The sequence below is a fragment of the Glycomyces sambucus genome, assembly GCF_900102815.1.
In the GTDB taxonomy this organism is placed as follows: domain Bacteria; phylum Actinomycetota; class Actinomycetes; order Mycobacteriales; family Micromonosporaceae; genus Glycomyces; species Glycomyces sambucus.
On sequence record NZ_FNGF01000006.1, the window covers coordinates 109767 to 167437 of the forward strand.

The 57671-nt window shown below is 70.3% G+C and carries 43 protein-coding genes (2 of these 43 cut by a window edge); 22 read left to right on the forward strand and 21 right to left on the reverse strand.

The window, feature by feature from the left end:
- The 5 genes from BLS99_RS18410 to BLS99_RS18430 all read right to left on the reverse strand — a co-directional run.
- Nucleotides 1-165, reverse strand: partial view of an ABC transporter permease gene (locus tag BLS99_RS18410; RefSeq protein ID WP_091052967.1) — the 5' end (the start) only. It extends 846 nt beyond the left edge of the window; the window shows 165 of its 1011 coding nt (coding positions 1-165); its start codon is at nt 163-165; its stop codon lies beyond the left edge, outside the window.
- Nucleotides 166-259: 94 nt separating this feature from the next.
- Nucleotides 260-1924, reverse strand: coding sequence for a peptide ABC transporter substrate-binding protein (locus BLS99_RS18415; protein WP_091052970.1), 1665 nt, complete (start codon nt 1922-1924; stop codon nt 260-262).
- Nucleotides 1925-2137: 213 nt separating this feature from the next.
- Complete coding sequence (locus BLS99_RS18420) at nt 2138-2842, reverse strand: carbohydrate kinase family protein (protein ID WP_143034861.1); 705 nt, start codon at nt 2840-2842, stop codon at nt 2138-2140.
- 155 nt (nt 2843-2997) lie between these two features.
- A complete protein-coding gene (gene erpA, locus BLS99_RS18425) occupies nt 2998-3348 on the reverse strand; it encodes an iron-sulfur cluster insertion protein ErpA (protein ID WP_091052975.1) in 351 nt (116 codons plus the stop codon).
- Between the two features lie 215 nt (nt 3349-3563).
- Complete coding sequence (locus BLS99_RS18430; protein ID WP_091052978.1) at nt 3564-4697, reverse strand: glycerate kinase family protein; 1134 nt, start codon at nt 4695-4697, stop codon at nt 3564-3566.
- Between the two features lie 406 nt (nt 4698-5103).
- Here BLS99_RS18430 and nadA point away from each other — a divergent pair, with 406 nt between their 5' ends.
- The 5 genes from nadA to BLS99_RS18455 all read left to right on the forward strand — a co-directional run bounded on the left by nadA (nt 5104) and on the right by BLS99_RS18455 (nt 10972).
- Nucleotides 5104-6270: a quinolinate synthase NadA gene (gene nadA, locus BLS99_RS18435; RefSeq protein WP_091052980.1), complete on the forward strand. Its 1167-nt coding sequence runs from the start codon at nt 5104-5106 to the stop codon at nt 6268-6270.
- 284 nt (nt 6271-6554) lie between these two features.
- Complete coding sequence (murA, locus tag BLS99_RS18440) at nt 6555-7925, forward strand: UDP-N-acetylglucosamine 1-carboxyvinyltransferase (RefSeq protein WP_091052984.1); 1371 nt, start codon at nt 6555-6557, stop codon at nt 7923-7925.
- 68 nt (nt 7926-7993) lie between these two features.
- Nucleotides 7994-8647 carry a DUF3043 domain-containing protein gene (locus BLS99_RS18445; protein WP_176953428.1) on the forward strand — a complete coding sequence of 218 codons (654 nt, stop codon included), beginning with the start codon at nt 7994-7996 and terminating at the stop codon, nt 8645-8647.
- Between the two features lie 128 nt (nt 8648-8775).
- Entirely contained in the window at nt 8776-9855 is a 1080-nt protein-coding gene (locus tag BLS99_RS18450) for a WG repeat-containing protein (protein ID WP_143034862.1), read from the forward strand.
- A gap of 121 nt (nt 9856-9976) precedes the next feature.
- Nucleotides 9977-10972: an aldo/keto reductase family protein gene (locus tag BLS99_RS18455; protein ID WP_091052993.1), complete on the forward strand. Its 996-nt coding sequence runs from the start codon at nt 9977-9979 to the stop codon at nt 10970-10972.
- On the opposite strand, the gene miaA is transcribed toward BLS99_RS18455, so the two are convergent.
- Nucleotides 10929-11915, reverse strand: coding sequence for a tRNA (adenosine(37)-N6)-dimethylallyltransferase MiaA (gene miaA / locus BLS99_RS18460; RefSeq protein ID WP_176953429.1), 987 nt, complete (start codon nt 11913-11915; stop codon nt 10929-10931). The two genes, BLS99_RS18455 and miaA, sit on opposite strands and share 44 nt — an antisense overlap.
- Nucleotides 11916-12032: 117 nt before the next feature.
- Between miaA and BLS99_RS18465 the strand changes: the two genes are divergently transcribed.
- The 4 genes from BLS99_RS18465 to BLS99_RS18480 all read left to right on the forward strand — a co-directional run bounded on the left by BLS99_RS18465 (nt 12033) and on the right by BLS99_RS18480 (nt 18057).
- Nucleotides 12033-13250, forward strand: a complete 1218-nt coding sequence (locus BLS99_RS18465; RefSeq protein WP_091052999.1) for a DUF349 domain-containing protein — start codon at nt 12033-12035, stop codon at nt 13248-13250.
- A gap of 191 nt (nt 13251-13441) precedes the next feature.
- The gene (locus BLS99_RS18470; RefSeq protein WP_091053002.1) at nt 13442-14176 is read left to right on the forward strand and encodes a tyrosine-protein phosphatase; all 735 of its coding nucleotides are present in this window, start codon (nt 13442-13444) and stop codon (nt 14174-14176) included.
- A gap of 258 nt (nt 14177-14434) precedes the next feature.
- Nucleotides 14435-16153, forward strand: a complete 1719-nt coding sequence (locus BLS99_RS18475) for an ABC transporter ATP-binding protein (protein WP_091053004.1) — start codon at nt 14435-14437, stop codon at nt 16151-16153.
- Nucleotides 16150-18057, forward strand: a complete 1908-nt coding sequence (locus tag BLS99_RS18480; protein WP_245712305.1) for an ABC transporter ATP-binding protein — start codon at nt 16150-16152, stop codon at nt 18055-18057. Before BLS99_RS18475 ends, BLS99_RS18480 begins: the two co-directional genes overlap by 4 nt.
- A gap of 162 nt (nt 18058-18219) precedes the next feature.
- Here BLS99_RS18480 and BLS99_RS18485 read toward each other — a convergent pair whose 3' ends face one another.
- Together BLS99_RS18485 and miaB are read right to left on the reverse strand one after the other, a co-directional pair.
- Entirely contained in the window at nt 18220-19029 is an 810-nt protein-coding gene (locus tag BLS99_RS18485) for a class I SAM-dependent methyltransferase (protein ID WP_091053006.1), read from the reverse strand.
- Between the two features lie 66 nt (nt 19030-19095).
- Nucleotides 19096-20601 carry a tRNA (N6-isopentenyl adenosine(37)-C2)-methylthiotransferase MiaB gene (gene miaB / locus BLS99_RS18490; protein WP_245712306.1) on the reverse strand — a complete coding sequence of 502 codons (1506 nt, stop codon included), beginning with the start codon at nt 20599-20601 and terminating at the stop codon, nt 19096-19098.
- A gap of 321 nt (nt 20602-20922) precedes the next feature.
- Between miaB and BLS99_RS18495 the strand changes: the two genes are divergently transcribed.
- The 6 genes from BLS99_RS18495 (at nt 20923) to BLS99_RS18520 (ending at nt 28432) form a co-directional block, all read left to right on the forward strand.
- The gene (locus BLS99_RS18495) at nt 20923-22098 is read left to right on the forward strand and encodes an ABC transporter substrate-binding protein (RefSeq protein ID WP_091053010.1); all 1176 of its coding nucleotides are present in this window, start codon (nt 20923-20925) and stop codon (nt 22096-22098) included.
- A 55-nt stretch (nt 22099-22153) separates the two neighbouring features.
- The gene (locus BLS99_RS18500; protein ID WP_218126678.1) at nt 22154-23032 is read left to right on the forward strand and encodes a branched-chain amino acid ABC transporter permease; all 879 of its coding nucleotides are present in this window, start codon (nt 22154-22156) and stop codon (nt 23030-23032) included.
- Nucleotides 23032-24723, forward strand: a complete 1692-nt coding sequence (locus BLS99_RS18505) for a branched-chain amino acid ABC transporter ATP-binding protein/permease (RefSeq protein ID WP_091053012.1) — start codon at nt 23032-23034, stop codon at nt 24721-24723. The genes BLS99_RS18500 and BLS99_RS18505 overlap by 1 nt, the downstream gene beginning before the upstream one ends.
- The gene (locus tag BLS99_RS18510; protein ID WP_091053015.1) at nt 24716-25426 is read left to right on the forward strand and encodes an ABC transporter ATP-binding protein; all 711 of its coding nucleotides are present in this window, start codon (nt 24716-24718) and stop codon (nt 25424-25426) included. The genes BLS99_RS18505 and BLS99_RS18510 overlap by 8 nt, the downstream gene beginning before the upstream one ends.
- Before the next feature lie 100 nt (nt 25427-25526).
- Entirely contained in the window at nt 25527-27998 is a 2472-nt protein-coding gene (locus tag BLS99_RS18515) for a sensor histidine kinase (protein WP_143034863.1), read from the forward strand.
- A gap of 14 nt (nt 27999-28012) precedes the next feature.
- Complete coding sequence (locus BLS99_RS18520; protein WP_091053019.1) at nt 28013-28432, forward strand: roadblock/LC7 domain-containing protein; 420 nt, start codon at nt 28013-28015, stop codon at nt 28430-28432.
- Nucleotides 28433-28527: 95 nt separating this feature from the next.
- Here the strand turns inward: BLS99_RS18520 and BLS99_RS18525 are convergent, their stop codons facing one another.
- Entirely contained in the window at nt 28528-29994 is a 1467-nt protein-coding gene (locus BLS99_RS18525; protein ID WP_091053021.1) for an ATP-binding protein, read from the reverse strand.
- 149 nt (nt 29995-30143) lie between these two features.
- Between BLS99_RS18525 and BLS99_RS18530 the strand changes: the two genes are divergently transcribed.
- Nucleotides 30144-30455 carry a trypco2 family protein gene (locus BLS99_RS18530; RefSeq protein WP_091053024.1) on the forward strand — a complete coding sequence of 104 codons (312 nt, stop codon included), beginning with the start codon at nt 30144-30146 and terminating at the stop codon, nt 30453-30455.
- A gap of 9 nt (nt 30456-30464) precedes the next feature.
- Nucleotides 30465-33644 (forward strand): tetratricopeptide repeat protein, encoded by a 3180-nt coding sequence (locus BLS99_RS18535; RefSeq protein WP_091053026.1) that lies wholly within the window; start codon nt 30465-30467, stop codon nt 33642-33644.
- A 6-nt stretch (nt 33645-33650) separates the two neighbouring features.
- On the opposite strand, the gene BLS99_RS18540 is transcribed toward BLS99_RS18535, so the two are convergent.
- The 12 genes from BLS99_RS18540 to hemE all read right to left on the reverse strand — a co-directional run bounded on the left by BLS99_RS18540 (nt 33651) and on the right by hemE (nt 49687).
- Complete coding sequence (locus BLS99_RS18540) at nt 33651-35570, reverse strand: hypothetical protein (protein ID WP_143034864.1); 1920 nt, start codon at nt 35568-35570, stop codon at nt 33651-33653.
- A gap of 154 nt (nt 35571-35724) precedes the next feature.
- Nucleotides 35725-36735, reverse strand: coding sequence for a ketol-acid reductoisomerase (gene ilvC / locus BLS99_RS18545; RefSeq protein WP_091053032.1), 1011 nt, complete (start codon nt 36733-36735; stop codon nt 35725-35727).
- Nucleotides 36736-36756: 21 nt separating this feature from the next.
- Nucleotides 36757-37284: an acetolactate synthase small subunit gene (gene ilvN / locus BLS99_RS18550; RefSeq protein WP_091053034.1), complete on the reverse strand. Its 528-nt coding sequence runs from the start codon at nt 37282-37284 to the stop codon at nt 36757-36759.
- 1 nt (nt 37285) lies between these two features.
- Nucleotides 37286-39166, reverse strand: a complete 1881-nt coding sequence (locus BLS99_RS18555) for an acetolactate synthase large subunit (protein WP_091053036.1) — start codon at nt 39164-39166, stop codon at nt 37286-37288.
- Between the two features lie 227 nt (nt 39167-39393).
- The gene (locus tag BLS99_RS27480; protein WP_176953430.1) at nt 39394-42108 is read right to left on the reverse strand and encodes a putative bifunctional diguanylate cyclase/phosphodiesterase; all 2715 of its coding nucleotides are present in this window, start codon (nt 42106-42108) and stop codon (nt 39394-39396) included.
- A 103-nt stretch (nt 42109-42211) separates the two neighbouring features.
- Nucleotides 42212-43786 carry a hypothetical protein gene (locus BLS99_RS18565; RefSeq protein ID WP_091053042.1) on the reverse strand — a complete coding sequence of 525 codons (1575 nt, stop codon included), beginning with the start codon at nt 43784-43786 and terminating at the stop codon, nt 42212-42214.
- 178 nt (nt 43787-43964) lie between these two features.
- Nucleotides 43965-45809 carry a dihydroxy-acid dehydratase gene (gene ilvD, locus BLS99_RS18570; RefSeq protein WP_091053045.1) on the reverse strand — a complete coding sequence of 615 codons (1845 nt, stop codon included), beginning with the start codon at nt 45807-45809 and terminating at the stop codon, nt 43965-43967.
- 65 nt (nt 45810-45874) lie between these two features.
- Nucleotides 45875-46300 carry a S24/S26 family peptidase gene (locus BLS99_RS18575; protein WP_091053048.1) on the reverse strand — a complete coding sequence of 142 codons (426 nt, stop codon included), beginning with the start codon at nt 46298-46300 and terminating at the stop codon, nt 45875-45877.
- Nucleotides 46287-46493: a hypothetical protein gene (locus BLS99_RS18580; RefSeq protein WP_091053049.1), complete on the reverse strand. Its 207-nt coding sequence runs from the start codon at nt 46491-46493 to the stop codon at nt 46287-46289. Before BLS99_RS18580 ends, BLS99_RS18575 begins: the two co-directional genes overlap by 14 nt.
- Entirely contained in the window at nt 46490-47203 is a 714-nt protein-coding gene (gene hemQ, locus BLS99_RS18585; protein WP_245712307.1) for a hydrogen peroxide-dependent heme synthase, read from the reverse strand. The genes BLS99_RS18580 and hemQ overlap by 4 nt, the downstream gene beginning before the upstream one ends.
- Nucleotides 47204-47240: 37 nt before the next feature.
- Nucleotides 47241-48647 carry a protoporphyrinogen oxidase gene (hemG, locus tag BLS99_RS18590; protein WP_091053051.1) on the reverse strand — a complete coding sequence of 469 codons (1407 nt, stop codon included), beginning with the start codon at nt 48645-48647 and terminating at the stop codon, nt 47241-47243.
- Nucleotides 48644-49687: a uroporphyrinogen decarboxylase gene (gene hemE / locus BLS99_RS18595; protein WP_176953455.1), complete on the reverse strand. Its 1044-nt coding sequence runs from the start codon at nt 49685-49687 to the stop codon at nt 48644-48646. Before hemE ends, hemG begins: the two co-directional genes overlap by 4 nt.
- 207 nt (nt 49688-49894) lie before the next feature.
- Here hemE and BLS99_RS18600 point away from each other — a divergent pair, with 207 nt between their 5' ends.
- From BLS99_RS18600 to BLS99_RS18620, 5 genes are all read left to right on the forward strand, one after another.
- Nucleotides 49895-51109 carry a ribonuclease D gene (locus BLS99_RS18600; protein WP_245712309.1) on the forward strand — a complete coding sequence of 405 codons (1215 nt, stop codon included), beginning with the start codon at nt 49895-49897 and terminating at the stop codon, nt 51107-51109.
- A 212-nt stretch (nt 51110-51321) separates the two neighbouring features.
- Nucleotides 51322-52497: a thiolase family protein gene (locus BLS99_RS18605; protein WP_091053531.1), complete on the forward strand. Its 1176-nt coding sequence runs from the start codon at nt 51322-51324 to the stop codon at nt 52495-52497.
- Entirely contained in the window at nt 52497-54575 is a 2079-nt protein-coding gene (locus BLS99_RS18610) for a 3-hydroxyacyl-CoA dehydrogenase NAD-binding domain-containing protein (protein ID WP_091053053.1), read from the forward strand. Before BLS99_RS18605 ends, BLS99_RS18610 begins: the two co-directional genes overlap by 1 nt.
- A gap of 249 nt (nt 54576-54824) precedes the next feature.
- Nucleotides 54825-55643, forward strand: coding sequence for a hypothetical protein (locus BLS99_RS26365; protein WP_176953431.1), 819 nt, complete (start codon nt 54825-54827; stop codon nt 55641-55643).
- Between the two features lie 432 nt (nt 55644-56075).
- On the forward strand, nt 56076-57671 hold the 5' portion of the coding sequence (locus BLS99_RS18620) for an SCO7613 C-terminal domain-containing membrane protein (RefSeq protein WP_091053059.1). Its footprint extends 1224 nt past the window's final position; only the first 1596 of its 2820 coding nucleotides appear in the window; it begins with the start codon at nt 56076-56078; its stop codon lies off the right edge, out of view.

Sequence of the window (57671 nt, forward strand, 5' to 3'; positions counted from 1 at the left end):
CTGGGCGAGCATGCCGGGGTCGGGGGTGCGGTCGCCGCCGAAGAACAGCAGCGCCGGGTTGCCCCGGATCTGGACGGACAGGGCGGTCAGGTAGTGGAGCAGGAAGAGCACGATCCCGAGGGTCAGTAGCGCCTGGAGGAGGCGGCGGATCACATAGCGTCCCATGGTTCTTTCCAATTCCAGAGCCCCCGGGCGGGGCCGCCGCGGCATGCTCGCGCAGCCGCGGCGGTCCCGCCCGGGCGGTCTTCAGTTGTAGGCGCTACTCGGCGATCGTGACTTCGCGCAGCTCGCAGTCGCCGCCCGGCCCGCTGTAGATCGGGTGGACGAAGACGTTCTCGAGCCGCTCGGTGTAGAAGTAGTTGAACCGCTCGCCGAACACCGGGACGCTCGGCATGTCCGCGGCGAGGATCGCCTCGGCCTCGGCGTAGAGCGCGACGGCCTCGTCGAGGGTCGCGGCGGAGCCGGCCTCGGCGATCTTGGCGTCGTAGGCGGCGTTCTCCCAGCCGTAGTCGTTCACGGAGGCGCCGCCGCCGTAGATCGGCTCCAGGTAGTTCTCGTTGAGGTTGTAGTCGGGGCCCCAGCCGGAGCGGAACGGGCCGTCGAGGTTGTGCTCCTCGCGGGTGGCCAGGAACTCGGGGAAGTCGAGGGTGACCAGCTCGTACTGGATGCCGAGGGACTGCGAGATCGAGTCGCCGATGGCGCGGAAGATGTCCACGTTGTCGGCCGCGTCGTTCACCCAGATCTGCATCTTCTCGCCCTCGGGCCAGCCGCCGGCCTCGGCGAGGAGCGCCGCCGCGGCCTCGGGGTCGTAGACGCAGTACTCGCCGCAGGAGTGCGTGCCGCCGCCGAGGATCGACTCGGGGACCCACTGGTCGAGCGGGTAGAAGCGCTCGGGGCCGACGACGTTCGCGACGCCCTCGCGGTCGATCGCCATCGAGATGGCGCGGCGCAGGTTGACGTCCTGGTACTTCGCGTCGTAGAGCGGGAAGCCGAGCACGAGGATGCTCGGGTCGTCCTGCTGGATGTGGCGCGATTCGAGGTCGGGGTCGTTCATGGCGTTCTCGTAGTCGGCCGCGGTCGGGCGGCAGACGTCGATGTCGCCGGTGAGGAAGTCCGCCCAGCAGTCGTCGCCTTCGAGGTAGACCTTCCAGTTGACGGCGTCGATCTGCGCCGGCATGTCGCCCGCGTAGTCCTCCCAGCGGACCGCGGTGCCGCCGGACTCGATGTCGTACGGCTCCTCGAACATGAAGGGGCCGTTGCCGATCGGCGTGGCCTCACAGGCTTCTAGGTCGGCCAGGCACGCCTCGGCGACCGGGTAGAACGCCTCGTAGCCGAGCATGGTCGGGAAGCCGATGAACGGCGCGGCCAGCTTGACCTCGATGGTCAGGTCGTCGACGGCGGTGACGCCGGAGAGGTGGGTGGTGGCGATCGGGGCCCACTCGGGCACCTCGGGGTCGGCCCACTGGTCCTCGGGGAGCGGGTCGGGGTTCATCTCGGCGTAGCCCTCGAAGGTGCCGAAGAAGTAGTTGAGCGGCAGCGAGTTGGACGCCAGCGCGGTCCGGTCCCACGAGCGGATGAACGCGTCGGCGTTCACCGGCTCGCCGTTCTGGAAGGTGAGGCCGTCCTTGATCGTGATCGTCCAGACCTGGTTGTCCGGCGAGGAGATCTCCTCGGCGACGAGGTTCTCCGGCTCGCCGGTCTCGCGGTCGTAGTAGACCAGGCCGTCGTAGACGTTCTTGATGATGCGGTAGCCCTCGGACTCGCCGGAGCCGCCCGGGACGAGGCTGCGGATCTCGCCGATCTGCATGTTGACGGTGCCGCCGCTGCCTCCGCCTTCACCGTCGACGTCGCCTTCGTCGCCGGCACAGGCCGCGGTGGATACCGCGAGCCCGGCGACCGCCATGGCGGCCACCGTCATTCGCATTCGTCGCACTGGGACGCTCCAGAGTGTGAGTGGGTCGTGGGATAACTCACACCATGTCGCACAACACAACTAATTGAAAGAGTGCGTTGTGAAATCGTTACCTAGCGGACGGTAAGCAGAGACCTTGCGCGTGCATTGTGACGGCGGTATTGCCGAATTTGCACCGCTTTGTGAGACGAATGTGGCCGTTGCGTGTCGATACGACCCGTGGGGTCACTCGGGCAGCAGGTACGCGGACGCCTCCGCCGCGGCGGCGGGGCCGTAGGACTGCTCCAGGCGGTTGACGAAGTCGACCGGGTTGACCGAGTACCCCTGCGGGCCAACGGATTCGAGGGCCAGCGCGGTGAGCTGGCTGGCGACCTCGGAGGAGCGGCGCAGGCCCATGCCCCAGCCGAGCCCGGCCAGGAGCCCGGCGGTGAACGCCTCGACGCCCCCGGCGGGGTCGATGATCTCGCGGGCGCGCGCGAACGGGACGCGGACGCGGTCCATGTCGTGGCCGGCGACCTCGACGCCGTCCTGGTCCAGCGTGGTCACGCGGACGCGCACGAGTTCGAGGATCTCGTCGTCGGTGAGGCCGGTCGTGGCCTGGAGCAGGTGGTAGCGGTGCTCGGTGGTGACGAGGAACTTGGCGCCGGACAGGAACTCGACGGCCTCGTCGCCCTCCAGGTCGCCGGGGTCGGCGCTGAACTCCAGGCCGAGGTCGCGGGCCTGGTCGGCGTAGGCGTGCATGGCCTTGGCCTCGGACGGTCCGATGTGGATGAGTCCGAGGGACCCGCCGCGCTCCATGACCTCGATGAGGTCGAGCTCGTCGGCGCCGAGGACGACCGGGGCCTGCCCGAGGCGGGCCAGGCCGTGGCCGACGGCCTCGGCGGTCGTTCCGGTGACGGCGGTCTTCATGCCTTGCACGACAAGTGCCACTGAGAAGGTCCTCGTTATCGTCGGGGACGGGATGATCGGAATTCGGAAAGTGCGGGACGAAAGCGGAGCGTCCGGCGGGGGCCGCTCAGCCTAGCGCACGCCGAAGCCCGGCCGGCGAAAGCGTCCGACCGGGCTTCGCGAGTCTGGCCGGGGGCCTAGTGGAACGAGTCGCCGCAGGCGCAGGAGCCTTGGGCGTTCGGGTTGTCGATGGTGAAGCCCTGGGCGTCGATCCGGTCGGCGAAGTCGATGCTCGCGCCGATGAGGTACGGGATGCTCATCTTGTCGACGATGACGCCGAAGCCCTCGTAGTCCTGGACCGTGTCGCCGTCGCGCACGTCGGTGTCGAAGTACAGGCCGTAGCGCAGGCCGGAGCAGCCGCCGGGGCTGACCTCGACGCGCAGGCGCAGGCCCTCTTCGCCTTCCTGCTCGATCAGGGCCTTGACCTTGGTGGCCGCGGCTTCGGTGAGCACGACGCCGACCTTGGCGCTGTCCTTGGCGTCGTTCAACTGATCGGTGTCAGCCTGCTGAGTGGCGCTCACTTGCTACTCCTCATGATGTGTGCGAGACCCGGGTCGCCGGGTCGATTCGACCCGTCAACAGTACCCAACCGGATCAGGCGCGTCTCTATTCCCGCGGCGTTGCGGCGGGAATCGGGACGCACATTTCCGAGGCCACCATCGCGATGAGGTGACACGCCGTTCCGGCTGGTGTCCGACGGTACCTATTCCTGCCATTCCTTCGCCACTCGTTCGGCGAGCGCGGTCAGTCCCTCGACGGGTCTGGCCATGGCCTCCTCGGCGCTGCCGAGCAGTTCGGTGACGGAGTACACGCCCGCGAGGGACGGATGGGCGTCGATCTCGGCCCGCCCGGCGAGGACCACGCAGGGTTTGCCGCTCGCTGCGGCGCCCGCGGCGACCTCGGCGGCGAGCTTGCCGCGCAGGCTCTGGGCGTCGAAGGAGCCCTCGCCGGTGACGACGAGGTCGGCGGCGGCGATCTTGGCGTCGAGGCCGACCGCGTCGCAGGTGAGGCGGGCGCCGGACTCGCGGGAGCCGCCGAGGAGGAAGAGGGCGAAGCCCATGCCGCCCGCGGCGCCCGCGCCGGGGTTCTCGGCCGCGCCGTGCAGACCGAGGGTGTCCTCGAGGGTGCGGGCGAAGTGGGCCACCGCGCGTTCGAGGCTCTCGACGGTGCGGGCGTCGGCGCCCTTCTGGGGGCCGAACACGTGGGTGGCGCCGTGCGGGCCCAGGAGCGGGGAGTCGACGTCGGTGGCGGCGGTGAAGATGACGCCGCGGGTGCGGGGCTGGCCCTCGACGGTGTGGACCGAGGTCAGGCCGCCGCCGCCGTAGGGGACGGGTTCGCCCGCGAGGTCGCGGAAGACGCAGCCGAGGGCGGTGAGCATCCCGGCGCCGGCGTCGTTGGTGGAGGAGCCGCCGAGGCCGATGACGACCCGGCGGGCGCCGGACTCGATGGCGTGGGCGATGAGCTGGCCGACGCCGAAGGTGGTGGTGCGCACGGGGTCGCGCTCCTCGGGGGCGAGGAGGTGGAGGCCGCAGGCGGCGGCGGACTCGATGTAGGCGGTGGCGCCGTCGAGGAGGTAGTCGGCCTTGACGACTCGGCCGAGCGGGTCGAAGACGTCGACGGTGCGCAGGGCCGCGGCGGGCCGGGCGCGGGCGAGGACGTCGACGAAGCCGGGGCCGCCGTCGGCGAGCGGGAGCGTGTCGACGGTGTCGCCGGGGCGGGCGCGCAGCCAGCCTTCGGCTGCGGCGTCGGCGGCTTCGCCGGCGCTCATGGTTCCGGCGAACTTGTCGGGAGCTATGAGGATGCGCACACGTCGAGGGTAGTGGATGCCGCAGAACATGAGGTAATCGCTTGCCGATCCTGAGACGCCCCCGGTTGCAAGGGTGCCTGACGGGTACGACGGCGGCGTCCGGCGGGCGGGCGACGCCCGGCCCGCGGGTGGTGAGGGCGACTTTCGGGCAGGCGGGATCACTCGGGTCTGGCAGCGCCCCCGGTTGCAATGGTGCCTGCGGGGTGCGACATCGCCGCTTCGAAGGCGCGGCCTCGGCGGCGGTCTCCGGGCAGGGCCCTGGTTTTCGGGCAGGGTGCATCGCGCGGGTCCGGGAGGGCCCCCCGGTTTCAAGGGTGCCCGCGGGGTGCGACAAAACGGCCGGGGCGGGCGGGGCGTGACGAAACGGGGGCGGGCGGGTCCGCAGGGTGGATTCGAGGAGGCCGGAGGACGCCCGGAGCGGACTAGGATTGCGGCCATGACGGGCTTCAATGAACCTGCGAGCACCCAGACCGCGCTCCTGCTGCTCGGCCGCGGCTCCGACGCCGGCTCCGAGCGCGGCGTCGACTGCCCCGGCGAGCTGCCCGCCCCCTCCGACCCGGACCTGGTCGAGCGGGCGAGAGCCGCCAAGGAGGCGCTGGGCGGCAACGTGTTCGTCCTCGGCCACCACTACCAGCGGGACGAGGTGATCCAGTTCGCCGACGTCACCGGCGACTCGTTCAAGCTCGCCCAGCAGGCCGCGGCCCGGCCGGACGCCGAGTACATCGTCTTCTGCGGCGTGCACTTCATGGCCGAGAGCGCCGACATCCTCACCGGCGACCACCAGCGGGTGGTCCTCCCCGACATGGCCGCCGGCTGCTCCATGGCCGACATGGCCACCGCCTCCCAGGTCGAGCAGTGCTGGGAGGACCTCCAGCGCGTCGGCGTCGCCGACGTCACCGTCCCGGTCACCTACATGAACTCCACGGCCGCGATCAAGGGCTTCGTCGGCCGCGAGGGCGGCATCGTCTGCACCTCCTCGAACGCCGAGCGCGCCCTGCGCTGGGCCTACGACCAGGGCGAGAAGGTCCTCTTCCTGCCCGACCAGCACCTCGGGCGCAACACCATGGTCCGCGAGATGGGCTACTCGCTCGACGACTGCGTGCTCTACAACCCGCACAAGCCGAACGGCGGGCTCACCGACGACGAGCTGCGGAACGCCAAGATCATCCTGTGGAAGGGCCACTGCTCGGTCCACGGGCGCTTCACCCTCGCCTGCGTCGAGGAGATGCGCCGGGTCGACCCCGAGGTCAACATCCTCGTCCACCCCGAGTGCACGCACGAGGTCGTCGAGGCCGCCGACTACGTGGGCTCGACCGAGTACATCATCAAGGCCCTCGAAGCCGCCGAGCCCGGCTCCTCGTGGGCCATCGGGACCGAGCTGAACCTGGTGCGCCGCCTGGCGAACCGCTTCCCGGACAAGAAGATCTCGTTCCTCGACAAGACCGTCTGCTACTGCTCGACCATGAACCGCATTGACCTGCCCCACCTCGTGTGGGCGCTCGAAGAGCTCGTGGCCGGGCGGGTGCCGAACGTCATCACCGTCGACGAGCGCACCGCGTCCTACGCCCGCGAGGCGCTGGACCGGATGCTCGCCCTCCCGTAGCCGGCCGGACCCGGAGTCGTGCGCCACAACGTGAACGATTCCGGGTCCCCCGAACGTGTATTCCATGTGCCGCGGGTGCGCATCATCACCGAGGGTTATACCGCTACCTGGGCGTTTTCCATGTGGCTATTCCGTTATCGTTGGTCCGCCGAGTCGATTCGAAGCGAACGAGACATCGACTCGGACCGGCCGCAGCACCCACGGCGACACCTGCCGGCCGCACGCACCGCAGCGTCGCCCCCCGGCCTCCGAATCCAGTACTCCAGTCCATCCGAGGAGATCTGTTGAGCAGCACCGACGCCACCCCCGAAACCGCCTCCCGCGAAGACGTGCTGATCGTCCACGGCGGCACGCCGCTCGAAGGCGACGTGACCGTCCGCGGGGCGAAGAACCTCGTCTCCAAGGCGATGGTGGCGGCCCTCCTGGGCACCTCCCCCTCGGTCCTGCGCTCGGTGCCCGCGATCCGCGACGTCGAGGTCGTCACCGGCCTCCTGCGCGTCCACGGCGTCGACGTCGAACTCGACGGCGATACCCTCTACATGGACCCCACCTCGGTCGAGTCCGCCGGCGTCGAGGAGATCAACGTCCACGCCGGGACCAGCCGCATCCCGATCCTCCTGTGCGGGCCGCTCCTGCACCGCCTCGGCCGCGCCTTCATCCCCGACCTCGGCGGATGCAACATCGGCGGCCGCCCCATCGACTTCCACCTCGACGCGCTCCGCCAGTTCGGCGCCGTCGTCGAGAAGGACGCCTCCGGCACCCACCTCTCGGCCCCCAACGGCCTCCACGGCATCCGCTACGAGCTGGAGTTCCCGTCCGTCGGCGCCACCGAGCAGGTCCTGCTCACCGCCGTCATGGCCAAGGGCACCACCGAGCTGCGCAACGCCGCCATCGAGCCCGAGATCATCGACCTCATCTGCATCCTGCAGAAGATGGGCGCGATCATCAAGGTCCACACCAACCGGGTGATCGAGATCGTCGGCGTCGACGAGCTCAAGGGCTACCGGCACCGCGCGCTCCCCGACCGCATCGAGGCCGCCTCGTGGGCCTCCGCGGCGCTCGCCACCGAGGGCAGCGTGTTCGTGCGCGGCGCCCAGCAGGCCGACATGATGACGTTCCTCAACGTGTTCCGCTCCATCGGCGGCGCCTACGAGGTCGACGACGACCCGGTCGAGGGCGGCATCCGCTTCTGGCACCCGGGCACCGCGCTCAAGCCCGTCGCGCTCGAGACCGACGTCCACCCCGGGCTCATGACCGACTGGCAGCAGCCGATCGTGGTCGCCCTCACCCAGGCCGACGGCCTGTCGATCATGCACGAGACCGTGTACGAGAACCGCTTCGGCTACACCTCCGAGCTGCGCCGCATGGGCGCCAACATCGAGCTGTACTCCGACTGCCTCGGCGGGACCCCGTGCCGCTGGGGGCGCCGCAACTTCCTGCACTCGGCCGTCATCGCCGGGCCCTCGAAGCTGCACGCCGCCGACCTCCAGATCCCCGACCTCCGCGCCGGCTTCAGCCACCTCATCGCGGCCATGGCCGCCGAGGGCACCTCGCGCGTCTACGGCGTCGACCGCTACATCACCCGCGGCTACGAGAACTTCGAGGAGAAGCTCCTCGGCCTCGGCGCGAAGATCGAGCGACCTGTCACGAAATAGCCGTGTTCCGGGCGTAGGTATGCTTGAGGGACCACCGCCCGCAGCCAGTCGAGGAAGGCCGATCGTCCGTGGCCAAGAAGTCCGTACAGGAAGCTCCTGCAACCGAGGAACCGAAGCCGGTTTCGGCCACGGACAAGAAGGGGAAGGCCACACCCAAGCGGCCGAACCAGTCGAAGGCCCGGCCGCCGGTCAACCCCCCGCTCACCAGCAAGGAGAAGCGGGAGGCGGTCAAGCGGTCCGGCCCCCTCACCAAGGAGCAGAAGAAGCAGGCCCGCGAGGACGTCAGAGCCGAGCGCGCCCGCATCGCCGAGGGCCAGTGGAAGGGCGACCCGCTCTTCGACAAGTACCACCTGCCCCGCGACCGCGGCGCCGAGCGCCTGCTCGTGCGCGACATCGTGGACGCCCGCTGGTCCATCGGCCAGTACTACATGTTCGGCGCGTTCGCGATCCTCATCTTCTCCACCGCCGGGTCCATCCAGCTCCAGAGCTACCTCTTCATCGGCCTCCTCGCCCTCACCGGCGCGATCGTCATCGAGTCGGTGTTCCTCACCCGCAAGGTCAAGCGGATCGTCCTCAAGCGCTTCCCGAAGACCTCGCAGCGCATGGGCGGCCTCTACTGGTACGCGATCCAGCGGAGCATCATGCCGCGGTCGATGCGGAACCCCCGCGCGCGCATGAGCTACAAGGCGACCGAGGACGACCTCGGCAAGATCGTCAAATGAGCGGGCGGGGCCGCCCGGCCCCGCCTCCCAAGCGATCGTGCCCGGGGTCGCTCGACTGTCCCTCCCCGGTCGCGATGGCTTACCCTCGAAACTGACGTAGCCCTCTCTGACCCCGGAAAGTAGTCAACGTGGTTGATGTCGCGGCGGACTTGCGGGCGGGGCTGTTCCGCGCCCTCGGCCCACTCGATCGCGCCACCATGCGCCACGCCATCGCCGACACCGTCGCCCTCCAGCAGATCCGCGAGGAGGCCACGCTCCGGCTCTCCCGCCACGCCGCCGAGGCCGACCAGTCGCGGCTCCTGGGCGTGCGGGCCGTCATCCTCCGCGTCCTCGGCGACTTCGACGGCGCCGAGGTCGACGCCGCGGCCGCCGTCAAGTACGCCGAGGCCGTCGGTGCCGACCTGCTCCTGGCCCCCGCCCGCGCCCGCCTCGCCCAGATCCTGCGCGTGCGCGGCCGCTACGAGGAGGCCGACCAGCTCTTCGCCCTCGCCGAGGCCGGCGAGCTGCCGCGGACACTCACCGGGGCCGTCCGCGCCTACGCCGGGCTCTCGTGCATCGCCCAGGGCCGCATCACCGAGTCGCTCATCCACGTCCAGCGCGCCTCCGAGCAGAACCCGCACGGGTTCGTCATGCAGATCGTCGAGACCGCGCTCTCCCTCATCGAGGAGCACGCCGCCAAGTACGGCTTCGGCGCCCCGCCCCGCGGCTGGGCCGAGCGCGCCGGGCACCCCGCCCCCGACCGGTTCCAGGACCCCCAGACCGGCCGCTTCGGCTACCTCGGCCCCGACGGGCGCCCGGTCGTGACGGCCGCGTTCAGCCAGGCCGGGGACTTCCGCGGCGGGGTCGCCGCCGTCTGCCAGGCCGACTGGGGCGCCATCGACCGCACCGGCACCGTCGTCGTCCCGATGCTCTACGGCGCCATGGAGACCCCCACCGCCGACGGGCGCACCGTCACCGGGTTCGTCAACGGCGTCGCCGTCGCCGCCCAGCGCGGCCGCGTCCTCGCCGTCCACAAGACCGGCCGGGTCGTGGTCCCCCCGCGCTTCCAGCGCATCGAGGTCCACCCCGCCGGGTTCCTCGTCTCCGACGGGTACTCGTGGGGCGCGCTCGGCTTCGACGGGAACGAGGTCGTGCCCGTCCGGGCGGACCGGGCCGAGTCGATGCGCCAGCTCGACGGCGCCGTCTCCATCGACGACGGGCCGCTCTAGCCCCGCCGCGAGGTGTCCGGGGCACGCGGGCCGACCGCGATGTGACCACCGGGCTGTGACCACCGCTCTGTGACCATGGTTGCGTTTGCCGCTAGCCGCTCGGCAGGTAGGCTCTGTACCCATGGAGTTTCGTCATCTCGGCCGCTCTGGCCTCGTCATTTCCGAACTCGTCTACGGCAACTGGATCACCCACGGCGGCCAGGTGGAGGAGGACGCCGCGGTCGCGTGCGTCAACGCCGCCCTCGAAGCCGGGATCACCACCTTCGACACTGCCGACGTGTACGCGCAGGGCAAGGCCGAAGAGGTCCTGGGCCGGGCGCTGAAGGACCAGCGCCGCGACGGCATCGAGATCTTCACCAAGGTCTACTGGCCCATGGGCAAGGGCAAGAACGACCGCGGCCTGTCCGCGAAGCACATCAAGGAGTCGATCGACAACTCCCTGCGCCGCCTCCAGACCGACCGCGTGGAGCTGTACCAGGCCCACCGCTGGGACGTGGAGACCCCGCTGGAGGAGACCATGCAGGCGTTCGCCGACGTGGTGCGCGCCGGCAAGGCCCACTACATCGGCGTCTCGGAGTGGACCGCCGACCAGATCCGCCAGGGCGCCGCGCTCGCCAAGGACCTGGGCATCCAGTTCGTCTCCAGCCAGCCCCAGTACTCCGCGCTGTGGCGGGTCATCGAGGCCGAGGTCGTCCCGGCCTCCGAGGAGCTGGGCATCGGCCAGATCGTCTGGTCCCCGCTGGCCGGCGGCGTGCTGTCGGGCAAGTACAAGCCGGGCCAGGCCGCTCCGGCGGGCTCGCGCGGCGCCGACCCGCAGTTCGGGCGCTTCGTCGAGGGCTGGCTCAAGGACGACGTGCTCGAGCGCGTCCAGCAGCTCGGCCCGATCGCCGAGGAGCTGGGCCTGACCATCGCGCAGCTCTCGCTCGCGTGGGTCCTGCAGAACCCGAACGTCTCGGCCGCGATCATCGGCGCGACCCGCCCCGAGCAGGTCGTGGAGAACGTCAAGGCCGTCGGCGTCAAGCTGCCGGACGAGGTCTACGCCAAGGTCAACGAGCTGCTGGAGCCGGTGGCCGTCACCGACCCGAAGGAGACGACGGCGCCGAACCCGCGCGCGTAACCGCCTTCGCGAACAGCTGTGGATCGGCCGCATCGAACCATTCGATGCGGCCGTCCCGTTTGAACCAGGAGCGCTGGCGGCGCACGAAGCGCCGGGTGCCCTGCACGGTGAGGCGGAACGCCTCGTCCTCGTCGTACTCCCCCGCGAAGTGGGCGAGGACCTGCTGGTAGCCGAGGGCGCGGGAGGCGGTGCGGCCCTCGCGCAGGCCCCGGGCCTCCAGGTCGCGGACCTCGGCGAGGAGCCCGTCGTCCCACATCTTCCGCACGCGCCGCTCGATGCGCTCGTCGAGGGCCGGGGTGTCGAGGTCGACGCCGATGCGGACCGCCTCGAAGTGGGCCTTCGGCTCGGGAAGCGAGGCGGTGAAGGAGCCGGTGAGCTCCACGACCTCGAGGGCGCGCACGACGCGGCGGCCGTTCGAGGGCAGGATCGCCTTCGCGGCCTCGGGGTCGAGCGTCCTCAGGCGCTCCCAGAGGGCGAGCGAGCCGTCGCGTTCCGCCTCGGCTTCGAGGCGGGCGCGGATCTCGGGGTCGGTGCCGGGGAACTCCATCTCGTCGAGGGCGGCCTGGACGTAGAGGCCGGAGCCGCCGACGAGGATCGGTCGCCCGCCGCGGGCGCGGACCGCGGCGACGGCCTCGCGGGCGAGGCGCTGGTAGCTGGCGACGTCGGCGGGCTCGGTGACGTCGAGGACGTCGAAGACGTGGTGGGGGACCCCGCGGGCCTCCTCGGCGGTGATCTTCGCGGTGCCGATGTCCATCCCGCGGTACAGCTGCATCGAGTCGGCGTTGACGATCTCGCCGCCGAGCGCTTCGGCGAGCGCGACGGAGAGCGCGGTCTTGCCCGCCGCGGTGGGGCCTACGACGGCGATCACCGGCGGTTGTAGGGTGGGTGTGCCGTCGACTTCCCCTCGGCGAGGTTCGCGAGCCGAGAAACTGGCACTGTCCAATTGAATGACCCCCTCGGTACGTGTGCAGCCCCGACCCGGCTGGCGGCGACCCGCCGACCACCGTAAGGTACGGGAAATACGTCCCTAAGTTCGTGTGAAGGATTTGAGATTACCGCGATGAGTGACCTCGGAGACTGGACCAGCTTCGGCCGCATCGACGCCGACGGCACGGTCTATGTGAAGACCTCCTCCGGCGAGCGCGCGGTCGGCTCGTGGCAGGCCGGCTCGACCGAGGAGGGGCTCGCGCACTTCGCGCGCAAGTACGCCGACCTCGTCGTGGAAGTCGATCTCATCGCCGCGCGCCTGAACTCGGAGTCGGCCGACGTGGAGCAGGCGGCCTCGCAGCTGCGCAAGCTCCGCGAGGGCCTGGACACCGCGGCGGTGGTCGGGGACGTCGAGGGCCTGGCGACCCGCCTGGACGGGCTGTCGAAGCACGCCGAGGAGAAGCTCGGCGAGTTCAAGGCCGCGAAGGAGTCCGAGCGCGCCGAGGCCGTCGCCGCCAAGGAGGCCCTGGTGGCCGAGGCGGAGGACCTGGCGTCGCGCGACAGCCACTGGAAGGCGTCGGGGCAGCGCTTCAGCGAGATGATCGAGGAGTGGAAGGCGATCCACGGGGTCGACCGGAAGACCGATCAGAAGCTGTGGCGGCGGTTCTCGGCCGCGCGCGACACGTTCACGCGCCACCGCGGGGCCTACTTCTCCCAGCTCGACGCCGAGCGCAAGGTGATCGGGCAGAAGAAGGAAGAGCTCATCGCGAAGGCGGAGGAGCTGTCGACCTCGCAGGACTGGGGGCCCACGGCCGACGCGCTCAAGGGCCTCATGGCCGAGTGGAAGGACGCCGGGCGACTGGCGCCGGACGCGGAGCAGAAGGCGTGGAAGCGGTTCCGGGCGGCGCAGGACGTGTTCTTCAACGCGCGCTCCGAGGTGTTCTCGGCCCGCGACGCGGAGCTGGAGGCGAACCAGGCCGCCAAGGAGGAGCTGCTCAAGCAGGCCGAGGCGCTGGACATCGAGGCCGACCCGAAGGCGGCGCAGAACGCGTTCCGCGACCTCCAGGCCGGGTGGCACGACATCGGCGCGGTCCCGCGCAAGAACCAGGCGAAGCTCCAGCGGCGCCTGCGCACCGTCGAGGACAAGCTCCGCGACGCCCTGGACACCGCGTGGCGCAAGGTCCCGGTCGAGGAGAACCCGCTGCTGCTCCAGATGCGCCAGCAGGTCGCCGAGGCCGAGGAGAAGCTGGCCCGCGCGAAGGCCGACGGGAACGCCGGCCGGATCAAGAAGGCCGAGTCGGACCTGGCGAGCAAGAAGCAGTTCCTGCAGCTTGCGGAGGGAACCAAGTAGCACAGGCTGCAACTGGCCGAGGGCTCGAAGTAGGCGATACCCGCCGTTCTTCCGGGGTTGGCGCGGACGCATGAGGGCGTTCGCCGACCGGTCGGGATAATGGGACTGGGCTACGACGGCGTGGACCGCACCGGTCCGCGCCGTTCGCTCTGCCCCCAACCGACCATGTCCCCCGACAGGAAGGCAGCCGAATGACCCTCGAAACGCTCCCCCAGCAGTTCATCGACGCCGAGAAGGTCTTCAACCTCCGGGACGTCGGCGGCTGGGACGCCGCGGACGGCCGCAAGGTCAGGTCCGGCCGGGTGTTCCGCTCCGACAACCTCGGGATGGTGTCCGAGGCCGATGTCGACCTGCTCGTGAACCGGCTCGGGATCCGCCACGTGATCGACCTGCGCCGGGCCGAGGAGTGGGAGGTCGCCGGGCGGTTCCCCGAGGTCGACGGGGTCGAGTTCCACCACTTCGAGCTGCTGCACGTGAAGTGGGAGAGCATCGGCCGCGAGTACCCGGCGGGCGCCGACGTGGTGCCGTTCCTGCGCCAGCGGTACTCGGGCATGTACGAGGCCGGGTACCGGGCGGTGCGCGACTCGCTCGACGTGATCGCGTCCGGCGAGCCGGTCCTGTTCCACTGCATGGCCGGGAAGGACCGGACGGGCCTGGTGGCCGCGGCGCTGCTGTCGGTGCTCGGCGTCGACGCGGCGGACATCGCCCGGGACTACGAGCTGTCGAACGTGGGCATCGCGCGGTGGCGCACCTGGCGCGACGCGAACCTGGGCAGGCCGGAGGCCGAGAGCGGGCTGACCACGCCGGCGGAGGCGATGCTGGAGACCATCGCGGAGATGGAGGCCCGCTTCGGGTCCCTGGCCGACTACGTGGCGGCGACCGGTTTCGACCGGGTCGACGTGCTCCGTTCGCAGTTGCTGGAGTAGTCCGGCCCGCTCTTTGAGACGCGGACTGTTAATTTTCGCCGCTATAGCGTTTGCCGGACCCGTTGGGGCACAACGGGTCCGGTGGCGCGGCAGGTTTACCGGCCGGTTACTTACCGGTCGGCAGGTGAAATTCGATTGCCGGATGTCACACGCCGCTCGTAACTTGGAGCGGTGGGCTCAGAGCGGTTGAAAACTCCAGAAGAATCCGAATCAGACAATCCCCCCGAACGTCAGACGGCGCTGACGAACCTCTGGCGGATGAAGAAGTACCTGTACCCGTACCGGTACCGCCTCGCGGTGCTGTGGTCGATGGTGCTCCTCAACATCGTGTCCGGACTGGCGATCCCCCCGCTGGTCGGGCGGGCCATCGACGGCCCGATCCACCACGGCGACATGCGCGGCCTGGTGGTCATCGTCGGCGTGATCGTGATCCTCGGCGCCGCCGACGCGATCCTCCAGCTCGCGCGGCGGTACTTCCAGACCACCACCGCGATGGCCATCGAGAAGGACATCCGCGGCGTCCTCTACGAGCACCTCCAGGTGCTCCACACCGGGTTCCACGACCGGTGGCAGACCGGGCAGCTCCTCGCCCGCGTCACCTCCGACCTCGGCATGATCCGGCGGTTCTTCGCCGGCGGCCTGGTCTTCGCGATCACCTCCACCGGCATGATCCTCATCATCATGGGCCAGCTGCTGTTCATCGAATGGCGGCTGGCGCTCATCGTGGCGGCCTCGGCCGTCCCGCTGTTCCTCATCGGCCGCAAGTTCTTCCGCGAGTACCTGCCCGCGGCCCGGTCCGAGCAGGACCAGTCCGGCGAGGTCTCCAGCGCGGCCGAGGAGTCGGCGCTCGGCATCCGCGCGATCAAGGCGCTCGGACGCGGCCCGCTCATGGCGGCCCGCTTCGAGAAGGAGGCCGAGGAGCTGCGCTCGCGCAGCATCTTCAAGAGCATGATCGCGTCCCGGTCCTGGTCGGGCTACGACGCCATCGCCACGGCCGCCGTCGGCGCGGTCCTCGTGTTCGGCTCGACCATGGTCGCGGGCGGATCGCTGTCCGTGGGCGACCTGACGGCGTTCATCATGCTCCAGCTCGCGCTCCTGTGGCCGATCGAGGCCACGGGCTGGGTCATGGCCCACGGCAACGAGGCCATGACCGCCGCCGACCGCGTCTACGACGTGCTCGACACCGAGCCGGCGATCAAGGACCGCCCGAACGCCAAGGTGGTCGAGCGCGGCGACGTGCGCGGCGAACTCGTCTTCGAGGACGTGCGGTACGCGTTCGAGGACGACTCCCGCGAGATCCTGCGCGGCGTCGACCTGCGCGTCGAGCCCGGCGAGACCGTCGCCATCGCGGGCAAGACCGGGTCGGGCAAGACCACGCTCGTCTCGCTGCCCTCGCGGCTCAACGACCCGACCGGCGGGCGGATCCTCTTGGACGGCACCGACATCCGCGACCTCCGGCTGGAGAACCTGCGCTCGGTCGTCACCACCGCGTTCGAGGAGGCCACGCTCTTCTCGATGAGCGTGCGCGAGAACCTCGCCCTCGGGCGCCCCGACGCCGACGAGCGCGACCTGGAGGAGGCCGTGCGGGTCGCCCAGGCCGAGTTCGTCTACGACCTGCCGTACGGGCTCGACACCCGCATCGGCGAGCAGGGCCTGTCCCTGTCCGGCGGCCAGCGCCAGCGCCTCGCGCTCGCCCGCGCCGTCGTCGTGCGCCCGGCCGTGCTCGTCCTCGACGACCCGCTGTCGGCGCTCGACGTGCACACCGAGGAGCTGGTCGAGCGGGCCCTGGCGCAGGTCCTGCGCGACACGACCGCGCTGGTCGTGGTCCACCGGCCGTCCACGGTCGCCCTGGCAGACAAGGTGGCGCTGCTCCACGAGGGCCGCATCGCGGCCTTCGGCGCGCACTCCGAGCTGATGGCGTCCAGTCCCGAGTACGTCGACGTGCTGTCGGCCGAGTCTGAGGAGGTGGCGGCGTGACCGCGACCGGAAGCGACGTCGCGAGCGCGACGGCAGAGGAGATCGAGCGCCGCGCCGAGCAGCCCGTGGACAAGCACGCGTCCTGGCGCGGGCGGGCCGAGTCCGCGGAGGCGGACCGGACCAGCGCCGAGGTGGACGACGCCGAGTCGATCAGGGAGCTGCGGCTCAAGAGCCGCCGGCTCCTGGGCTGGATGATGCGCCCGCACAAGAAGGGGATCGCGTTCCTGTGCGCGATCCTGGTGGTGCAGAACTTCACCAGCATGGCGACCCCGCTGCTGGTCATGTTCGGCATCGACAACGCGATCCCGGCGATCGCCGACCGCGGCGACTACTCGATGCTCATCGGGATCGCGGTCGTGTTCGCGGTGGTGTCGGTCCTGAAGTACGTGTGCGTGCGCCTGTACATCGCGCAGTCGGCGAAGGTCGGCAACGCGATGCTGTTCGCACTGCGCAGCAGGGTGTTCCGCAAGTTCCAGGACCTGTCGGTGTCGTTCCACGAGCGGTTCACCTCCGGTCGCGTCACGGCCCGGCAGAGCTCCGACATGGAGGCCATCCGGGAGATGACCGAGAACGGCGTGGACGACCTGGTCCTGGCCGCGCTCAACGTCGTCACGATCACGATCGTCATGCTCGTGATCGACCCGCTGCTGGCGGCGGTGGCGCTGCTGACGTTCCCGCTCATGCTGCTGCTGGGCCGCTGGTTCAGCCGGGTGTCGGCGGTGGCGTACCGCAAGGCGCGCGAGACCGTGGCGCTCCTGATCGTGTACTTCGTGGAGTCGATGGGCGGGGTGCGCGCGGTGCAGGCGTACCGGCGCGAGCCGCGCGACCGGGAGCTGTTCGCGGGGCTGAACACCGACAACCAGTTCGCGCAGGCCAAGGGCCACCAGCAGAACGCGTTCATGTCGGGCGGGATGCGCGGCATCGGGCACCTGGCGACCGTGGTGGTGCTGCTGTTCGGCGGCTGGCAGGTCATGCAGGGCAACACCGAGCTCGGCGTGCTGGCGGCGTTCCTGCTGTACATGAAGCGGTTCTTCGACCCGCTGAACGAGCTGGTGCAGTTCTACAACGTGCTCCAGTCGGCGACCTCGGCGCTGGAGAAGCTCTCGGGGGTGCTCGACGAGACCGTGGAGGTGGCCGAGCCGCAGTCGCCCAAGACGATCGCGTCGCCGCGCGGGGAGTTGCGCTTCGACGACGTGCACTTCCAGTACCGGGACGACCAGGTGGTCCTGCCGGGCCTGGACCTGCGGATCGCGGGCGGGCAGACCATGGCGCTGGTCGGGGCCACGGGCGCGGGGAAGACGACGATCGCGAAGCTGGTGAGCCGCTTCTACGACCCGGGTTCGGGTTCGGTGTCGCTGGACGGCGTGGACCTGCGGGACCTGTCGGAGGCGGAGCTGCGCCGGAACGTCGTCATGATCACCCAGGAGAACTTCCTGTTCAACGGCTCGATCGCCGAGAACATCGAACTGGGCAGGCCCGGTGCGAGCCGGGAGCGGATCGTGGAGGCGGCCAAGGTGGTCGGGGCGCACGAGTTCATCGAGGCCCTGCCGGACGGGTACGACACGCACGTGCGCAAGCGCGGCGGGCGCCTGTCGGCGGGCCAGCGGCAGCTCGTGGTGTTCGCGCGGGCGTTCCTGGCCGACCCGCGGGTGCTCATCCTGGACGAGGCGACGAGCTCGCTCGACATCCCGTCCGAGCGGCTGGTGCAGCGGGCGCTGCGCACGATCCTGGCCGACCGGACGGCGATCATCATCGCGCACCGGCTGTCCACGGTGGAGATCGCCGACCGGGTGCTGGTGCTGGAGCACGGCCGGATCATCGAGGACGGGCGCCCCGACGAGCTGATCGACCGCGGCGGCGAGTACGCGACGCTGCACCGGCAGTGGGAGGACTCGCTGGTGTGAGCGGGGGGCGGGACGGCGTCCCGCCCGCGTGGACGGTTCCGGGGCCGGGCGATGCGCCCGGTCCCGTTCCGCCGCCCCGGTCGCCCGCCCGCGCCGGGCCGGCCCCCGGCCTCGCGGGCATCCCGGTGCTCCCGCTGGCGGGCTTCATGTTCTTTTGGCGCGTCAGCGCCGGGCCGAGACGATGAAGTAGTCGATCCAGCCGCTCTCGTAGCAGCGCAGCCAGTTGCGGCCCCAGGAGTCGCGGAACTCGGTCTGGGCGACCCAGCGGTCGAACTGGCGCCACACGTGCGGCCCGATCGGCTCGACCTCGACCGCGGTGAACCCGGCGGCGGCGAGGTCGGCCGCGAACGCGCCGACCGGGCGGACCACGTCGACGCCGGAGGCGACGGTCTCGATGAGGTCGGGGAGCGGCGTGTCCCGCGGGGCGCCGTCGGGGGCGAAGAACGTCGCGGCGGCGAAGCCGCCGCCGGGGCGCAGGACCCGGTGCGCCTCGCGCGCCACCGCGGCAAGGTCGTCCACGTGCTGGAGCGCCTCGACGGAGTAGACGCCGTCGAAGGACCCGTCCGGGAACGGGATCGCGGTGACCGAGCCCTCGTGGAACGCCAGGCGGCCCGAGAGCCGCTCCAGGTCCTCCGCGTTGGCCTCGGCGGCGCGTTCGAGCTGGGCCTTGGACCGGTCGAGCCCGGCGGTGTAGGCGGCGAACTCGCGGGCGACCAGGGCCGTCCCGACGCCGATGCCGGAGCCGAGTTCGAGCAGTTCCACCCCGGGCGGGGTGTCCAGGCGGGCGACGGTGCGGCGGTACAGCTCGGCCTGGCTCGCGGTCCGCTCGGCGAGCGTGATGTCGCGGTCGGCGGCGAGGTCGCCCCAGTACCCGTAGTTGATGAAGGAGCCCGAGAAGATCGTCAGCGAACCCAGGTCGAGCTCGCCGTACATCTGATCCCGCTCGGCCTGGACGTCGATTTCCTGTTCCATCGCCCGATTCTGGCACGGGGCCGGGACGGTCCGGAACCCTCGTGCCCCGGCCGCCGGCGCATCCGCTCAGCAGGCGCAGGCGGGGCCCTCCTGCGTCGGGAGCGGCTTCCTCCCGAGCGAGGGCATGCCGAGGGCGACGCCGGGGAGCTTCGTGGCCTTGCCGGAGGCCCAGGCGTCGCCTGCCCTGGTCGCGCGGTGGGACAGGACCGCGCCGTCGGCCACGAGGTGGTGCGGGGCGCCGTAGGTGATCGCGGTGGTGACGACGTCGCCGGGGCGCACGCCCTCGGCGTTGCCCGCCGGGTCGGTCGCCGACGGCGTGACGTTGAAGTGGACGAGGCGGCCGTCGCGGGCGCGGCCCGAGAGGCGGCCGGTGGCCTCGTCCTTGCGGCCGTCCCCGGCCGTGACCAGGACCTCGACCACGGACCCTTCGAGCTTCCGGTTCTCCTCCCAGGAGACGCGCTCCTGGAGGGCGACCAGGCGCTCGTAGCGCTCCTGCACGACGGCCTTGGGGATCTGGTCCTCCATGGTCGCGGCGGGGGTGCCGGGGCGGATCGAGTACTGGAACGTGAAGGCGCTAGAGAAGCGGGCCCGCTCGACCACGTCGAGGGTCCCCTGGAAGTCCTCCTCGGTCTCGCCGGGGAAGCCCACGATGATGTCGGTGGTGATGGCCGCGTCGGGCATGGCCGCGCGGACCTTGTCGAGGATCTCCAGGTACTTCGCGGAGCGGTAGGACCGGCGCATCTCCTTGAGCACCCGGTCCGAGCCGGACTGGAGCGGCATGTGGAGCGAGTGGCAGACGTTCGGGGTCTCGGCCATGGCGGCGATGACGTCGTCGGTGAAGTTCTTCGGGTGCGGGCTGGTGAAGCGCACCCGCTCCAGGCCCTCGATCCCACCGGTCGCACGCAGGAGCTTGCCGAAGGCGAGCTTGTCGCCGAACTCGACGCCGTAGGTGTTCACGTTCTGGCCCAGCAGGGTCACCTCGGAGACGCCCTCGGCCACCAGCGCGCGGACCTCGGCCAGGATCTCGCCGGGGCGGCGGTCCTTCTCCTTGCCGCGGAGCGCGGGCACGATGCAGAACGTGCAGGTGTTGTTGCAGCCCACGGAGATCGAGACCCACCCGGAGTAGGTGGACTCGCGCTTGGTCGGCAGGGTCGAGGGGAACGTCTCCAGCGACTCCAGGATCTCGACCTCGGCGGCCCGGTTGTGGCGGGCGCGCTCGAGCAGGGCCGGGAGCGACCCGATGTTGTGGGTGCCGAAGACCGCGTCGACCCAGGGCGCGCGCTTGACGATCTCGCCGCGGTCCTTCTGGGCCAGGCAGCCGCCGACGGCGATCTGCATGTCGGGGTTCTCGCGCTTGGCCGGGGCCAGGTGGCTGAGGTTCCCGTACAGCTTGTTGTCGGCGTTCTCGCGCACCGCGCAGGTGTTGAACACGACCAGGTCGGGCGCGCCCTCGGCCGCGACCGGGACGTAGCCCGCCGCTTCGAGCAGGCCCCCGATCCGCTCGGAGTCGTGCACGTTCATCTGACAGCCGTACGTCTTCACCTGGTACGTCTTCACACCGTTGGCAACCACTCCCCCAGGATAGACGCGAGCCGCATCACACGCTCAGGCCCGGGAGCGCGACCGGACGCGCACGCAGGGTGAGCAGTCGACCGCCTACAGTGCACTGTCGTCCGAACGCCCGTTCGCAGCTTTTCAGTGACTCCGCGATGTTGCCCCTTATTGCGCACGGTAAAGCCCACTCGCCGACAAAACTTATTCTTGTCCGGTCTTGTGCGTCCCCGACCGTCCTTATAAGGTGACCTGCGTGCCGCCCTATCCCCACGAGAGGGCGGCTTCCCCACCAAAGACCCCACGAGCCTCTCTACTCATCCTTTCTGATCAAGGAAGAACATGCGCCTCAAATCCACCACCGGCGCGGTCTTGGCCGCTGCCGCCCTGCTCGCGACCGGTGCCTGTGTCTCCCAGGACACGACTGACGCCTCCTCCGACAGCGCCCTTTCCGGCTCGGGCACGGGAGCGGACTGCACCATCGACGAGACCGTCAAGATCGGCGCCGTCTTCAGCCTCACCGAGGCCGCCGCGTTCGCCGGCACGTACCAGCAAGAGGGCCTGGCGCTCGGCTTCGAAGAGGTCAACGCCGCCGGCGGCATCACCTACGAGGTGATCCAGGAGGACGACAAGACCAGCGTCGAGGACTCCACCGCCGCGTTCGAGAAACTCATCGACCGCGACAAGGTCAGCGCCATCGTCGGCCCGACCCTGTCCGGCATGGCCTTCACCACCTACACCGACGCCCAGAGCGCCGGCGTGCCCGCGCTCGGCGTCTCCACGACCGCCGAGGGCATCCCGGAGATCGGCGACTACATCTTCCGCGCCTCGCTGCCCGAGGAGGTCGCGCTCGCCGCGAGCATCCCGGCCGCCAAGGAGGCCCTCGGCCTCACCAAGGTCGCGGTCCTCTACGACAACGCCGACGAGTTCACCGCCTCGGCCTTCAACACGATCTCCGACGTCCTCACCGAAGAGGGCATCGAGGTCGTCGCCGAGGAGACCTTCGAGACCGCCGACACCGACTTCTCGGCGCAGCTCACCAGCGTCCTGGAGGCCGACCCCGACGCGGTCATCCTCTCGGCCCTGCCCGGCGCCACCGTCCCGCTCGTCAAGCAGGCCCGCGAACTCGGCATCGAAGCCCCGATCGTCGGCGGCAACGCCTTCAACTCCCCCGTCCTGGTCGGCGCGCTCGAGACCGCCGCCGAGGGCCTCATCGTCGGCGGCGCCTGGAGCGCGGCCTCCGACACCACCGGCAACGCCGAGTTCATCGCCAACTACACCGAGAAGTACGGCCGCGCGCCCGACCAGTTCGCCGCCCAGGCGTACACCGCCGCCTACCTGCTCGACCAGGCCGTCCGCGCCGACTGCGACGCCAACCGCGAGGCGATCAAGGACAACCTCGGCCAGATCCTCGAGTACGACTCCATCCTCGGCCCGATCTCGATCGACGAGAACGGCGAGGTCCACCAGGAGCCCGTCGTCCAGATCATCCAGGACGGCGCCTTCACCATCCTCTAGCCCTCTGCCGGAACCCCGGCGGACGCCCTCCCCACCTCCGTACAGGAACCCACACATGCTGCAACAGTTGGCGAACGGCGTGTTCGCAGGTGCGATCTACGCCCTCTTCGCAATCGGCTTCACGCTCGTGTTCGGCGTGCTCCGGCACCTGAACCTCGCCCATCCGGCGGTGTTCACGGCCGGCGCGTTCGTCGGCATCGAGATCGCGGCGCGGACCGCGATCCCGGTGTGGATCCTCCTCCCGGTCGTGGCCCTGTTCGGGGCGCTCGCCGGGGTCCTGGTGGAGCGCGTCGCGTTCCGGCCGCTGCGCGGCCGCGACGACGAGCACTTCGCGGGACTCATCTCCTCCGTCGCCCTCGGCGGCGTCATCATCGCGCTCCTCCAGGCCCGGTACGGCACCGAGCCCAAGAGCTTCGCGATGGACTACTTCCCCCAGCGGCTCTTCGAGGTCGCCGGCATCCGCGTCACGCTGACGCAGCTGGTGACCCTCGGCCTGGCACTGGTCCTCATGCTCGGACTCGCCTGGCTCGTCTCGGCGACCTCGCTGGGGCGGTCCATGCGGGCCGTGGCGGAGAACCCGACCGCCGCCAAGGTCCTCGGCGTCAACGTGGGGCGGGTGACCGCCGGGACGTACGCGCTCTCGTCGGCGCTCGGCACCGTCGCCGGGGCCCTGCTGGCACTCAACCTCGGCCAGGCCGGGCGCGACCTCGGCGCCTCGATCGAACTGGTCGGATTCGCGGTGATCATCCTCGGCGGCCTCGGCTCACTGTGGGGCGCCATGGCCGCCGGGGTGGTCCTCGGCATCGCCGAGGCACTGACGATCCACCTGTTCGACTCCACCTGGAAGAGCATGGTCGCCTTCGCGCTGCTGTTCGCGGTGCTGGTCCTGCGCCCCCGCGGCCTCTTCGGCCACGTCAAGGTCAGGGAGGTCTGATGCTCGCCGGATACGAGACCCTCATCACCACGATCGCGCTCGGCGCGATCCTCGCGTACTCCTTCCACGTCGTCCTCATGGCCGGGCAGCTCAGCCTCGGCCAGGCCGGCTTCGCGTCCCTCGCGGCCTACACCTCCACGCTCGTCGTCCCCACCGAGCCCATCGCCGGATCGATCTCGCCCGTCATCGTCGGCCTCCCCGTCGGCGCCCTCGTGGGCGCCGCCGCCGCGTTCGTCGTCGGCCTCCCGGTCCTGCGCCTGCGCGGGGTCTTCCTCGCCATCGCCACCATCGCCTTCGGCGAGATGGTCCGCGTCCTCATCAACAACGCCGAGTGGACCAACGGCGCCATCGGCGTCCGCGTCGAGAAATGGGTGACCTTCGACTTCGCGTGGATCATCGTCGCGGTCCTCGCCTACCTGTTCTGGCGCCTCGGCCCCTCGCGCTCGGGCCGCGCCTTCGCCGCCGTCCGCGAGGACGAGCTCGCCGCCGGCTCCATGGGCGTCGACGTCGTGCGCACCCGCATGGCCTCCTTCATCGCCTCCGGCGCCATCGCCGGCGTCTACGGGGTCCTCTTCGCCTACTTCTTCGGGCGCATCACCCCGGCCACCTTCGACTTCAGCCTCACCGTGAACGGCCTCGTCACCGCCGTCCTCGGCGGCTACCTCGTGTTCTTCGGCCCCGTCCTCGGCGCCGGGTTCCTCACGGCCGTCCCCGAGATCCAGAAGGCCCTCGGCCTCGAAGCGGGATGGATCCACCCCCTCATCACCGGTGTGCTCCTGCTCGCGGTGATCCTGTTCCTGCCCGGAGGCCTCTCCACCCTCTTCAGCCGCCTCCGCCGCGCCCCCGCCCGGCCCGGACCCGACTACGCCCCCCTCGACGCCCTCGACCCCCTCCCCGACCCCGGCACCCGCATCGCCGCCGTCACCGGCCTCGCCAAGAGCTACGGCGCCGTCGACGCCGTCCGCGGCGTCGACCTGGAGATCCGCTCCGGCGAGGTCCTCGGGATCATCGGCCCGAACGGCGCCGGCAAGACCACCCTCGTCAACATGATCAGCGGCCTGGAGCCCCCCACCGCCGGCGAGGGCGAGATCCTCGGCGTCCCCCTCGGCGCCCGCCCGCACCGCTTCGCGCAGGCCGGTGTCAGCCGCACCTTCCAGCACTCCAAGCTGTTCGAACGGCTCACCGTCCTCGACAACGTCCTCGTCGGGACCCACGTCGTCAGCCGCTCCACCTACCTGCGCCGCCTCGCGTGGCTCCCCTCGGCCCGCCGCGACGAGCGCCGCGCGCTCGCCCTCGCCTGGGCCCAGCTCGAACGCGTCGGCCTCGCCGACCGCGCCGGACTGCGCCCCGGCGCGCTGTCCTACGGCGACCGGCGGCGCCTGGAGATCGCCCGCGCCCTGGCCGCCCACCCCACCCTGCTCATCCTCGACGAACCCGCCGCCGGCATGAACCACGTCGAGGCGGCCGAACTCGCCTCGCTCATCCGCGGCCTCGCCGACGACGGCGTCACCGTCCTGTTCATCGAGCACAACGTGAAGATGGTCCTCGAAGCCTGCACCCGCCTCGTCGTCCTCGACTTCGGCGAGGTCATCGCCCAAGGCGAGCCCCGCGAGGTCGCCTCCGACCCCCGGGTCATCGAGGCGTACCTGGGCACCGAGGCAGAAGCGCACGAGGAGTCCGAACATGTCTGACCCCATCCTCGAAGTCGAATCGCTCAAGGTCGCCTACGGGCGCGTGCAGGCCGTCCGCGACGTGTCCTTCACCGTTCCCGAAGGCGGCCTCGTCGCCCTCGTGGGCGCCAACGGGGCCGGCAAGAGCTCCGTGCTCGCCGCCGTCTCCGGCCTCATCCGCCCCGGCTCCGGCCGCGTCCGCCTCGGCGGCGAGGACGTCACCCGGTGCCCCGCCCACCGGCGCATCGCGGCCGGCCTCGTCCTCGTCCCCGAAGGCCGCCAGATCCTCGGCACCCTCACCGTCGCCGAGAACCTGCTCCTCGGGGCCCACCGGCGCCGCCGCCAGGCGGCCCCCGAATCCGAGATGTACGACCTGTTCCCCGTCCTGGCCGAACGGCGGGCCCTGCCCGCCGGATCGCTGTCCGGCGGCGAGCAGCAGATGCTGGCGATCGCCCGCGCGATGATCGCCAGGCCGCGGGTCGTCCTCCTGGACGAACCCTCGATGGGGCTGGCCCCCAAGATGGTCGACGAAGTCTTCGCCGTCATCGAGAAGATCCGCGCCTCGGGCGTGACGGTGGTGCTCGTCGAGCAGAATGCCCGCAGGGCCCTGCGCGCGGCCGACACCGGGCACGTCCTGGAGACCGGGGAGATCGCGCACAGCGGCCCCGCCTCCGAACTCCTGCAAGACCCTAGAGTCGTGAAAGCCTATCTGGGCGTCGAATAGCGCCGGCGCCCGCCGAAGGAACCCCTAGATGAACGATGAGCTAGCCGAGTCCCCGCCGTCGCGAACGAAGCGGCAGCCGCGAGGCGGACCCTGGTCCCGCATGAGAATCCGGACCAAGCTGACGATCATGCTGCTCGTCCCGGCGCTCACCCTGGCCGGCATGGTGGCGCTGCGGCTCGTCGAGTCCGCCGACGAGGCCCAGGACATCAGCGCGACCGCCGACGCGGTCGAACTCGCCCGCGACGTCAACGCCGTCATCGCCGCGATCCAGGACGAGCGCAAGGACGCCGCGCGCCTGGTCTACCAGGAGCAGACCGGCAGCACCGACGCCGAGGCGATCTCCACGTCCTTCGCCAACCACGAGACCGCCACCGGTGAGGCCCTGGACGAGCTGGCCGCGACCCGCGAGAACCTCGACCTCGACGCCGAGGCCGAATCGCTCCTCGCCCGCGCCGACGCGCCCCTGGCGCGACTGGAGACCGCCAGGAGCGCCGTCGCCGAGGGCACCGTGGAAGCGGTCCACCTGACCGTGTACAACTCGATGGTCGCGCGCCTGTCCGCCGTCCTCGACCACGCCGTCGACCTCGCCGGGACCGCCGAGCTCACCCGGATCGTGCGCACCGCGAGCCTCCTGTCGACCATCGACGAGTACTCCGAGCAGATCCGCATCCTCACCCTGTCCCTGGAGGACGGCAAGCCGCTCGCCGGCAAGCACCGGACCTTCATGCGGCTCACCGCCGCCCGCGAGGAGTCGCTGAACGAGTACCGCCGCATCGTCGCCCAGACCGACCCCGGCGCCGCCGTGTTCGAGGTGGGCGGCATCGGCTCCTCCGACGCCCGCGAGGCCAACGCCTTCGAGAGCACCATCGCCGGCTCGCGGGCCGACGACGAGCAGGAGGTCGAGCACTACGCGCTCATGGCCGCCTACGACGCCCGCCACGCGGACACGTCCGCGCTCATCGGCGAATCGCTCGACGAGGCCACCGACGAGGCCGGCGCCGTCAGCGCCGCCGCCGTCCGGCGCCTGGTCATCGAGTCCTCCATCGCGGTCGTCGCGCTGGCCCTCGCGTGGCTCATCGCCTTCACCATCGGCCGCTCGGTCACGCGCGGCCTGCGGGACCTGTCGGGCTCGGCCCGGCAGATCGCCATGGTGGACCTGCCGCAGGCCGTCAAGCGCGTCGACCAGCAGCAGGGCCTGGGCGGGCTGAGCCCGTTCGAGTACGCCGCCCGCACGACCCCGCCCATGCAGGTCCGCGGCGACGACGAGCTGAGCGAGGTCGGCGAGGCGTTCAACATCGTCCACCGCGAGGCCATCCGCGTCTCGGCGCAGCAGGCCCTCCTGCGGTACCACGTCGGCGCGATCTTCGTCCGGCTCGCCCGCCGCGGCCACTCGCTGACGGGCCGGCTCACCGCCGAGCTCGACGCGGCCGAGAAGAACGAGCAGGACCCCGAGCGCCTCCAGCGGCTGTTCCGCCTGGACCACCTCGCCTCGCTCATCGGGCGCGCGAACGACTCGCTCCTGGTCCTCGGCGGCTCGTCCGCCGCGAAGGTCCGGACCACCGACGCCTCGCTCGACGACGTGCTCATCGCGGCCCAGAGCCGCATCGAGTACTACACCCGCATCGAGGCCGCCGCTGACGAGGGCGCGTGGGTCAAGGCCGACTACGTCGACGACGTCGTCCAGCTCCTCGCCGAGCTGATGGACAACGCGACCCGCTACTCCGAGTCCGCGGCCGAGATCACCGCCCGGGTGCTGACCGGCAAGGTCATCATCCAGGTGCGCGACCACGGGATCGGGATCGAGCCCGACCGCATGGAGCGGTTCAACGACCGCCTCCGCCGCGACACCCCGGTGGACCTGGAGGCCATGCAGGCCATGGGGCTCACCGTGGTCGGCTTCCTGTCGGGGCGGCACGGCATCGAGGTCGAGCTGCGGCCGTCGATCGGCGGCGGCGTGGTCGCCGAGATCGCCGTCCCCGGTGCGCTGCTGTCGTTCACGCCCCCGCCGCGCACCCAGCGGCCGCCGACCCTGCCCGGCGGCGCCGCGGGCGCCCGCACGGTCCCGCTGCCGCGGCCGCGCGCCAACGCCCCGCTGTTCGCGCGGGCCGACAACCCCGAGCTGACGCAGCAGCCCGCGGACCCGAACCAGGTCCCGCAGCAGCGCCAGCCCGCCAGACACGTTGCGCCCGAACCGAGGGCGCTTCCGGCCGGTCCCAGCCCCCGAGTCTCCGCAGTGGACGACACCCGCCCGCTGCCGGTACTCTCCACCTCGACGACGGCGGTGCTCTCCGAGCTCCCGGAGATCAAGTTCGACGTCACCGTGGTGCACGCGGACCCGTCCCTGCGGGCCGGACACGCCCTGCCCCAACCGAAGAAGGCACCCACCTTCGGGCCGAACGGCCTGCCGCGGCGGGACCCGATGACCAACCTGGTCCCCGGCGCGGTCGCCCCGAGCCCGGGTCAGGACGGCATGGTCATCGAACGCAACCCCCGGAGCATCGGCGCGACGTACTCCGCGTACGCCCGCGGCCTTTCGAGCAGCAGGACCGCTGGACCCCAAAATGAGAAATGACCCGGAGAACGATCATGAACACCACTAGCGCGCAACTGGACTTCCTTCTCAACGACTTCGTAGGCCGGGTGCCGCACGTGACGCACGTGATCGCCGTGGCCGCGGACGGCCTGCTCATCGCCTCGAACAACACGCTGCCGCGCGACGAGGCGGAGCGCCTGTCCGCCATCGCCTCGGGTCTGACGAGCCTCCTCGCCGGCGCGGCCCGGTCGCTCCAGGCCGACCCCGTGATCTCCAACCTGACGGAGATGAACGGCGGCTTCATGTTCTCGATGTCGGTGTCCAGCGGTGCGAGCATCCTCGCCCTCGCCGGCCTCAACTGCGACATCGGCCAGGTCGGCCACGAACTCGCCAACCTCATCAACCAGGTCGGCCCGGCCCTCACCCCCGCGGCCCGCCAGGTCTACGCCGCCCAGTACCAGCAGCAGCACTGACCCTTTCCGCAGGTCTGCGGTTATGCAGATCGCACCTACAAGAAGTCGGAGGGCCGGGGACCGCGATGCGGTTCCCGGCCCTCTTCGCTTGCGGCTCAGGCGTACAGGTCGGCCAGGCCGACGAGGAGCAGGTCGTCTCGCTCGGCCGCGGCCCGCGCGAGGCGGTCGTTGAAGCCGGTGCCCGAGAGGCACATCAGGCGGGTGCCGGAGGTGTCGAACCGGCCGGCGGCGGCCACGAGGGACCTGATGTGCTCCAACCGCTCCAGGTGGGCGCGGCCCATAGTGTCCTGCCACTTGGCCTCGCCGATGGCGAGCAGGCGCGGGCGCCCCGTGTCGGAGGCGGCGATCACCGCGAGGTCGACCTCGTGGGAGGTCCGGGCCGCCGGATCGGGGACGACGCCGCTCGCCACCGTGGTCGGCAGGCCGCCGAAGAGGTCGGGATCGGCGTGGTACATCGCCCAGTCGCGGCACAGCTGCTCGAAGTGCGGCCCGAGGACCTTGCTGGAGAAGCGGTGCCGGCTCGCCTTCCACACCCGCTCGGCCATGCCCGGCCGCTGGAGCTGGTCCCACATGGGCCGCATGATCCCGGCGTAGAAGGCGATGAGTGGTTCGGCGATCCGGTACGCGGAGCGGTTCTTGCGGAACGCGTCGGCGTCGCGGCGCAGCAGGCCGATGTCCTCCAGGACCTGGATCGGGTGCGCGATGTCGACCGCCTTGCGCTCGAGGTAGCCGGCGATGCCGCTGCGGGTGGCGTTCCCGTCGGCGACGGCCGAGAGGACCGACAGGTACAGCGCGGGGTCGCGCACGTCGGCCTCCTCCGCGAGCAGGTAGCGGCCCTCCCGGAACAGGGGCGTCTGCGGGTTGAGCGCGGTCCGGACCACCCAGTCGTCGAAGTCGTCGAGGTCGCGGGGGGTGTCGCCGCGGAGGAACTCGTTCGGGTAGGCGGGGGTGCCGCCGACGACCGCGTGGGTCCGGACCGCCAGCGCCGGGTCGGTGATCCCCCAGAACTCCGCGGCCATCCGGTAGTCCAAGGGCGGCACCAGCAGTTCGAGTCCGGCCCGGCCGCGCAGCGGCGCACCGCCGGAGAGGAGCCGGCCCATGAACGACATCGCCGAGCCGCACAGCAGCAGCCGGGTCCGGGACCCGGTGCGCTCCGGTCGGAGGGGGCCGAACGCCTGCTGGAGGATCGACGGCAGTTCGGGATTCGCGCGGGCCAGGTACGGGAACTCGTCGACGACCACGGGAACCGGTCGTTCGCGCCCAAGTGCGAGGACCGCGTCGACGGCCTCGAACCAGTCGGCGAAGTGGTAAGCGCTCGGCGGGTTCGCGTACCTGGTGAGCGAGTCGCTGAACCGCCGCAGCGACTCCGCGTCGGCGGCCTCGGTGGCCCCGAAGTAGAACCCTCCCGCCGCCCGGACCACGGCGTCGAGCAGGAACGTCTTCCCCTGCCGTCTCCGCCCCGACACCACGCCGAGCGTGGCGCCAGGCCGGTCATCGGACACGAACCGGTCCAGCGCGGCCCATTCGACCTCGCGATCGAACATTTCGTCAGGCTTCTCCACGCCTCTATCTTATAGGTCTACAGTTTATAAAACCATACACCTACAATTTCCGATCACCGAGCCGAACTGGTGAGTTGATAGCCTGGCCAGCTGGCAGTGCCACCGCTCGCTGTACCACCGATGTCGGACGACGCGACTATCATCGGTCGATGGAGTCTCCCATAACGCTCGGTCAGGCCCTGAACTCCCTCAGGGAAGAAGTCACCCAAGCCGTCTACGACTCATCCGAATCAGCGGTTCGATTCCGCGCGAGGGAGATCGAGGTCGAGCTGACATTGCAGGTCACAAGGAGTACTGCAGCAGAAGCCGGGGCCAGCGTCTGGAGTGTGGTGACCGGGAAGATCTCCGGCTCCGACAGCACCGCACGGACGCACAAGGTCCGGCTGGTCCTGGAACCGATCGGGATCGACGATTCCGGTCGGCCACGGGAGCTCCACCTGTCCGACGATCGCCGGATCTGATACCGGACGATGGCTGCTCTCGAATCACTGATCCCGGTTCTGGTCAGCACATCGCGAAGAACACAGAGTGGGTTCATCGCGGCGCCAGGTGTGGTGATCACAGCGGCACACGGCATCGATCCGGGTGCTGACGTCAGCATTCATTGCCCGGGATATTTGCATTCCGACCGGGCCCATGTGGTGTGGCGAGGAGATTTCGAACGAGGCGACCCACTCGAAGACATTGCCGTGCTCACGTTCAACGACCGGGAGGGCCTGAGACTTCGCACCCGATGGATCAAATGTCTGCCCCACAAGCGTCTACCAGTCCGGGTGCTCGGGTATCCGTCGGCCTCCTCTGACGGCACCCTGCAATCGAGTGAGCTCGAATCCCTCGACGCCGAGGCAGTACTGCTCACCGAAGACCGATCAGGGCTGCTTCAACTCGACGTCAAGGGTTCGTTGCCGCTCGATTCGAAAGGGTGGGAGGGACTCTCTGGAGCAGTGCTCCTATCAGCGGATGGTCAGGTCGCTGGCATGCTGATCAAAGCCAAACCGGGATGGAGGCACGACCGACTGCAGGCCATTCCCACTCAAGCCATACTGCGTCCCGAAATCAACCAACTGCTCGTGGAGGCGGATGCGGTTCCGCAGCAGGCGTTCGACTGCCCGATAATCAAACCGGCTCTCATCCCCACCGACCTGGAAGCGCCCCATGTGCCGGTCTCCTGGTTCTTCCAATCCCGTCGTGCGGTAGTGCCATTCGTTGAGGAGGGCCGGATCGATCTGATGGCATCGCTGGACTCCTGGTGCGAGGCAGCGGAGCCGCTCGGTGTGAAGCACCTGGTAGGTGGTGCCGGATCCGGGAAGACCCGCGTCGCGGCAGAACTCTGTGAACGCATGGCGCGCAGACCCGGTTGGATCACCGGATTCAGCTCCGAGAGAGTACAAGACCAGTGGGCGGTCTTCACTCCGAACCGATCACTGCTCATCGTCTTCGACTACGTCCACCAGTGGGAGCAGGAGGTTCAGACGTTCCTGGCGCGGATCACCACGCTGATCGACGAAGGACGGCTGAAATCCAAGGTCCGAATCCTGCTCCTTTCGCGCTCGGAAGGCGATCTCATCGAGCGCTGTGACTATCGGAGTGTGCTTGCGACGCTCCAACGGCGAAGTCAAGCGTTCACGATTGAAATCCAGTCATACGCGTTCACCGGCGATCAGCGGCAAGCCCACCTCGAGGCCGCTTTCCGAGCGTTCTGCTCCCCCGTGTTCAGTCCCATCACCGACCCCATCCTGCCCGATGTGACAGACCCCCAGTACAGCAGCCCGCTTCTCGTTCACATCGCTGCGTATTTCGGGTCGCAAGGTGACCCTGTCCCTAGCCCTGGGACTTCCGATATCCAGTTCGCACTGGTGAATCAACTCCTCCAAAGAGAAAGCGACATCTGGCTCAACCTCATGAACGAGAACGGGGCGAAGACGTTCCGCTCCCGTGGGCAGGCCGCCGCAGCCGTACTCATCCTCTCGCTCACTCGACCAAGACTTGAAGAGGCCGCAGCGCTCCTGACTGCGAGTCTAGACTTCGATGGCACGAACCCGCTCGACCGATCCGATGCTGTGAAAGCCGTCAGCCGTCTCTATCCGTCATCCGACACCGCAGCAGCTGACCCCACCCGAATGGATCGTGTCGGTGCACTCGAACCTGACCTCATCCTGGAACATCTGCTGGCCACGTTCCCCGACCGCAACCGGCTTCTGAGTAAGCTGCACGACCATGAGATGCTGCGTGCCCCTCACCGTGCAAGGTTCCTACAAGTCCTCGCGCTCTCCCGAGATCACTACCCTGCGGTCGAGACGGACTTTCAAAAGTATATCGAAAGCGTCCTCTCCAGCCTGGTCGAAGAGGACGGTGACACTTCGAGCCTAGGGGAACTACTTGTCAGCTCGATGCCGCAGATTCTCGGAGGCGCAGTCACCAAGATCAGGGCGAACGAGGGCAATCGAGTTGCAGACTACCTCGCAAGCGCGATCCGATGCTCCAGCACGAGCCCGGCCCTCGCCGAGACTTGCGCGGAGGCGGCGCTCTTCATGCCAAGGCCGTATCCAGAACTTTCCAACCTGTCATTGGCACTGGCAGAGCGTGCCGTCGAATACGCCGAGACGGTTCCCAACGAGAAAGCGGTAGTAGCCATGCTTCACCTACTCGGGCTTTTCCAGGCCGATTGCGGGGAATGGGGCCGGAGCATCATGAGCGCCCGCAGAGCGATCAACATCCTGGAGGATCTTCATGAAACAGACGTCGACCACCTCCACCTGAAGGCACTCAACCTGAATCTGCTCGGGACGGGGCTGAGCAAATTTAACCGGGAGTCGGAAGCGTCATCCGCACTCAAGGCGGGTCTCAGTATCTCCGACGAGTGCCGCCTCGAGTACCCCGAGAGGTTCGAAGGGCTCCACGAGGAACTTTCGGCCAATATGGCGCGCATGCACTTCGGAACTGGCAACGTGACCAAGGCGTTGGAGCTGCTCCGAACGCTGCAAGGGGGAATCGGCGCGGATGTCTTTCCACTTCCACTGTTGAATAATCTCGGACTGTTCCTCCAGAAGAACGGCGAACTGGACGAGAGTCTGGCACTTCTCGAGCGGGCGGCTTCGTCATGTCGTCGTCTTGTTGAAAAGCAACCAGGAGCGTACCGCCAACTCTTGGTGGAGATACTTCAGAACCTCAGTGGGACGTACAGCCTTCTCGATCGGCGGAGCGAGGCATTGAAGACTTCAAAGGAGGCAGTCGAACACGCCCAGTACCTGCATAAACTCAATCCGACAGCTCATGTGGAACTTCTCTCGAGCGCATTGGACAACCTCGGGATCGACCTCAAAGCTACCGGAGACCTTGCCGAGGCAGTCTCAGTCATCCAACAATCACTTCGTCTGGTAGAAGATCGAGTAGAAGAGGATCCGACGCTCCGGCCTTCGCAGGCGAAATCCCTATCGAATCTGGCGAATGTTCTTGCCATTTCCGGTAATCTAGACGATGCCCTGGAGGTACTGACCTCCGCAATTCATCTTCAACGCGAACTTGTGGCACAGTCTCCGCAGTCGCAAGGCGAAACGCTGCGAGAAATGTCAGACCAACTGAGATCGCTTATCAAAGCGCTCAGAGCACGCGATCTCATGTTTGGATTGGGCCGTATGGAAGAAGAGTGAGTCGCGTCATTCGACTTCGTCGAATCCTGCGACCTCGTTCAGAACCTGCATCCAGTCGAGGATCACTTCATCTCCGACGAGCCTCGACTGCTCGACCTGACAAGCGGTTCCGTACCCAACCACTGCATCGACGGTGAGCGAAAGGATCGAGCTGTCTCGGAGGTTGATCGACTCCTCATCAACGAATGAGCGCAACGACTCATCGGGAGTTCCATCACCCCAGTGAAGCTGGAGCTCAGGCAACTCCCTGGATATCACCGCAAGTGTGGCTCGATGCAACTCCGCTAGCACAGTGCCACGGTCACGGTCGAGCTCGGATGCTCGACGCTTCACCGCGTCAAGAACTGCCCTCATCTGGATTCGGTCTGAATTGTGGCTACTAATGTCTATCAGCTTGGCTTCGTCGCCCGGGTCCAAAATCAACGCTCGTGCCTGCTCTTCCGCAAGATGATGAGCGAACAAACGGTTGTACTCGGCGATCTCCTCGGTGGTAAAGGTATGCAGGTTCGTCTCGACAACGATCATGCCGAAATCGGCGCAGGCCAAGGTCATCGCCCGCATCCGAAGGTCTTCGAACTCCGCAGCGGCGGTCTGGAGATCTTGCTCGAATTCCGCTTGAAAGACATCCGGATCAATATAGACCGGTTCATCGGTACGATCCGGATCCCAGAAGATCGGGTCTCCGGAGGCGGGTTCCCTTCCAAAGGTCTCACGGAACACTCGATGCTGCTCCTCAAACACCGACCGCATTCCCGCTACCGCTGACGGCGGAATCGATACCGTTACACTGCCGTCATAGTTGGCCCTCCGCTGGCTCAGATCTGTTGCAGTCGAATGCTTCGCAACTAGATCTATATGTCGGAGATCGAACTCAACCTCTCTTAGCAGTTCCATGGCAGACTTTCTGGCACGGGCAGCACAGCTCGATGAAGTCCATTCGGGCTCGTTCCGAGCGAGGATGCCTCCGTGGCCGACTTTGAGAGCCACCTCACGAAAGAGGACGAGCGGTGAGCTCTTCCACTGACGGTCACGCGACTCCACCACTACGTTCATCCCAGCAATGTCCTTGACTGCCAGGAGCGCGTCGTCGAGCGTCCAGGCCCGGTCTGCCGCCGTGATTGCGGCATCGGCGACATCCCAGATTGCGGATTCCTCCCGGAGGCCCGATATCCAAGCGTATGACCTGGTAGGCAAGTCCAGAATCGCCTCGTCAGGCCCCGCGGCCAAGGAAAGGTACAGAGCATGGATGATGGCACTGGGCTTGGCCATCGCTTGAATGATGACTTCGGACTTACCCGCGGCACCCTCGTGCTCCCTTCCGAGCAGGTGCCGGAGCCCGCTCCGAAGCGCTTCAAGCACGGTCGGATCGCGATAAGGCTTCTCCGGGTCCTCCCAGAACCACCGCAACCACGCCTCAGCCTCCCGGCTGCGATCGAGCTCTCCAAGGTCGACATTCCTGAATCCGGTGACGATGCGGCTATCTCGAAGAACTCGTTCAGGAAGCAGCTTCTGAGGGATGCGGTATCTGTGAAACCCCTCCATCTCCAAATAATGGTTGAGGGAGAGCATGAAGTTCCGGTCATCTACCGGAATTCCGACCTCGAAGCTCCGCTCGACAACGAGATTCACGAATTCACAGATCCACTCATAGACCTTCTCAGATCGAACTCGCTGCATCCATTCGAACAGCGCGTTCGCCAACTCGTGCTCATCCGTGAAGCGCTTCGGAAAGATCATACCTAGGAAGAGTACTTCGAGAGGACCGAGTTCGCCGTACCAGGAGAGGGCATCACATTGCTCCTCTTGCCGCATGCCGATCGCCCCGTAGCCGAATGCGAATGCGCCGGCAACCGACATGCCCCCAGGTGATTCGAGTTTCAGCCTGTCACCGAGTTCGGCTACTCCGAGTTCATCAAGCTCAGTCATCGGAACCTCCGGGGTTTGGAATCCTTCTGCCTGGCGGAATCTGCATGGTAGCAGTCGAAATGCTGGAGGGCCGGGAACCGCTTCGCGGTTCCCGGCCCTCCGGCCGTACTGAGACTACGCGGTCTCGGTCCTGATCACTCGGATCACTTCGCGGCTACGCCGTCTCCGTGATCTTGCGCTGGACCCACGGCATGAGGTCGCGCATCTTCTTGCCGACCTCTTCGATCGGGTGGTCGTTCTGCTCCTGCTGGAGCTTGGAGTAGTTCTCGCGCTTCTCGGCCTCGGCGACCCACTCCTTGGCGAAGGTGCCGTCCTGGATCTCGCCCAGGATGCGCTTCATCTCGGCCTTGGTGTCGGCGTTGACGACGCGGGGGCCGCGGGTGAGGCCGCCGTACTCGGCGGTGTCGGAGACGGAGTACCACATGTTGGCGATGCCGCCCTCGTAGATCATGTCCACGATGAGCTTGAGCTCGTGCAGGCACTCGAAGTACGCGGCCTCGGGGGCGTAGCCCGCCTCGACCAGGGTCTCGAAGCCGGCCTTGATGAGCTCGGCGGCGCCGCCGCACAGCACGGCCTGCTCGCCGAACAGGTCGGTCTCGGTCTCCTCCTTGAAGGTGGTCTTCAGGACGCCGGCGCGGGTGCCGCCGATGGCCTTCGCGTAGGCGAGGGCCACGGCCTGGGTGTCGCCGGACGGGTCCTGCTCGACCGCGACGAGCGCGGGCACGCCCTTGCCGTCGACGAACTGGCGGCGGACCATGTGGCCCGGGCCCTTCGGCGCGACCATGGCGACGTTGACGTCCGCGGGGGCCTGGATCAGGTCGTAGCGGATGTTGAAGCCGTGCCCGAAGAACAGCGAGTTCCCGGCGGACAGGTTCGGGGCGATCTCCTCCGCGTACAGCTTGGCTTGCGCGGTGTCGGGGACCAGGATCATGATGACGTCGGCCCACGCGGCGGCCTCGGCCGGGGTGAGCACCTTCAGGCCCGCCTCCTCGGCCTTGGGGCGCGACTTGGAGCCCTCCTGGAGGCCGACGGCCACGTCGACCCCGGAGTCGCGGAGGCTCAGCGAGTGGGCGTGGCCCTGCGAACCGTAGCCGAGCACGGCGACCTTCTTGCCCTGGATCACTGCCAGGTCGGCGTCGTCGTCGTAGAACACTTCAGCGGACATGCGTTTGCTTCTCTTCCCTTGTTACTGCTGGCTATTCGGTGAGACGTAGCGCGACAGCGAGGCCATGGACTTGGCCCCGCGCCCCAGTGCGACCGTCCCCGACTGGACGAGCTCCTTGATCCCGAACGGCTCCAGGACTTCCAGGAACGCCTCGATCTTGTCGCGGTTCCCGGTGACCTCGAAGGTGACCGTGTCGGGTGTGACGTCGACCGAGCGGGCCTTGAACAGCTCGGCGGCGGCGATCACCTGGCCGCGGGTGGCGGCGTCGGCGCGGACCTTCACCAGCAGCAGTTCGCGCTGCACGGAGGAGCCCGCTTCCAGTTCCACGATCTTCAGCACGTGGACGAGCTTGTTGAGCTGCTTGGTGACCTGCTCCAGCGAGCCGGCCTCGACGTCGACCACGATGGTGATGCGGCTGACGCCGGGGTGCTCGGTCTCGCCGACGGCGAGCGAGTCGATGTTGAAGCCGCGCCGGGAGAACAGCGCCGCCACGCGGGCGAGGACGCCCGGCTTGTTCTCGACGAGGACCGACAGCGTGTGCGTCGTCATCTCAGATCTCTCCCTCGTCGTCGAAGTTCGGGCGCACGTCGCGCGCGTACAGGATCTCGTCGTTGGAGACCCCGGCCGGGACCATCGGCCACACCATGGCGTCGGGGCCGACGGTGAAGTCGACCACGACGGGGCGGTCATTGATCTCGTTGGCCTGCCGGATGACCGCGTCCACTTCCGCGGCCGTCTCGGCGCGCAGGCCGACGCAGCCCAGGGCCTCGGCGAGCTTGACGAAGTCGGGGACGCGCGGGGACGCCTCGGAGTGGTGGGTCGACAGGTTCGTCTGGGAGTACCGCTTGTCGTAGAACAGCGTCTGCCACTGGCGGACCATGCCGAGGTTGCCGTTGTTGATGACCGCGACCTTGATCGGGATGCCCTCGATCGCGCAGGTCGCCAGTTCCTGGTTGGTCATCTGGAAGCACCCGTCGCCGTCGACGGCCCACACGGTGCGGCCCATCTCGCCGAGCTTGGCGCCCATGGCGGCCGGGACGGCGAAGCCCATGGTGCCCAGGCCGCCGGAGTTGAGGAACGTCCCCGGGGCCTCGTACTTGATGAACTGGGAGGCCCACATCTGGTGCTGGCCGACGCCGGCGGTCCAGATGGTGTCGGCGGGCGCGAGCTCGCCGAGGCGCTGGATGACCCACTGCGGGGTCAGCAGCCCGTCGTCGATGTCGGTGTAGCCCAGGGGGTACCGCTCGCGCAGGTCGTCGAGGGTCTCCCACCAGGTCTTCAGGCGCTCCTTGCCGGGGTCGGCGTACGCCTCGGCCATGGCGGCGATGGCGGCGCGGCAGTCGCCCACGATCGGGACGTCCACGTCGCGGTTCTTGCCGATCTCGGCCGGGTCGATGTCGACGTGGACGATCTTGGCCTCGGGCGCGAACGTGTCGAGCTTGCCGGTGACGCGGTCGTCGAAGCGGGCGCCCAGGGCCACGATGAGGTCGGACTTCTGGAGCGCGTGGACCGCGGGGACGGAGCCGTGCATGCCGGGCATGCCCAGGTGCTGCGGGTGCGAGTCGGGGAAGGCGCCGCGGGCCATCAGCGTGGTGATGACGGGCGCGCCGGTCAGCTCGGCGAGGGTGCGCAGCTCGGCGTGGGCGCCGGACTTGACGACGCCGCCGCCGACGTAGAGCACGGGGCGCCTGGCCTCGGCGATGAGCGCGGCGGCCTCGCGGATCTGCTTGCCGTGCGGCTGCGTCGTGGGCCGGTAGCCCGGGAGGTCCATCTTGGGCGGCCACACGAACTCGCCGGTGCCCTGGAGCAGGTCCTTGGGGATGTCGACGAGGACGGGGCCGGGGCGCCCGGTGGAGGCCACGTGGAACGCCTCGGCGAGCACGCGCGGGATGTCCTCGACCGCGGTGACCAGGTAGGAGTGCTTGGTGATCGGCATGGTGATGCCGACGATGTCCGCCTCCTGGAAGGCGTCGGTGCCGATGGCGGTCGAGGCGACCTGGCCGGTGATGGCCACGATCGGGACCGAGTCCATGTGGGCGTCGGCGAGCGGGGTCACCAGGTTGGTGGCGCCGGGGCCGGAGGTCGCCATGCACACGCCGACCCTGCCGGTGGCGAGGGCGTAGCCCTGGGCCGCGTGCCCGGCGCCCTGCTCGTGGCGGACGAGGACGTGGCGCACCTTCTGGGAGTCCAGGAGCGGGTCGTAGGCCGGGAGGATCGCGCCGCCCGGGATGCCGAAGACCGCTTCGACCTCGAGCTCTTCCAGGGCGCGGACGACGGCCTGCGCGCCGGTGAGGACGGGTGCGGCGGCGGGAGCGCCGAGCGGGGGGGCGGGCCTGGGGGCCTTCGGCCTCGCGGGCTGAGCCCTGGCAGCCTGCGACCCATCCTTGGCGGCCTGGGGCCCTGGCTTGGGTGCCTTCACTGGTGTGCTCATGTCCTTCGTCCAATAGGGAGATGTGGCTGGTTCGACATGCGGTGTCGTTCCCCGGGCAGAAAAAATCGCCCGCGTGCTAAGACGCACGGGGCGAGCGCACCGTCGGAGAACGACGGTGCGCTAGGTAAGTACTACGACGAGCGGCCGGGCGGCGAGGGCCTCGGTCGCGTTCTGGTCGTAGTTCTGCTGCGGCACGCCCCCCATGATTCACGATTCCGGCCCGTGAGTCAACTTTTCTCAGACTCCGGGACGTCGGTCGGCGTGTCGCGGGGCCCGGGGACGGCGTACGCCTCGGACGAGAGGGCCTTGGGCTCCTCGGTGAGCCAGCGCGTCAGGTCGTCGGGGTCCATGGGCTTGGCGAGGAGGTAGCCCTGCACGAGCGGGGCCTGGGCGGCGATCATCGCGTTGAGCTGCTGGTCGGTCTCGACGCCTTCGGCGATGACCTCCATGCCGAGGATGCGCCCGAGCGCGACGGTGACGGCGGCGAGGGGGCCGACGCCGCCGTCGTCCTTGGCGATGAGGTCGCGGTCGATCTTGATGATGTCGACGGGGAGCCGTTCGAGCTGGCCGAGGGAGGAGTACCCGGATCCGAAGTCGTCCAGGGCGATCCGCACGCCGGCGCCGCGCAGGGCGCCGAGCTGGGCGATGAGGGTGTTCATCTGGTGGGAGAAGTCGTGCTCGGTGACCTCGAGCACGAGGCGCTTGGCGGGGACGCCGGCGGCGATGAGCGCGGTGTTGACCTCGGTGGCGAAGAGGTGGGTGTGGAGCTCCTTGACGGAGACGTTGACCGAGATCCACGCCTTGATGCCGCCGTTCTGCCACGCGGCGAGCTGTTCGGCGGCACGGTTGACGGTCCACACGGCGAGGTCCTGGGTGAGGCCGGACTCGGTGGCGGCGGGGATGAACTCGCCGGGGCTGACCTGGCCGAGGCGGGGGTGGTTCCAGCGCAGGAGGGCTTCGGCGCCGACGATGGTGCGGTCGGTGACGTCGAAGACGGGCTGGTAGACCAGGCGCAGCTCGTCGCGGCCGATGGCACCGCGCAGCTCCTGGGAGAGCTCGTTCTTGCGGCGCACGATGCGGTCGAACTCGGCGTCGTAGGTGGCGTGGCGGTTCTTGCCGGCCTGCTTGGCGGCGCGCAGGGCGAGGTCGGCGTTGCGCAGGAGCCGTTCGGGGTCGCCGAGTCCTTCTGCGGCCGTGGCGATGCCGACGGAGCCGGTGACGAAGACGGTGGACTCGTCGTGGAACTCGTAGGGCTCGCCGAGGCGGGCGACGAGGGCCTTGGCGGTGGCGACGGCCTCGGACCAGCTGGCGCGCAGCAGTATCGCGAACTCGTCGCCGCCGAGGCGGGCGCCGACGTCGGTGGGGCGCAGCAGCTCCTTGATGCGGCGGGAGACCTCGACGAGGAGTTCGTCGCCGAAGTCGTGGCCGCGGGTGTCGTTGACGTTCTTGAAGCCGTCGAGGTCGAGCAGGAGGAGCGCGGTCTGGTGCTCCTCGGCGGCGACGCCGTCCTCGAGGCTCTGGAGGAGCGCGCGGCGGTTGGCGAGGCCCGTGAGCGGGTCCGAGTAGGCCATGCGGGCGAGTTCGGTCTCCAGGGAGCGGCGGGCGCCGACGTCCTCCATGCGGGCCACCAGGCCGCGTACCTGGGGCCTGCCGCGGAGGTCGGTGACGACGGTCTCGGTGTGGCGCCAGCGGCGGGCGGAGTCGCGGACGCGGATGTTGAGGGAGACCTGGCCGGTGTGGCTGAGGCCGTCGAGGAGGGTGCGCAGGTCCTCTTCGGTGGTGCGCCGGTCGTCGACGTGGACGAGGTCGAGGAAGGAGGCGCCGACGCAGGTGCCGGCGTCGGTGCCGGGCCGCCAGGCGGAGTCCTCGGGCTGCCAGGTGACGGTGAGGTCGGGGTCGAGGACGAGCACGGTGTCGGAGGCGACGCCGACGATCGCGGAGAGGCGGCGCTGCCGGGCGGCCGCCTCGCCGGTGACGCGCCGGACGTCGAAGTAGGTGAGGGTGAGCCGGGCGCCGAGGGCGCCGACGGCGGCGAGGCCGAGGAGGGTCGCGTCGAGGGGGAGGCTGCCTCTGGTGGCGCCGTTGATGAGGACGGCGGCGGCGGCGAGGGCGCCGGCGCCGGCCATGACGGTGTAGTGGACGCCGGGGTAGTTCGGCTTGTCGATGGGCGCGGGCTTCTGGCTGCGGGCGAGGTAGGTGACGCCGAGGAGGGCCGCGCAGGTGGCGACCCACAGGACCGACCACCACAGGACGCGGTCCTCGGGGCGCCCCCACTGCCAGGCGACGAAGGTGGAGAGGCCGGTGAAGTGGACGGCGAAGACGGCGATGTAGGCGAGGGCGTGGCGGCGGCGCCAGCGCTGGATGCGGAACGTGGTGGTGAAGCCGACGCCGAGCATGACGACGCCCATCATGCCGGGGATGACGATGGCGAGGTCGCCTTCGCCGAGGGGGCCGCGCATCTGGGCGAACAGGGGGCGGGCGAAGAGGGTCCAGGCGAAGAAGAGGGCGCAGAGGCCGACGAACGAGCCGTCGACGAGGCGGCGCTGGACGGCCTGGGGCGCCCAGCCGCTGTCGGGCAGGCGCAGGAGGGCGAGGGCCCAGAGGACGACGGAGGCGGCGAACCCGGTGCCGGCCACGGAGTCGGCGGCGGGGTCGGGGAGCCAGCAGGCGGCGGCGAAGGCGGCGGCCATGGTCTGGATGCCGGCGGCCATGAGCTGGTAGGTGGTGCGGCGGCCGGTGGCGATGCGCCCGGCCGCGCGCCACATGAGGGAGCCGGCGCAGGCGGCGCCGACGGAGCCGAGGGCGGCGGCGGTGCCGGGGGCGATGTTCGGCAGCGAGGTCTGGAGGCCGACGACGACCGCCGCGGCCAGCACGGAGCACCAGACTGCTGCGGTCGCGGTCCACGACAGCAGCTGCCGGCCGCGACGGGGGTTTGGCGTCATCCACTGGCCCAATCGTAGGAAGCCTCGTGCATTACAGGATGCCGCATCGTCCGTCGTATCGGCACCGGGCCCTCCGTGAATCCCTTTCGCTGTAACGGATCGGCTACTCGGAGGCGGTCTCGGGGAGCGTTTTCACCAGGCGTTCGAGGGCGGTGCGGTCGGCCCGGTGCGCGGCGGCGGCGGCCTTGTCGGCCTCGCTGGCGTCGGCGCGGGCCGCGAAGAGGGCGCCGCGGAGTTCGGCGAGGCGTTCGTCGCGGCGCTCGGCCTGCTCGCGGGCCTTGGCGGCGTCGCGGCGGTAGACGACGACGGGCAGGAGGACCGCGAGGGCGGCGAGGGCCGCGAGGACCCACAGCCCGAACGCGGCGAGGCCGAGGGCGGCGGCGCCGAGTACCACCGCGAAGCCGGTGTGCAGGAGCTTGGAGGGCCCGTCGGTGTCGAAGCCGCGCCCGATGCGCTCCTCGGCGGCGGTGAGGGCGTCGGCGTCGTGCCCGGCGGCGGTGACGTCGATGGACTCGCCGCGGCGCCTGACGGCGGTGACGGTGGGTTCGGGCGCGGTCGTGGTCGCTTCGAGGTGCGCGAGCCGGGCGCGCAGGAGGGGCGCGGCGAGGTCGAGTGCCAAGCGGCGCAGAGCGACCGGGGCCTCGGGGTCGAAGAGGTCGCGGCGCACGAGCGCGGCGGGGGTCCCGGCGGGCTCGGCCCACGAGGGGCGGCTGCGGTCGGGGCCGTCGTCGAGGCCGAGGGACTCCATCTCGCCGACGATGGGGTGCTCGGCGGGGCTGGGCTCCTCGATGAGCTCTTCGAGGTAGCGGCGCCAGCGGCCGTCGCTGCGTTCGAGTTCGGCGAGGTCGGCGGTCGCGGGCTCGGCGCCGAGGTGCACGCGCAGGGCGTTGCAGGCGTCGGCGAGCGGGGGCGTCTCCCCTTCGGCGGCACCGAATCCGGTGATCGCCGAATCCCACGCGGCCAGTTCGGCCTCGTCGGCCTCGTTCGGGTCGAACAGCTCCCGGAGGCGCCCGGTGAGCTGGACGACCGCGGCGGGCCCGAAGGCGCCGAGGGCGGCGTGCTCCCACAGGGCGCGCCAGCCGTTCGCGATGAGCCCCTTGTCGCACTCGCCGAGGTCGGCGGGGTCGTGGATGAGGCGCAGGAACGCGGCGTCGACGAGGACGGCCTGGCCGAAGCAGCGGCCCACGGCGAGGTTGAACAGCTCTGCGCGCACCGCGTCGCGCCCGCGCGCGGCGTCGAGCCCGGTGGTGAGGCCACCGGACTTCCTCGCGTCGGCGCCGGGCCGGCCGCGGAACACCAGCGGCAGGATCGCGGCGGCGGCGGGCGGGAGCCAGTAGCCGGGCAGGTCCGGGAGGTCGGGCAGGCGGGCGGGCCGGCCCTCGGCGAGGGCGCGGAACGCGCTGCGGATCTCCCTGCGCGCCTGGTACTCGTCGAGTTCGAGGAGCTGGAAGCGCAGGTCGGTCCAGGTGAGGAGGAGGGCGACCTGGTCGGCGACCGAGTCGAGCCGGGTGTCGACGCGCTCCAGGCCCGAGCCGAGCTCGCTCTTGACGGTCTCGAGTTCGCGGCGGCGGGACCGGCGCTCGGCCCCGATGTCGTCGTTGAGCTCGTTGATCGCGGCGGTCTGCGACCACTCCTGGCTGAAGTCCGACCAGTTCCACTGGCTGACGCTGCGGGCCATGCGGCTGCTCCGGGGAGGTGAGGGATGCGGGCGTGAGGGATGCGGGCGTTCCCATTCTGCACGGGAAACGCCACCGGCGGAGCCCTCCGTTCGGAGGACCCCGCCGGGGTGCAGTCCTGAGTGGACGGCTGGTCGGCCTTGCGGGCGGTGCCGCTGGTTCACATTGTGAACGGCGCCGCTAGTTCACCTTGCGGACGGCGCCGTCGCTCGCGGGCGTCGCCATCGCCGCGTACGCCTGGAGCGCGCGGGAGACGACCCGGTCGCGGTCCACGGGCGTGAACGGCCGCTCGCGCTTCTCCTGGGCCACGCGGCGCTGCTCCAGCACCGCGTCGTCCACTTTCAGCTCCAGCCTGCGGTTCGGGATGTCGATCTCGATCACGTCGCCGCTCTCGACCAGCGCGATGAGCCCGCCGCCGGCGGCCTCGGGGCTGACGTGGCCGATCGACAGGCCCGACGTGCCGCCCGAGAAGCGCCCGTCGGTGATGAGCGCGCACTTGCGGCCCAGGCCGCGGCCCTTGAGGAACGACGTCGGGTACAGCATCTCCTGCATCCCGGGGCCGCCCTTGGGGCCCTCGTAGCGGATGACCACGACCTCGCCCTCGACCACGGACTTGTCGAGGATGCCCTGCACCGCGTCGTCCTGCGACTCGAAGACGTGCGCGGGGCCGGTGAAGGTCCAGTTCTCCTCGGGGACGCCCGCGACCTTGACGACGCAGCCGTCCTCGGCCAGGTTCCCGAACAGGACCGCGAGCCCGCCGTCCTTGGTGTACGCGTGCTCGACGGAGCGGATGCACCCTTCACGCGCGTCGGTGTCGAGGGTCTTCCACCGGTTCGCGGTCGAGAACGCCTGCGTGGTGCGGACGTTCCCGGGCGCGGCGTGGAACAGCTCGACCGCCTCGGGCGCGGGGGACTCGGCGCGGATGTCCCACGCGCCCAGCCACTCGGCCATCGACGGGGAGTGGATCGTGTGGACCTTCTCGTCCAGGAGGCCGCCGCGGCGCAGCTCGCCGAGGATCGCGGGGATGCCGCCGGCGCGGTGGACGTCCTCCATGTGGTACTTCGGCGAGTTCGGGGCGACCTTCGACAGGCACGGGACCCGGCGCGAGATCGCGTCGATGTCGGCGACGCTGAAGTCCAGCTCGGCCTCGCGGGCCGCCGCCAGCAGGTGCAGGATCGTGTTCGTGGAGCCGCCCATGGCCACGTCGAGCGCCATGGCGTTCTCGAACGCGCCGCGGGAGGCGATGCTGCGCGGCAGGGCCGACTCGTCGTCGTGCTCGTAGTAGCGCCGCGCCAGGTCCATGACGACCCGGCCGGCCTCGGAGAACAGCTCGCGGCGGGCGGCGTGGGTGGCGAGCGTGGAGCCGTTGCCCGGCAGCGACAGGCCCATGGCCTCGGTCAGGCAGTTCATCGAGTTCGCGGTGAACATGCCCGAACACGAGCCGCAGGTCGGGCAGGCCGCCTCCTCCATCTTGAGGAGCTGCGCGTCCGAGACGTCGTCGTTCGCCGCGGCGATCATCGGGTCGATGAGGTCGAGCTTCTGGGTGACGATCCCGTCGGCATCGATCGTCTTGCCGGCCTCCATGGGCCCGCCGGAGACGAACACGACCGGGATGTTCAGCCGCAGCGCGGCCATGAGCATGCCGGGGGTGATCTTGTCGCAGTTGGAGATGCACACGAGGGCGTCGGCGCAGTGCGCGTTGACCATGTACTCCACCGAGTCCGCGATGATCTCGCGGCTGGGGAGCGAGTAGAGCATCCCCGAGTGGCCCATCGCGATCCCGTCGTCGACGGCGATCGTGTGGAACTCCTTCGAGACGCCGCCGGCCTCGGCGATCGACTCGGCGACGATCTCGCCGAGGTCCTTGAGGTGCACGTGGCCGGGCACGAACTGGGTGTAGGAGTTGGCGATGGCCACGATCGGCTTGCCGAAATCGGAGTCGGTCATGCCGGTGGCGCGCCACAGAGCGCGGGCACCCGCCATCTGGCGGCCGTGCGTGGAAGTGCGTGAACGAAGCGCTGGCATGGCTCAAGTCTGCCACGTCTCGGATGCTAGGACGACGCGCCCGTTGGCTAGGATCGCCTGTCCTGTCAGAGGCCGCGCACCATCGTGCCGAAGACCAACCGCTGCGGGCACGGCCCGTGGCGGCGCGAGTCGTCCCCCGCCGGGTTGTCGCCGAGCAGGTAGTAGTGCCCCTCCGGGACGGGCCCGCCGGAGCCGGGCGCGGTCTCGCCCGGTCCGGCCGCGACGCGCTTGATCCACCACGGGGCCTTGGCTCGACGGGTCTCGGCCCAGCCGAGCTCGGGGTCGGGGGCCGCCACGACGACGACGTCCCCGACCGCGATCCGCTTGGTGCGCTTGGCGAGCACCTCGTCGCCGTCCTTGAGCGCGGGCTCCATGGAGGCGCCCTCGACCTTGACGAGGACCCACCGGCGCCGCAGCTGGCGCACGCTCTCGGCCGTCAGCGCCACCGCGGCGATGAGCAGGAGCGGGAAGAGCAGGTCAGAAGAGCCCATCGATCCCGTCGTCCTCCGGTTCCTCGCGCTTCCTGCGGAAGCGCTCGAGCACGCCGAAGCTCGTCAGGCCGAGCGCGGCCATGACCGCGAGGAGGGCGTACACGGCCGCGACCACCAGGAAGAGGAGGAACACGGCCTGCGCGATGATCAGGAGTCCGTAGCCGGCGGCGGGCTCCTCTACGACGGCGATCACGGCAGGTCGTTGATGATGTCGGTGATCGAGCGGCGCTTGCCGGTGAAGAACGGGATCTCCTCGCGCACGTGGCGCCTCGCGCCGGAGGCGCGCAGCTCCCGCATGAGGTCGACGATCCGGTGGAGCTCGTCGGCCTCGAAGGCGAGGATCCACTCGTAGTCGCCCAGGGAGAAGGCCGGGACGGTGTTGGCGCGCACGTCGGGGTAGTCGCGGGCCATCTGGCCGTGCTCGCGCAGCAGGTCGCGGCGCTCCTCCTCGGGCAGCAGGTACCACTCGTAGGACCGCACGAACGGGTAGACGCTGATGTACCCGCGCGGCTCCTCGGTGAGGAACGCCGGGAGGTGGCTGCGGTTGAACTCGGCGGGCCGGTGCAGGGCCATGTTCGACCAGACCGGGGCGAGGTGGCGCCCGAGCGCGGAGCGGCGGAAGTCGGAGTACGCCTTCTGGAGCCGGTCGGAGTCCTCGGCGTGCCACCAGACCATGAGGTCGGCATCGGCGCGCATCCCGGTGAGGTCGTACGTGCCGCGCACGGTCACGCCCGCGTCGCCGCAGTGCTTCTTGAAGAACGCCTCCATGTCGCTGGCGAGGTCCTGCCGGATCGCCGGCATGGGCTCCTCGACGCGGAACACCGACCACAGGGTGTACCGGAGCGTGTCGTTCAGCTCCTTGATCCGCGCGGCGTTGGGATTGTTCGACTGGCGTTCAGTCACGGTGCGGCCCTTCTCGTCGTGGTGCTGCTGAACTGTCTCACACGGTGCGGGGCGCGAGCGCGTCGGCGATGCGGTCGGCCGCGTCGCGCCCGGAGGCGACGCACGCGGCGATGCCGACGCCGTCGACGGCCGCCCCGGCGATCGCGAGGCCGCGGTGGCGGGCCAGCGCCTCGCGGGCGGCGGCCACGCGGGCGACGTGCCCCGGCGCGTACTGCGGGAGGGCCCCGCCCCAGCGGTCGATGCGCTGCTCGACCGGGTCGGGCAGGCGCTGCCCGAGGTGCTCGCCGAGTTCGCGCAGGGCGGTCTTGGCGAGGGTGGCGTCGTCGTACTGGAGCAGCGCCTCCTCGCCGAGGCGGCCCATGGAGACGCGCACGATCTGGCGGCGGCGACCCAGGTGCGGCCACTTCTTGGAGGCGAAGGTGGCGGCCTTGACGGTCTTGCCCTCGGAGGCGGGGGTGAGGAAGCCCGAGCGCTCGGGGAGGTCGACCTTGTCGAAGGCGAAGGCGGCCAGGGCGACCGAGGCGTAGGCGACGCCGGAGAGGGCCGCGGCGGCCTCGGGGGCGACGGCCCGGAGGAGGTCGGCGGCGGGCGAGGCGGGGACGGCGAGCACAACGGCGTCGGCGGTGACCTTGATGGGGTCGGGGACGGGCCCGGTGATGACCTCCCAGCCCCGGGGGGTCTCGCGCAGTTCGCGGACGGTCATGCCGAGGCGGATCTCGGCGCGCGCGGCGGCGGAGGTCGCGGTGACGAGCCGGTCGAGGCCGCCGTCGATGGTCGCGAACACGGGCTTGCCGGCGGGCGCGGGCCGCTTGATCTCGGCGACCGCCTCGGTCAGGCGCGCGTGGCGTTCGAGGGCGGCGGCGAGCTGGGGCATGACGGCGCGGACGGAGAGCCGGTCGACGTCCCCGGCGTAGACGCCCGCGAGCATCGGGGCGACGAGCCGGTCGAGCACTTCGTCGCCGAGGCGGGCGCGGACGAGGGCGCCGACGGACATGTCCTGGCCGGCCTCCAGGATCGGGAGGCCGTTGTCGGGGCGCTCCTTGGCGTTCGCGATGGCGGCGACGTCGGCGGGGTCGCCGGGGATGCCCATCATGTGCCCGGCGGGGAAGTCGACGAGCTCGCCGCCGATGCTCAGGGCGGGCTTGAGGGCCGCGGGGTGGACGATGGCGTCGCCCAGGCCCACGGCGCGGGCGAGGTCGACCGCCTCGGGCCGGGCGGCGAGGAGCGATTCGGCGCCGGTCTCGACGGCGCGGCCGGCGAAGTCGGCGGTGCGGATCTTGCCGCCCAGGCGCATCGACTGCTCGGCGACGATGATCTCGGCGTCGGGGCCGAGGCGTTCGCGCAGGCGGTGGGCCGCGGCGACGCCGGTGATGCCACCGCCGGCGACGAGGACCCGGGTGCGCCCCGGGGTGCCGGTGACGCGGGCGGGCGTCACGGGGCTCATCGGGTCGTGGTCTCGTGCACGCGGTCGACCACGAGCTTGAGCTTGCCGGGGTCGGAATCGGGGAGGACGCCGTGCCCGAGGTTGAAGACGTGGGCCTTGGCGGCGCGGCCGGCGGCGACGACGCGGTCGGTCTCGGCGGTCAGGGCCGCGTCGTCGGCGAGGACGAGCGCCGGGTCGAGGTTGCCCTGGAGGACCTTGTCCGGCAGGCGCTTCGCGGCCTCGTCGAGGGGGATGCGGAAGTCGACGCCGGAGACCTCGGCGCCGGTCTCGGCCATCGCTTCGAGGAGGTGCCCGGTGCCGACGCCGAAGTGGATGCGGGGCACCGACTCGGCGACGCCCGCCAGCGCGGCGGTGGAGTGGGGCAGGGCGTAGGTCCGGTAGTCGGCCTCGGAGAGGGCGCCGGCCCAGGAGTCGAAGAGCTGCACGGCCTGCGCGCCGGCCTCGACCTGGACGCGGAGGAACTCGCCGCAGATCGCGGCGAGGCGGGAGGCGATGCCGTGCCAGACCTCGGGGCGGGACTTCATGAGCGCCTTGGTCTTCGCGTGGTCGCGGGAGGGGCCGCCCTCGATGAGGTAGGAGGCGAGGGTGAACGGGGCGCCGGCGAAGCCGATGAGCGGGGTGTCCCCGAGCTCCTTGCGGAGCAGGCCCACGGCCTCGGTGACGTACCCGACGTCGCAGGGGTCGAGGTTGCGCAGGCGCTTGAGGTCGGCCTCGGTGCGGAGGGGCTCGGCGACGACGGGGCCGACGCCGGGGACGATCTCGATGTCGAGGCCGATCGCGGCGAGGGGCACGACGATGTCGGAGAAGAAGATCGCGGCGTCGACGCCGTAGCGGCGCACCGGCTGCATCGTGATCTCGCAGACGAGTTCGGGGGTGCGGCAGGCTTCGAGCATCGAGGTGCCGGCGCGCGCCTGCTTGTACTCGGGGAGGGACCGCCCGGCCTGGCGCATGAACCATACGGGTGTGCGACCGGGCTCCTCACCGCGGCAGGCCGCGAGGAACGGGGACTCTGGCGATGACGGAACGGCGTTGACCACGATGCCATCCTCGCACGCGCGGAGGCGGCCCGCCCGCAGCGGCGAGTGCGATGTGGCCCGCACCGGCAGGGGCGCTGTGAGGGAGGTCAGGGGGTCCGGCCGTCCACCGTAGAGGAGCAAAGGGGTGATTAGCCCACTATCGGGTGGAAATCGGTCTCCTGCTCGGCGGGGCAGTAGCGCGCGCAGGTTACCTGCCCGTACGGTGAACAGGTGACCGATCCCCAGCCCGAACCCGAAGCCGCTCTCCTCACCGAGCCGCGCGAGGGCATGCCCCCGCTGATCCAGACCTCCGCGGAGCTCGCCGAGGCCGCCGAGCGCCTCGAGGCCGGTTCGGGTCCGATCGCGGTGGACACCGAGCGCGCCTCCGGCTTCCGCTACTCGGGCCGGGCCTACCTCATCCAGCTGCGCCGGGCCGGTTCGGGCACGATCCTCGTCGACCCCATCCCGATCGACGACCTGGAGCCGCTGCGCCGGGCCCTGGCCGGCCCCGAGTGGATCCTCCACGCCGCCAGCCAGGACCTGCCCTGCCTCGAAGAGCTCGACCTGCACCCCGCGCGCCTGTTCGACACCGAGCTGGCGGCGCGGCTGTGCGACTTCGAGAAGGTGGGGCTGGCCTCGATCACCGAGCAGCTGCTGGGGCACCGGCTCGAGAAGCAGCACTCGGCGGCCGACTGGTCCTCGCGCCCGCTCCCCCACGACTGGCTCGTGTACGCCGCCCTCGACGTCGAACTCCTCATCGAACTGCGCGGCAAGCTCGCCGCCGAACTCGCCAAGCAGGGCAAGTCCGCGTGGGCCGAGGCCGAGTTCGAGCACGTGCGCACCGCGGGCCCGCCCAAGCCGCGCAAGGAGCCGTGGCGGCGCACCAGCGGCATCCACAAGGTCCGCGGGGCCAAGGCCCTGGGCCGGGTCCGCGCGGTGTGGGAGGCCCGGGACAACCTGGCGCGCAAGCTCGACCGCGCGCCCGGGAAGGTCCTGCCGGACGCCGCGATCGTGGAGGCCGCGACCGCCGACCCGACCGACTTCGCCGAGCTGATGGGCCTGCCGGGGTTCCGGCGCCGCGGCGGGCGCGCGAACGCGCGGCTGTGGCTCGCGGCCCTCGCCGACGCGCGGACCGTGCCGGCCGACCAGCTCCCGTCGACCACGCCGCCCCAGGACGGCCCGCCCGCGACGCACCGCTGGGCCGACCGCGACCCGGTCGCGGCCGAGCGCCTGGCCGCCGCGCGCGAGGTGGTCGCCGAGGTCGCCGCCAAGCACCACCTGCCCGCCGAGAACCTCATCGCGCCCGCGCTGGTGCGGGGTCTGGCGTGGGAGCCGCCGAAGCGGGTCACCGAGCGGCACGTGCGCACGGTCCTCGCCGAGGGCGGGGCGCGCGAGTGGCAGGTCGAGCTCCTCGCCGAGGGGCTGACCGAGGCGCTGAAGGACTGACGGGCGCATTCCCGGAACGGCCCCGCCGCGGCGGGGCCTTCGCCGTATGGTGAGCTGCGCAAACGTTTCCCGGAAGCCGGGTTCGCGACACGCCCCGGGGGCCCGTGACAACGAACTTACTTGCGGGTAACATTCTCGGTGACGATGCACACTTTCGACCGCAGGCTGTACGACGCTGCATACCCAAAGGAGGGGCTGGCGTGAACGACACCATCCGCGATGTCGTCTTCGTCGACGGGGTACGGACCCCGTTCGGCAAGGCGGGGAAACTCTTCGAGGAGACCCGCGCCGACGACCTGATCATCCGCGCCATCAGGACGCTGCTGCGCCGCAACCCGGCGCTGCCGCCCGAGCGGGTCGACGAGGTGGCCCTGGCGGCCACCACGCAGATCGGCGACCAGGGCCTGACGCTCGGCCGCACCGCGGCCCTGCTGGCGGGCCTGCCCCGCTCGGTCCCGGGCTACTCGATCGACCGCATGTGCGCGGGCGCGATGACCGCGGTGACCAGCGTGTCCTCCGCGATCGCCGCGCGCCAGTACGACATCGCCATCGCCGGGGGCGTGGAGTCGATGTCGAACCACCCGATGGGCGAGGGCGTCGACCCCAACCCGCGGATCGTCGCCGAGCGCCTGGTCGACCCGGACGCCCTCCAGATGGGCGTCACGGCGGAGAACCTGCACGACCTGTTCCCGTCGATCACCAAGGAGCGCGCCGACGCGTACGCGGTGCGCACCCAGCAGCGCTACGCCGCCGCCGTCGACAAGCTCGCGGCCGACATCACCACGATGGCCGCCCGCTCCGACGAGGGCTGGACCGTCGCCACCGGCGACGAGCTCCCCCGCCCCGGCACCAGCATGGAGGGGCTCGCGAACCTGCGCACCCCGTTCCGCCCGCACGGCCGCGTCACCGCCGGCACCTCGTCGCCGAACACCGACGGCGCCACCGCGTGCCTGCTGGCCGACGCCGAGACCGCCGCCGAACTGGGCCTGCCGGTCGCCATGAAGATGATCGGCTTCGCGTTCGCGGGCGTCGACCCCGAGACCATGGGCGTCGGGCCGATCCCGTCCACGGAGAAGGCCCTCGCGCGCGCAGGGCTCACCATCGACGACATCGGCCTCTTCGAGATCAACGAGGCGTTCGCCGTCCAGGTGCTCGCGTTCCTCGACCACTTCAAGATCGCCGACGACGACCCGCGGGTGAACCCGTGGGGCGGCGCGATCGCGATGGGCCACCCGCTGGCCTCCTCGGGCGTGCGCCTCATGACGCAGCTCGCCCGCGAGTTCGCCGAGCACCCCGAGGTGCGCTACGGCGTCACGACCATGTGCGTCGGCCTCGGCCAGGGCGGCACGGTCATCTGGGAGAACCCGAACTTCAAGGGGGCCAACTAATGTACGCGACGCCGCTCGACCTCCCCGACTTCGAGGAAGAGGTCGTCACCGAGTCCTACGTGCGCTTCCTGGAGCCCCGCGGGCTCGGGGGCAAGGCCGCGATCATCACGCTCGACAACGGCTACGACCACACCAAGCCGTCCTCGTTCGGGCCCGGCGGGCTCAAGAGCCTGTGGCGCGCGCTGGACACCGTCGAGGCGGAGGAGGGCGTCAAGCTCGTCGCCGTCACCGGCAAGCCGTTCATCTTCCTGGCGGGCGCGGACATCAAGCTCATGCCGAGCCTGGAGTCCCGCGAGCAGGGCCTGGCCCTGGCGCAGGCCGGGCACGCGCTCTACAAGCGGCTCAAGGACTCCGCGGTGCCGACGTTCGCCTTCGTGAACGGAACGGCCCTCGGCGGCGGCTTCGAGCTGGCGCTGCACTGCCACTACCGGACGGTGTCGAAGACCGCGATCGGCCTGGGCCTGCCCGAGGTCTCGATCGGGCTCATCCCCGGCTGGGGCGGCTCGCAGATCCTGCCGAACCTCATCGGGATCGAGAAGGCCGCGCAGGTCGTCGTCGGCAACCCGCTCAACCAGAACCGGATGCTCAAGGGCGTCGACCTGGTGCCGCTGGGCATCGCCGACGCCGAGTTCGAGGGCGCCGACTTCATCGAGGAGTCCCTGGACTGGGCGGTCAAGGTCGCCACCGGGGAGATCGCCGTCGAGCGCGAGCCGGTCGACCGCGACGCGTGGCCGGCCGTCATCGCCGGCGCCCGCAAGCTCGTGGACGAGAAGGTGCACAACGCCTCCGCCGCGGCCGTGCGGGCCCTGGACCTGCTCGAACTGGCGCGGCACGCCACGTTCGAGGAGGGGTCCCTCGCCGAGGACGAGGCCCTCGCCGACCTGGAGGCCGGACCGCAGTTCCAGGCGAGCATCTACGCCTTCAACCTGGTCCGCTCGCTCGGCAAGCGCCCCGAGGGCGCCCCGAGCCCGGGCCTGGCCAAGGAGGTCGGCAAGGTCGGCGTCGTCGGCGCCGGGCTCATGGCCGGCCAGATCGCGCTCATGTTCGCGCGCCGCCTCGAAGTGCCCGTGGTCATGACCGACCTCGACGAGGAGCGGGCCCAGAAGGGCCTCGCGTACGTGCGGGCCGAGATCGACAAGCTCGAGGCCAAGGGCCGGACCTCCAAGCTCAAGGCCGCCAAGCTCCGCGCGCTCGTCTCCGCCAGCTCGGACAAGTCGGTGTACGCCGACTGCGACCTCGTCATCGAGGCCGTCTTCGAGGAGCTGGGCGTCAAGCAGGCCGTGTTCGCCGAGGTCGAGGCGATCGTCTCGGACGAGGCGCTGCTGGTCACCAACACTTCGGGGCTGTCGATCACCGCGATGGCCTCGCAGCTCAAGCACCCCGAGCGGCTCGTGGGCATGCACTTCTTCAACCCGGTGGCTGTCATGCCGCTCGTCGAGGTCATCGCGACCGAGTCGACCGACAAGGAGACCCTGGCGACAGCGTACGCGGTGGCGAAGAAGCTCAAGAAGACCGCCGTGGGCTCGGCGGACCGGCCGGCGTTCATCGTCAACCGGCTCCTGGGCCGCATGCTCGCCGAGGTCACCGGCGCGGTCGACGCGGGCACGCCCGTCGAGACCGCCGACGTGGCCCTCGACGAACTGGGCCTGCCGATGCGCCCGTTCGCGCTGCTGGAGCTCGTGGGCCTCCAGGTCGCCTGGCACCTGTGCCAGCACCTGAACGAGGACCTCGGGCCGCGCTTCCCCGCCTCGGAGAACCTGCGGCGGATGGCCGAGGCCGGCTTCCCGGTCTTCGACCCGGCCGCCAAGGGCAAGGGGAGGCTGACCGAGGAGGCGAAGGCGCAGATCCGGCTCGGCGACTCGCCGTCGAGCGCCGAGGAGGTCAAGCAGCGCGTCCTGCGCGGCCTGACCGAGGAGATCGGCCTCATGCTCGACGAGGGCGTGGTGCCCTCGGCGAAGCAGATCGACCTCGCGATGATCCTCGGCGCGGGCTTCCCGTTCTGGCTCGGCGGCCTGACGCCGTACCTGGACCGCGAGGGGATTTCGACCGATGTGACCGGAAAGCCGTTCGCGGGCTAGTCCCGCGTGTGCCCGGTCACATTATCTTTGCGGCGAGCCCGGACTCCTCCGAACGGACGAGTCCGGGCTCGTCCCGTGTCCCGACGCGGCCGGACGGCAGCGGGGACGCGGTCGGGCGAGCACGACGATAGGTCCGGTACCGGGCAAATGCCGTGGAGGCTACCGGCCGGTAACGAAGCCCCGGCGGGCCGTCGATTCCACGGAGGCGACCCGGTTTGACCTGGGGATTTTCGCCCCTAGGTTTGCCCAGTGCATTTTCGCAAGATCATCGAAGGCGTGACCGGTCCGGTCCGGAGCGCCGCCGCCGCGGCAACCCAGCGGCTGAGCAATTCCTTTGAGGGCTTCAAGGAGCACCGCTTCCGGCGGGTCGCCACCGTCGGCCTCGCCGCCGCGATCTTCACCGGTTCGGGCGCCACCGCCGCCTGGGCCATCTCCAACACCGACGAGCCGGTCGAGGAGACCGCCGCCGTCGAGGCGGCCCCCGCCCCCGCCGACACCACGGACGAGGCGGCCACCGAGGCCCCCGCCCCCACCGAAGCCCCCACCACCGAGGCCCCGGCCCCCGCCGCCGCCCCCGAGCCCGCCGTCGAGGAGACCACCGAGGAGCCCGCCGGGCCCGTCGACATCGACGTCTCCGACATCGACGACGAGCAGGAGGCCAACGCCGTCACGATCATCGAGACCGGCCGGGAGATGGGCTTCGACGAGAACGGCTGGGCCGTCGCCCTCGCCACCGCCATGCAGGAGGCGAAGCTCTACAACGCCGCCTCCGAGGCCGTGCCGGAGAGCTTCGACTACACCGACTCCGACGTCACCTACTCCGACCACGACTCCGTCGGCATCTTCCAGCAGCGGCCCTCCATGGGCTGGGGCTCGGTCGAGGAGCTGATGGACGTGTCCACCTCCGCGAGCAAGTTCTACGGCACCCTCGAGGACGTCGACGGCTGGGAGGGCATGTCGATCGCCTCCGCCGCCCAGGCCGTGCAGGTCTCGGCCTACCCGGACTACTACGCCCAGTGGGAAGACCTCGCCTGGAACATCATCGACGCCTACGAGAGCGCGTCCTAGAGACCAATCCTCCTCCCGACGGAACGGGCCTCACGATCTCCACATCGTGAGGCCCGTTCCTATTTGCGCGGAATGTCGTACCCCTGGGAGATAATTGAATCCGGGGGTCCCCTAGGCGCTCCGATGCTGGCTGCCCTCGATTCGGCGCCGCGGGCACGACGCCGGTGCGGCACGCACACGCCGCTGGCGCAGCGCCGCCGCAGGCGCGATCCCGGTGCGGCTGGACCAGTCGGCTCGACCGCTCCCGCAAGGCGGGACGATGCACTGCGATGCGCTACGTTGTGCCGCGATTTGCCGCGCGGACCGTTTAGAGGAAACCTGAAGAAATCCGGGCCGCGCACGGGGCCCGTCGCGACCGGGAGTTGTGGGACATGCACAATTGCGGTCCGATTCGCCTGATCCCGCATTTGACAGGACCAGCACACTGTGCACATGACGACGTACACCTGCCCGCGCTGCGGGAGCCCCTCGACGGCAGCCGGGTGCCCCGCCTGCGGACGCGGGCCCGAGCCGCTCCTGGCGCGACTCGGCGAGCTCGACGCCGTCCTGGCGTCCATGCCCGCGACGCTCAAGAGCCGCGCCGCCGTCGAATCCGAGCGCATCGAGGTCCTCGACGGCCTCCGCGAGACCGCCGCCCGCCACCTCGCCGAAGCGGAGCGGCAGGCCCACGCCGCACCCGCCCCGGCCACGCCCCCGGCGGGGCAGCAGTCCCCGCCGGTCGCGGCCGGAACGCCGCCGCAGGGCACCACGCCCGCCGGGACGCCGCCGCAGGGAGCCCCTGCGGGCACGCCGCCGCACACCCCCGGAGGACAACCTCCGCACGGCACTCCCGCGGGCACGCCCCCGCAGGGGCTCCCGGCCGGAACCCCGCAGCAGTCACCCCCTGCCTCCGGGCTCCCCGCCGGAACGCCGCCGCAAGGGCTCCCGGCGGGCACGCCGCCCGCCCGCGCCGGTGCGCCGCAGCCCGCCCCGGCCGGCCCGGCCACGCCTCCGCACGGCGCCCCCGTCTCGTACCTCCCGCCCCGGCCGATGCCCGCGCAGGCGCGCGGAGAGGTCGGGTCGAAGACCGTCCAGACCGTCCTGCTCAGCCTCGGCGGCCTGCTCGTGGCCGCCGCGCTCATCATCTTCACCGCCGTCGCCTGGCGCAACATGGGCAACGGCGGCCGGGCCGCGGTCCTCGGGGGCGTCACGCTCCTGCTCCTGGCGGTCCCCTTCGCGTTCAAGCGGTACCGCCTGTGGGCCACCGCCGAGACGTTCGCCGCGCTCGGCGCCCTCGCCCTGTGGTGCACCACCCTCGCCGGGTACTACCTGTACAAGCCGCCCGGGGCCGAGTTCGGGCCCGACTCGGTCGGCGCCTGGACCGCCGGGGTCCTCGCCGTCCTCGCCGCCTACCGCGGCGCCGCCCGGCTCAGCGCGACCAGCTGGACCATGCTGCCGCTCGCCGCGATCGGCGCGTCCTACGCCGCCGCCAGCGAACTCGGCCTCGCAGTGATCCTGCTGCTCACCACCGCGCTCGCCCTCGCCATCGCCGCGTGGCTGACCGCCCGCTACCCCGGCCGCTACGCGCGCTCGGACCTGTGGGCCTCCCGGTTCCTCACGTGCGCCGCCGTGGTCGCCGCCTGCTCGGCGGGCCTGCGGGCCGCGTTCGGCCTCGACGACCCGGTCGTCCCGACCGTCGCCGCCGGAGTCGCGCTCCTCGCCGCCGCCAACCTCGTCGGGGTCGGCTTCGCCAAGCGCCTGCGCGTGTCCCTCACCGGGATGCTCATCGCCGCCTCCGCGGCCGGCTCGCTCGTGCTGTGCGCGTGGACCCTCGCGGTCCGCTCGGACTCCGGCGAACTCGCCGTGCCCTCGCTCGCACTGCTCGCCGCCGCCGTGATCCCCTTCGCCACCATCGGGTCCCGCGACCACAAGTGGGGCTTCGCGCTCGCGCTCGGCGCGGGCCTCGCCTCGCTCGCGGTGTTCGCCACGGTCGCGTTCGACGCCCCCGACCTGAGCGCCTACTTCGTCGCGTTCCTCGCCGCCCGGCTC

Excerpts from the sequence above, each read along its gene's own strand:
- BLS99_RS18565 (WP_091053042.1), bottom strand. The coding sequence starts at position 43,786 with ATGGCCCGCAGCGTCAGCCAGTGGAACTGGTCGGACTTCAGCCAGGAG.
- BLS99_RS18500 (WP_218126678.1), top strand. The coding sequence starts at position 22,154 with ATGCTGCAACAGTTGGCGAACGGCGTGTTCGCAGGTGCGATCTACGCC.
- ilvD (WP_091053045.1), bottom strand. The coding sequence starts at position 45,809 with ATGCCAGCGCTTCGTTCACGCACTTCCACGCACGGCCGCCAGATGGCG.
- BLS99_RS18540 (WP_143034864.1), bottom strand. The coding sequence starts at position 35,570 with ATGACTGAGCTTGATGAACTCGGAGTAGCCGAACTCGGTGACAGGCTG.
- BLS99_RS18520 (WP_091053019.1), top strand. The coding sequence starts at position 28,013 with ATGAACACCACTAGCGCGCAACTGGACTTCCTTCTCAACGACTTCGTA.
- ilvC (WP_091053032.1), bottom strand. The coding sequence starts at position 36,735 with ATGTCCGCTGAAGTGTTCTACGACGACGACGCCGACCTGGCAGTGATC.
- BLS99_RS18530 (WP_091053024.1), top strand. The coding sequence starts at position 30,144 with ATGGAGTCTCCCATAACGCTCGGTCAGGCCCTGAACTCCCTCAGGGAA.
- BLS99_RS18485 (WP_091053006.1), bottom strand. The coding sequence starts at position 19,029 with ATGGAACAGGAAATCGACGTCCAGGCCGAGCGGGATCAGATGTACGGC.
- hemG (WP_091053051.1), bottom strand. The coding sequence starts at position 48,647 with ATGAGCCCCGTGACGCCCGCCCGCGTCACCGGCACCCCGGGGCGCACC.
- BLS99_RS18610 (WP_091053053.1), top strand. The coding sequence starts at position 52,497 with ATGTACGCGACGCCGCTCGACCTCCCCGACTTCGAGGAAGAGGTCGTC.
- BLS99_RS18455 (WP_091052993.1), top strand. The coding sequence starts at position 9,977 with ATGGAGTTTCGTCATCTCGGCCGCTCTGGCCTCGTCATTTCCGAACTC.
- BLS99_RS18510 (WP_091053015.1), top strand. The coding sequence starts at position 24,716 with ATGTCTGACCCCATCCTCGAAGTCGAATCGCTCAAGGTCGCCTACGGG.
- BLS99_RS18495 (WP_091053010.1), top strand. The coding sequence starts at position 20,923 with ATGCGCCTCAAATCCACCACCGGCGCGGTCTTGGCCGCTGCCGCCCTG.
- BLS99_RS18515 (WP_143034863.1), top strand. The coding sequence starts at position 25,527 with ATGAGAATCCGGACCAAGCTGACGATCATGCTGCTCGTCCCGGCGCTC.
- ilvN (WP_091053034.1), bottom strand. The coding sequence starts at position 37,284 with ATGACGACGCACACGCTGTCGGTCCTCGTCGAGAACAAGCCGGGCGTC.
- BLS99_RS18465 (WP_091052999.1), top strand. The coding sequence starts at position 12,033 with ATGAGTGACCTCGGAGACTGGACCAGCTTCGGCCGCATCGACGCCGAC.
- BLS99_RS18470 (WP_091053002.1), top strand. The coding sequence starts at position 13,442 with ATGACCCTCGAAACGCTCCCCCAGCAGTTCATCGACGCCGAGAAGGTC.
- BLS99_RS18505 (WP_091053012.1), top strand. The coding sequence starts at position 23,032 with ATGCTCGCCGGATACGAGACCCTCATCACCACGATCGCGCTCGGCGCG.
- BLS99_RS18415 (WP_091052970.1), bottom strand. The coding sequence starts at position 1,924 with ATGCGAATGACGGTGGCCGCCATGGCGGTCGCCGGGCTCGCGGTATCC.
- BLS99_RS18475 (WP_091053004.1), top strand. The coding sequence starts at position 14,435 with ATGAAGAAGTACCTGTACCCGTACCGGTACCGCCTCGCGGTGCTGTGG.
- BLS99_RS18575 (WP_091053048.1), bottom strand. The coding sequence starts at position 46,300 with ATGGGCTCTTCTGACCTGCTCTTCCCGCTCCTGCTCATCGCCGCGGTG.
- BLS99_RS18430 (WP_091052978.1), bottom strand. The coding sequence starts at position 4,697 with ATGTTCTGCGGCATCCACTACCCTCGACGTGTGCGCATCCTCATAGCT.
- nadA (WP_091052980.1), top strand. The coding sequence starts at position 5,104 with ATGACGGGCTTCAATGAACCTGCGAGCACCCAGACCGCGCTCCTGCTG.
- BLS99_RS18555 (WP_091053036.1), bottom strand. The coding sequence starts at position 39,166 with ATGAGCACACCAGTGAAGGCACCCAAGCCAGGGCCCCAGGCCGCCAAG.
- BLS99_RS18535 (WP_091053026.1), top strand. The coding sequence starts at position 30,465 with ATGGCTGCTCTCGAATCACTGATCCCGGTTCTGGTCAGCACATCGCGA.
- BLS99_RS27480 (WP_176953430.1), bottom strand. The coding sequence starts at position 42,108 with ATGACGCCAAACCCCCGTCGCGGCCGGCAGCTGCTGTCGTGGACCGCG.